The organism is Streptomyces mirabilis, assembly GCF_018310535.1.
Lineage (GTDB): Bacteria > Actinomycetota > Actinomycetes > Streptomycetales > Streptomycetaceae > Streptomyces.
The window spans coordinates 8,131,649-8,187,202 of record NZ_CP074102.1 but is presented as its reverse complement, the minus strand read 5'-3'; the positions used below and the strand labels follow the sequence as shown (position 1 = coordinate 8,187,202).

Sequence of the window (55,554 nt, the reverse complement as noted above, 5' to 3'; positions counted from 1 at the left end):
CAGCCGCTCGACCACCGTTGGGCCACGTATCCGCGCCACTCGTCGGCGGTGCAGTCGGCGAGGTCGGTGATGCCTCGCTTGTGCAGCCAGCGGGCCAGCTTCTTCCATTCCCCGCAGGTGTCTCGCAGGCCGTCGCCTGCGCGTCGCGACCGGGCGTTGTTGCCGCGAGTTTTCAGATAGGTGGGCCGCAATTCGCCATTGATCATGATCCAGGTCGCCAGCTTCACCTGCCCTCGAAACTCCTCTGGGCAGTTCGTCCAGGAGATCGTGATGATGGCTGTGCTCGGGTTGTCGATGAGCGGGCCGAGCGACCACACGAGTTCGCCGTAGCGGGAGTTGGCGTGCTGATTACCAGGGCTGATCCAACCGGGTAGCACGACCGGGGTCCCCGCGGTGGGCATCGGCAGATCGTCACCCGTGATGACGGCGGTGGTCACGGGGCGAGAACTCCTTCCAGGAGAAGGTCGATGAGAGTGCGGTCGGCGTCGCTGACCTGGGCCAGTGCGGCATTCCAGGCAGCTGGTCCGACCTTCTGGTTGTCGTCGCGGAGGTCCTCCAGCCGCAGCAAGTGATCGCGCCAGTGCTTGTTCCAGGCCTGATCCGGCAGAGCCGAACGCAGGCTTTGCAGCCGTTGGTGGAGGTGGGCGAGCCGGGCATGGTGGCCCGGGTGGACGTGGGCGTTCGGGCAAGCCAAGCAGAGCAGGAAATCCGCACCGCATCCGCCGTCCGGAGCCGGCCAGGGGCCGGACTCCTCGTCCGCGCAGTCCGCTGTCGCTGTTTCCAAGTGCCGCGGGTCCGGCGTCTGGCGGACATGGCCCCCGAACACGCTGTTCCGGGCCTGCTGGAGAGCTTCATCGGCTCCGTCGGCGATGACGCCCTGTGCGGCGCGCTGGACACGCTGGTCGGGCAGGACATAAACGCTCTCGTGGGTGCCTCTGGAGTGCTGCAGAGGACGGCCTTCGCGGGTCACCGTCGTCCTGCGGGTCCGCTGGAACGGCGATCCGCCCAGTTGATGACTGTTCGCCCAGCTCTTTCCGTCAGTCATCGAGACACCGAAAACCAGGGGGCCGACCGGGCGCGGCCGGTCCAGGTCCTTCTCCTCCACCCCGACCCGATGTGTGCGGGCCGTCATCAGCAGACCGTGTCCCGGCGCCAGCCGTGCGGCCAGCGCGCGGCCGTGTGCGGTCGCCTCGATTGCCTGGGTGATCAGCCGGCCGGGAGAGTCGGCACCCGAATCGCTGATGTTCTCCGTGGAGAACCAGCGCCCGCCGCCCACCCGGCGTTTCTCGACCTGAACCTGGTAGGTCACGGTCGTCGTCTCGCCGACCGACGGAGCTCTGGTCGGGGTCGGCATGCGGTCGTAGACGGACAGATTCCATCCGAACCGGTCGGTCAACAGGACCGCCAGGGCAGTCAGTTCTCCGCGGGTCAGAAACAGCCGGCCCCACAACAACTCGACCCCCGTTGTGCGGCCCAAAAGACGGCGGTTCTTCACGCCCCCCTGGACGGTGCGAGGGACGTCACCCGTGCGGGCGAGATGGTCCAGGATCTGGCCGAGGTGCCATTCACGGCTGTCCGCAGACAGCTGGCCAGACCGCCACCGCTCCAGCAGTTCGGTGTTCTCGCGGATCCGCAGCCGTGCGGCCCGGAACTGCCGCTGTGCGGCCAGCACCACGCGTTCGCGGTCCGGCTCATCGTAGGACTGCTTGCTCGGCGTGGGCTTGGGGACGCGGCAGGCAAGTTCCTCAGCCACTGGCCCGCGGCCCAGCCGGGGGTCCCTCTGCAAGAGCGTGCGGACCGACGACAGCGTGACCTTGCCGGTGTTTGTGGCGACATGCTGGGCTCGCCAGCGCTTGAGCATCGCCGCGGTCAGCTCATCCAGATCCTGCGGCGGTTGGTCCAACCCGGACAGGAACCGCGCGAAGATCATCAACTTTTTCCAGGAGGTCCTCGCGGTGCTATGGCTCTTCCAGCGACGCGACTGGGCGGTGAAAACGACCGCCAGGGACCGTTGCATCGGACCGGCAACGGGCAGCTCGGCGAAGTTGAACTCCATCTTGTAGCCGGCCTTGTTGCCCACGGTCACCACAAGCCCGTCCGGCGCCAGCGGCGGCTCGCTGCGGTGATCGGCCGGGGGCAGGACGGCTCGCCGTCCCCGCCCGCTCACGGAGCATCCTTGAGGAGGATGTCGATGTCCTGGATGCCGCTCGTCTCCCGGGCCAGCCGCGAGAAAATGTTGTCCAGGTCCTCAGCGTCGCGGCCCTCGTCCGTCGTCTCCGCGGAGGCGAGGATCGACTCCAGCTGCAGGTGGGCAACGGGCGCGAGGTAGTGCCGCTTCGTTGTCTCCACGTCCGAGTGCCCCAAGAGCGTCTTCACCAGCCACCACGGGTCGCCGAACAGTAGGGCGAAGTCCCGCCGGTCTGCCGCGGTGAGCCCGTAGCGGGACGTCATCAGCTCGTTTAGCAGGATGAGCATGTAGAGCGCCATCGAATGACGTGCGGCATGCGGTGTTGCGTACGGGCTCTTGCCACATATCTCCGCCAACCGGAAGTCCCGCTTGATCTCACGTTCCTCGGGCGTGAGCAGGACTTCCTCACAGCGCAAGTTCGCGGCGCGAAAGATGCCGTTCCACCGGTCCGGAGCCATCGGCAGGCCCTCTTCGGACAGCCACAACCACGCCGGTTCCGGACCGTCCGGACCCTCCAAGAACAGCCACTGCCGTTCACGCCAGCCCAGTCGTCTCAGTTCCTGGCCGCCGATCACTCCGTCGCGGTCCACCCACTCCACTGCCGGCCTCAACCCGTGGGTCACCTTCGTGACCAGTCGTATCGTCGGCAGACGGTCGTAACGGCCCTGGGCCTGGGCCCGCTGGACCGCCCACGCCCGCTCCGAGGCGATGTACGCCTCGACCTGGCCGACCGCGTCCACCGAGGCGTAGAAGACCCGGCTGGCCTTCGACCTCGTCACCGCCCCAGCGACGCGGCCGTGGCAGTAGCGGCCATAGCGCAGGCGCTGCGTCGGCAGCTCGAATGTCAGCAGCGACCCGCCTTCCTGCCGTCGCAACCCGGAGCTGAGCAGCAGCTGCACGAAGCTGGTGTTGCGCAGCTCTGTCCTCGCCGCCCACCCAGGTGTCGGCGTCCCGGTGCGGGTGTGACCACGCAACCCGAGGTGGGCATCGGATGGTCATCTCCTCGGATTCAGTGCGGGAACCGCACCGACGGCAGGGCGAAGTTGTTGTCGAAGAGGTGGTCGGGGTCGTAGTGCGACTTGAGCGCGATGAGCCGTTCGAGGACCGCACCGGGAAAGGCGTCCTCGAGTTGTTGCCGTCCGGTGCGCGTCTCGAAGCTCAGGTAGAGCCCGTTCAGGTGCGGGTGGAGCCGTTCCCACCGCTGGTCGAGGTCGTCGCGCAGTGTGGGCACGGTGGCGGCCATCAGGGAGAAGTTCTGGGTGCGGTGGGAGTAGGCCATGGCCTCGGGCGGTGCGTCGTTGACCGCTCCGCCGACCGAGCGCAGCTGCACCATGCCGGCCGTTTCCAGCAGCGCGGTGATGTGCTCGGCGGCGGGCGGGGTGATGTGGTCCACCAGCCCGGAGCGCGACACCGACAGCGGTTGCTGCGCATGCTGCGGCTCGTGCCCGGCGGGCAGCAGCTGGTGGTACGGGGTGGCGAAGGCCTGGTTGCGCAGCACCCGTCCGGCCGACAGCAAGGGAGCGAGCGCCGTGCGGACCGCCGTGGCGTCCGTGCCGGCGTACACCGTCATCGCCTGGGCGACGGCTCTCCCGCCGGCACCGGTGACGAGAGTCAGGAAGCTGGTGACCGCGCGGGGTGCTGCTTCAACCGCTGCGCCCCATCGGGTGAGGAACGCGGCCGTGTCCGCGGCGTCGTGGACGGTCACGGCGACGGTCACGTCGCGCACCGGTTCGGCCTGGAACTCGAAGGCCGTCGCCACCCCGAAGTTGGCTCCCGCCCCGCGTACGGCCCAGAACAGGTCCGGGTCGTGTTCGACGTCGGTGCGCACCACGGATCCGTCGGCCAGGACGAGTTCGGCGGCACTCATGTGGTCGATGGTCAGGCCGTGCAGCCGGGACATCAGGCCGATACCGCCGGCGGTGGCCAGCCCGCCGACCCCGACGTCCCCGGTGTCTCCGGAGGACAGGGCCAGGCCGTACGGCGCGAGTGCCGCGGCGACCTCGCCCCAGCGGGCCCCCGCCTCCGCGCGCACCAGCGCGGACCGGCTGTCGAGGACCTCTACGGCGTTGAGCCGGGAGAGGTCGACGACGATCCCGCCGTCGTTGGTGGACCGTCCGCTGATGCCGTGCCCGCCACTGCGCGCGGTCAACGGCACCTGGGTGGCGCGGGCATGGGCCAGAGCTGCCGCGATGTCCCCGGCACTGCGGACGAGGAGGACCGCGCCCGGTGAGCCGGGGCGGGTGTAGGTGTGCCGTACGGAGTCGTAGCGGCGGTCTCCGGGACGTACGGCGACCGCGCCGAGGCGCTCGGGCAGGTCGAGGGAAGGGGACCGGGACGGTGTGTCGGTGGTGCGCATCGCTGCCTCCGCAGGGTGCGAGTGCTGTTCGAGGGGCCGCTGTCCGCTACAGCGGCGGGGTCGTCCGTATGCCGTGGGCGGGCGTGACCAGGTACTGGAGCGGGGCTTCGGCGTACGGCCCGCTGCCGGCGACGAGCCGGCCCACGTGCCGCCCGAGGTCCTCGGCGCTGTACCACTGAGGGCTGTCCGCGCCGATTGCGGCCCGCGGGCGGGTGCGGACGGGGCCGATGATCAGTTCGTAGACACGCGGCCCGTTGCCGCCCAGCTCGGCCGTGAGGGATCGCACCAGCGACTTCTTCGCCGCGTTCGTGGCGCCCACCAGCGCGGCGAACGGGTACGGGATCTCCGCACTGAACCCGCTCAGGTGCACCAGCGCCCCGGACGGCGACAGCAGCGGAGTCAGCGCGCGCAGCACGTGGAAGTGACTCGTCAGGTTCGAGGCGATCATCGCCTCCCACTCGGCGTCGGAGAGGTCGAGGATCCCGGTGCGCTCGGGGCTGCCCCAGTCGCCGATCGTGACGACGGCGCCGTCCAGCGGGCCGTAACGCGACAGCTGGTCTCGTACCGCCTGGCTGTCGGGGGCTCCGACGTCGGCCGGGTGCGTGAGCAGGGTGCCGGGTCCGGCGTCGCCTGTGTAGGCGGCGAGCTTGGCCAGCCGTTCTTCGCTGCGGCCGACGGCCACCACGGTGGCTCCCTGCTGGAGCAGCGCGAGGGTCATTCCCTCGCCGATGCCCCCGGTCGCGCCTGCCACCAGCACCGTCCTGCCGGACAGCAGCTGGGTTTCGGGGGTGTCGCTCATGGACGAGGCTCCTTGTCTTGAGGCGTCTTCAGGCGCGGCCGAGGGCCGGCGAATCGGGGGGCGGCTCAGACGGCAGCGGCGGCGCGCTTGCCCTGCTGCAGGGCGTTGACGTACGACCGGGCGCTCATGCCCATGGCCGGCACGTTCTCCTGCATCAGCCGCATCCGGTGCGGAGCGTCATGGAACGTGGGGTCGAGCTGGAACTCGGCCGCCAGCGAGAACCAGGTCACCGGCACGACACCGGCCTGGACCATGCGCTGGATGGCCGTCTCGTGGGCCTCGGTGGTCAGGCTCGCGGAGGCGTCCACCGCCACGTGCACGCGATAGCCCTCGCGCAGGCCGCCGAGCACGGTCTGCAGGACGCAGCCGTCGGTGGCGATGCCGCCGATCACCAGGTTCTTGCGGCCCGCGGCACGGACCGCCTCGGCGAACGGCTCGTCGAGGAAGGCGTTGAAGTCGGTGGCGCGCTCGATGACCGGCTCGTCACCGATGACGTCGAGCAGCTCCGGGTACAGCGGCCCGGACGGCTTGCTGGACTGGCCGTTGGTGACGACCAGGCCGCTCCCGTACCACTTCGCGGTCTTGGCCAGGCCGGTGACGTTGTGGATGTGCGACGTGAGGTCGTGGGAACCGAGGAGGTTCGCAAAGCCGACGGCGTAGTCGACGAGAACGATGGTGGTGTTGGCCGGGGTCAGAGGCTCGGGGGCCATGACAGGACTTCCCTTCCGTTCGTTAGTGACCGAGTGGTCACTAACGACAGTACGTCCGAGAGCCACTAATGTCCAACTGGTCACTAAGAAGTTTGAAAAGACGCAGGTGAATGAGCCACAGCAGTGTCGATTTCACCTAGGGTCACCCTTTAGTGACCACGCGGGCTGTTCTGAGGTGACCATCTGTACACTTGCTGCATGACCGGATCACCAGCCGAGACGCCACCTGCCGCGAGCGGCCAGGACGCCGCCCCGATCAAGAAGCGCACCAGGGAACCGGAAGTACGCAGGGCGGCCATCCTGGAGGCGGCGCGTGACGCGTTCGCCGAGCGAGGCTTCGCCAAGACGACCATCCGGGACATCGCGCGCCGGGCCGGAGTCACCCACGGTCTCGTGATCCGCCACTTCGGCTCCAAGGAACAGCTGTTCCTCGCGGCGGTTCCCAGCTCCCAGAACCTGATGGCCGAGGTGGCCGGCGATCCCAACTCGCTGCCCACGCGCGTCGCGCGCTCCTACGTCCGCCGCATGTCCGAGAGCGGGGGCAGCGACCCGTTCATCGCGCTGATCCGCGCGGTGGCCTCGGAGGAGGACGCGGCCAGGTCGCTGTTCGCAGCGATGCAGGACGAGAGCCTGGAGATGTACCGGCATGTCATTCCCGGCCCGGACCTCGAAGCACGCGTCGGCTCCGTGGGCGCGTATCTGATCGGGGTGACCTTCTCCCGGTACGTCTTCAGGAGTGGCCCTCTGGCCGAGATGCCGGACGACGAACTCGTCCGCCACCTCGTCCCCAACCTCCGCGCCATCCTGCTCGGCTGAGATCTCGTCACGCGGGCGTTCGCTCTCCCCTGTGGAGTGCGCTGCCCTGCACCGACGACCGGCGCCCCGGGCGTCACCCATGCACAGACGCGGCCCCCATGACCTGCTCCAGGACACGACCGCCAAGACCCAGGCGTTCGCGGCCCGACTCCGTGCCGTCGGCCCCGTGGCCAGTGCCTCATCCTCGGCCTTCCGCGCGGCGGCCGGATGCGAGCCGTGGGGTGCCCTCGGCCAGGCGGTACAACACGAGCTGATCCTGCTGCTGCGGCCGACCGGGGGCATGGAGGCGGAGTCGCCCGGGACGGTGGGCCGACTGCCCGGCGCCGACCCGATGCACTATCGGCCCGTCATACCCGACGTGGTCGTGGAGATCGAGGCCGGCCAGACCGGCCTCTGGAGTTCGGGCGGTTCCGGCACCGCACCCGCGTGCTGCGCGTCCGCGGCGACCTCACGGCCGACAACCGGCTCTCTGCTCCGTGAGGTTCCCGTCAGTGTCAACCCCGCCTGGTCCGCAGCAGACAGTTCGAGCGATCCCTCGGCGCCGTTGGTCGCCGCGGGGGTCTCCTCGATCCGCATCAGCCGGCACACCTCGGCGCAGCTCCTCGCGGACACTTTCCGGGTACCGATGTCCCCGCGTTGTCCCCAACATCACGGCTCTGTCGCCACATGCTCGGATCCTTTCCGGTGGACGGAAGTTGACGCTCCGGAACCTCACGGGGGGCGTTTCCACAGGTCAGGTCGTGCTTCCGGTGGCGCGGGTGGGACTCGAACCCAAGGCCGACGGATTACACGAGAGCAGCGGAGCTTCTTACCGACGGAAAGGGCCCCGCCCTCTTCGCCCGAGGGTAGAGCCGCGCGGCGTCTCCCCAGGTCAGCCGCATTGCTCCAGGTGAACCACGGCCGCCTCCGTCCCCTGGTCCGACGGGGGTTCCTCTGCAGACTTGCGCCACGTCCGAGGGGCGGGGGTTCCAAACAGCCACATCAACGCCCTGGGCAAGCTTTCGCTTCTGGGGCAGTTGCATTCCTCTGTCCCGCGCGCGCCGTGCCGTTGTCAGGCGGCCGATGTCACCTTGGTCCACAGGGCACATGGCCCCGGCGGTTTGAGCGTCACCGTGTGACGTCCAGTTCGGTGTACATCCCGCCTGCATAGTGGCCGACGAGGTTGCACACCAGTTCGTAGCGGCCGGGCTGGAGCGTCAGCGTGGTCCAGGCCATGGCGCCGGAGGTGACGCCGTCGCCCTCCCCGGCAGCGCAGGTGCGCGAGGCTTCGCCCAGGCTTCCGGTTTCGGCGATGCGTCCCTGGGCACCGATGGGCCGCTCTCCGACGGCTTGGCCGGCTGGCAGCGGGAGCACGACGACCTCATGCGTGAGGGCTCCGGCATTGAACACGCGCAGCGACACCGTACCGGCAGGGACCGTGCTCGGGGTGGTGCGCAGCCACATCATGCCCATGCCGTGCCAGCCAGGGCCGGCGCTGGGGGTGTGGCCATGAGGACCTCCCGTCATTGCGCCCATCATGTCGCCGACGGTCACGTCCACCACATGCCCTGACAGTGCGGGCGGGCTGCACGGTACGCCCGACTTCGTCCAGCCCGCTGGTGCGGTGTGGCGGAAGCCGCCCGTGGCGGCGAGCGTTGCCGTCGTCGCGATGCCCAGGACCAGGGCTGCCAGCGCCCCGGCGATGGTCAGCCACACCCTGCGGCGGCGCTTGGCGGTCACTGGTGCTCCCGCAGCAGCGCAAGGCGGCGTTTGTACTCGTCCTCGTCGATCTCCCCGCGGGCGAACCGCTCGGAGAGCAAGTCCTCGGCTCGCCTGCCTCCCCAGCCGGGCTCCCCGGAGGAGAGGGGCGGGCCGACCTGGTGGCCGTGATGGCTGCCCGTGAGGTAGCGAACGAGCGCGACGATACCGGCGATCACCAGTGCCCAGAACAGCACCATGAAGATGGCCATGAAGATCCAGCTGCCCCAGCCCCAGCCGCCGTCGTACCACATCATGCCGATCGCCTTCTTCGACTGGTGGGCAAAGCCTCACCTCCGGAATGCGTCACCGGAGGCCGCCGCGCCTTGCCTGCTCACCACCCTCCCGCAGCGCAGAGGGCCGGAGAAGGGGCCGTTCGGGCCGTCCCCGCCGACGACCGGCCCACAATCTTTGACCACGGTCGGGATATAGGTCAGCCCCGGCCGCCGTTGTCGAGCAGGCCGGGGCCTTGGGCGCGGGAGTGACCGGCTTACCTGGGCGCCGTCAGCAGCCGCATTCCTCGCCGCGCCGGGACTCGCCGCCCTCGCGTACCGCGAGGCCGGCGACGAACAGGCCCACGACCGGGTCGAGCCACCACAGGCCGAACAGCGCGTTGGCGAGCAGACCGGCCAAGAGGGCGGCGGCCAGGTAGGTGCACAGCAGGTTCTGGGTGCCTTCCCTTCACCGGCTCGGGCACAGTGCGCTGACACACGAAACGGAGGACGCCGCGTCCACGCCGATGCTGCCGGCCCGCTCCCGCCACGCCTCGGTACGGTCCCTGGAACGCTACGCACGGCCCGGCGTCGACGCAGTCGCCCAGCATGTCGCGGAGCGCGACCCGGCCGCCCGCCGCTGTCGGTGAACCCCGGAACCTACCGACGGATCACTTACTCGCTGGTGTCCGAGCCAGGAGCACAGGCACACCGAGAAGTGCTCATACTGCAGGCGGCGCCGACGAGGGATCGGAGACCATGGGGCATGACATGGGCTGCATGTCCCTGCCGGCGTGTTCGTCGCTCACCTGCTCGCTGCGGTGCTTCGCGACCTGTGGCTTGCGTACGGCGAACGCGCCGCGCCCCGTCTCGCCGGATGGCTCGTCGCACCGCTGCGCCTGCTGTTCCGTCTCACCGGGCCGGCTTCTCCTCGTCCGCGCGTCCGCGCCGGTGGCTGCAGCGGCTTGGCCGGGTGTGCGGGAGGAGCCCGGATCACCAAGCGATCCGAGCCCTCGGTGGCGGCGTACACGTCAGCGCGGTGCAGATCCGCGTTCCCGTAGCAGGTCGGCCATGATCTTCATCTCCGACTGCTGAGCGTCGACCATGCCCTGGGCGAGTTTCTTCTCCTGGGGAACCGTGCACTGCTGGGCGCAGGCGCGGGCCATCTCGATGCCGCCCATGTGGTGGTCGTACATGAGCTGGAGGTAGAGGATCTCCGCCTGTTTGCCGTTGAGCATGCCGAGTTGGTTCAACTCGGTGTTGGTGGCCATGCCCGGCATGAGGGAGCCGTCCTTCATCTGGTGGCCCATGTGACCCATGGGCATCCAGGTCATATAGCCGTCGGGGGATGTCGCGGGCAGGTTCCACAGGGAGAGCCAGCCGAGCAGCATGCCACGCTGGTTGGCCTGGGTCTGGGCGATGTCGTAGGCGAGACGGCGGACGTCCTCGTCGGTGGTGCGGTCGCGGACGATGTAGGCCATCTCGACGGCCTGCTGGTGGTGGACGGCCATGTCGCGGGCGAAGCCGGCGTCGGCGGAGTCGGCCGTGGGGACGGCGACTGACTTGTTGTTGCCGTTGTCGGTGATGGCGAGCAACGAGAGGGCCAGGACGACGGCGACCAGGGCCGCCGCACCGATGATCAGCCAGCGGGTGAGAGCGGGCTTGCGGTCGGATACGTCACCCAGGTCGGTCTCGTCCGGCGCGGTGGCGGTCATGTCCGTCATGAGGCGGTCAGTCCGTTCGTGCAGGCGGCACCTGGTTCGGGGGTCTGCGCGCCCTGGACGTACTTGGTGAGGAACTGCTCGACGCGCGGATCGGAGGCCGTGTTCACGCTGAGCTGGTGGCCCCAGGCCGACAGCATGATCGTCCCGGACTCGGTCTTGTCCGGGCTCATCAGCGTGTAGGGGGTCTTGGAGACCTTGCCGGCGAGGGTCTTGATGTCGGCCGGGGTGACCTTGTCGTTGTACGTGACCCAGACCGCGCCGTGTTCGAGGGAGTGGACGGCGTTCTCGTTGGCGATGGCCTTGGTGTAGACGTTGCCGTTGCAGGTCATCCACACCGGGGCGTGGTTGCCGCCGACGGGTGGGTTCATCGGGTAGGTGACCTTGGTCTGGACGTGGTTGCGGGTGAGCTTCTTCGCATCCCAAGTCTTCTCGCCACTTATCGGCTTCGCCGCGGCGGCGGCCTTCTGGTCGTTCTTCTCGTTGGCGTTGTTGATGGCGTACGCGCCCCAGCCGGCGAGTCCGGCGACGATGACCGTACTGAGCGTGATGGTGATGACGCGGTTGCGGCGCTCGCGGGCCTTTTCCGCGCGGCGCATCGCCTCTATGCGGGCCTTGCGGTCGGCGGCGACCTGCTTCTTGCTCGTGTTGGGCATGCCTGGGTGTCCTTGTCCCCGCCGCGATGTCGTCGGCGGCGGTGGGTGCAGGGGGTGGACGGATGTCGTTCGGCGCATGGGCACGCGTGAGCACCACTGCGCCATGCCATCCGTCTAGGTCCGCTGCACCTGGAGGACGTGGAGATCGGGAGCACTGGAAGCCGGCGGAGGCTTGGCGAGGAGCGTGGGACCGGCCTGCCGCCTGGGGACGCTCGGCATGCGGGGCAGGAGCACCGGCAGGGAGTGCACGGGTGCGGCGAGCACCGCTGCCGCACCGTGGACGGCGGGTGAGCAGCACACGTCTCCGGAGGGACAGCCCCCCGGGTGCGCGGCCGGCATTACGTGGTGCTCGGCCGGGCTGCCGGTCTGTATCTGCGCGTGGGAAACGCCGGTCATGGCAGTGACGTGGTCGCCGCTGGCGGCGTGCGCCGCGGGCCCCAGACATATCACCAGAGCCGCCAGCAGCACGGCCAGGGCAGGACAGAGCGCCGCGGTGTGCGTGGTCCGCCACGCGCCGCGGGCCGTGTGCTGCGTCCGGCTGCTCATCACGCTGAATGTTAAGTGGTACGTGTGAACGCGCTTTCGATCGGGCCTGGGTGCTCAGTGCTCATGGCCCTCCTCCCCCGCCTCCGGGTAGACGAAAGTGCGGGTGACCAGGTGGTTGGGGGCGCACGACCGAGGGATCATGAGTCCATTCGGGATCTTGGCGGGCCTTGTCGATCAACGTCGATCTTTGACGTTTGTACTGGTCAGAAGCAAGCAGTGCGGAGTGTCGGCATCCCTTCGTCTTTGTCAGTCCGTTCCGATCCTTGCGTCCCGAACGCGTCCCGAATCCGCCACTGATGAAAAAACGGCACAGGTTACCGAGCCGATCGCGCCGGCTCGGAGCGGGGCATCGAACTCGCGCGCAGCGGATTCCCTTTCCAACGCACGGAGGCTCCGCCCCACTTCGCCGGGCAAAAGCATCTGTGGCTGTTGGGGGTAAGGGGCCACGGCGTCGAATTGTCTACGCTGGATCATGAACCTGCCGATCGGGCGGTAGCCGACGTCCGTCGGCCGACGGCCCGGCCAGGGCGTCGACGAGGCCGAGGAGCCCTCTCAGTGCCGGCGCGGCGCTTGCCGACTGGTGGGCCAGGGCGAGGTCCACGGTGGGCATGGGTGCGGTCACGCGCTTGAGCCGCACCCCTGGTATACGCAGCGCACGAGCACGCCCCTCGGGCACCGGGGCGATGCCGGTGCCCGCGGCGACGCTGAGGAGGAGTTGCTCGTCGTCGGGTTCTTCCCGCACGATGCGCGGCCCGCCGTCGGGCCACAGCTGCTGGGAGATCAGGTCGTGCATTCCGGGGGCGTTCTCGCGCGGCCAGAGAATCACGGGTTCGGCGGCGATGCGCCCGCGGGTGACCCTGCGTTCGCGGGCGAGAGGATGATCAGCGGGGACAGCCACGAGGAGTTCCTCGCGGGCGATGTGCCGGCACTCCAGGCCCACGTCGTCCAGCGGGGGCCGTACGAAGGCGGCATCCAGCCTGCCGGCCAGCAGCTCGGTGATGTTGTGCGCGGTCCACCCGGTCCGTACGACGAGATCCACGTCCGGATGGAGGGTACGGAACGCGGCAAGGAGGGCGTCGACGGGGCCACCGCGGGCGGAGCGGGTCAGGGCCAGGCGCAGCTGCCCCTGCCGTCCGCCGACGGCCGCACGGATCCGTTCCTGCGACGCGGCTGCATGGGCCAACAGTTCGCCGGCCTCGCGGGCCACGACCTCACCGACGACGGTCAACCGGCAGCTCCGGTTGCCGCGTTCGAGCAGTGGAGCGCCAATCTCCCTTTCCAGCGCCCTGATCTGCTGACTCAGAGCGGGCTGGGCGATGTGCAGCCGGTGCGCGGCCCGCGTGAAGTTCAACTCCTCCGCCAGCACGAGGAAGTACCGCAGCCGCCGCAAGTCCATCCGTCAACTATAAGCACTGCTTATGGCATTGAACATGACTGGTCTTGGACAGGTCGTCAACTCCCCATCGACAGTGAGAATCGCACGGTTCTGCGATCAAGGGAGAGGCATGGGCGACAGGTTCGACGCGGTCGTCGTCGGCGCCGGGGTCATCGGGCTCACCACCGCACTGCGCCTGCAGCAGGCCGGTGCCCGCGTTGCCGTGGTCACGGCCGAGCCGTCGGCCGAGACGACGTCCTCGGTCGCGGCGGCCGTCTGGTACCCGACCCGCACCCGGTTCGAACCTCGTGTACTGGACTGGGCCACCCACACCTACGACGAGTTCGCCCGCCAGGCGGCGAACGGGGTACCCGGCGTGGTCATGCGCCCCACCCGGATGCTGCTGCGCGGCGAGGCCTCCGACGTCCCCTGGTGGGCCGCCGCCCTCCCCGACCTCCGCGCCCTGCGAAAGGAGGAGCTACGGGCCACCTTCACCACGGGCTGGGCGTTCACCGTTCCGTCCGTGGAGATGTCCCGCTACCTCCCCTGGCTCCAGCAGAGCTTGTCGGCGGCGGGCGGCACGCTGATCCGTCACCGTATCGACGCCCTGGAACAGGCGGGCGTATGGGCTCTTTCGGTGGTGAACGCCTCCGGCCTGGGTGCCCGCGCTCTGTGCGGGGACACCGAGGTGCTGCCGGTGCGGGGGCAGGTGGTGCTCGTCGCCAACCCGGGGCTGCACACGTCCGTGCGTGACGAGGACAACGCCGACGGCTACACCTACGTCCACCCCCGCAGCACGGACATCGTCCTCGGGGGCACGTTCGAGGTCGGGGAGTGGGACACCACCCCGTCCCCGGCCACCGCGGCCGCGATCCTGCGCCGCTGCACCGAACTGCTCCCGGAACTAGCAGGCGCCCCGGTCCTCGGCCACCAGGTGGGCCTGCGGCCCCATCGAAACGGCGGCGTCCGGCTGGAGGCCGACGCCCGACCGCCGGGCAGGGTGAAACGGATGGTCCACAACTACGGTCACGGAGGCGCCGGAGTCACCTTGGCGTGGGGCTGCGCGGACGCCGCGACCGCCCTCGTCGGCGGAGCCGTTCGGCCGGGATGAGCCCGCTGCCGCTGTCGTTCCCGACTCCCCTTCGCACGGCCCCACACGTACCCCTGTACCGCTCCCGTTCGTACTGCTCCCGTTCTCGAGGATTGGGTGTGCGCGGATGGATTCCGTCGAACCCGCGGATATCAACACTTCCACCACGACGGCTGGTGGGACGCAACCGCAACCCGGCCGACCGCCGGTGAAGCCCCCCGCCAAGGTGCGGCGCCGCACGCTGCTGCTCGCCGCCCTCGGAGCGACCGCCGTCGCCGTCCCGCTCACAGTGATCGAGTCCAGAGCCGACGACGCCGCCGACCCCCGCAAGGCCACGCTCACCGTCCTCGACGGCCACGCCGACAGCGTGGCGTTCAGTCCGGACGGCAAGACGCTGGCCGCCGGGCTGTCCGGGGCCCGGGGCACCGGCAGCACGCTGCGGTTGTGGGACGTGGCCGAGGGCACCGCCACCACCCCCTGGGCCGACCACGTCGAAGACCTGACAAAGGTGGCCTTCAGCCCGGACGGCCTGACCCTGGTCACCGGCAGCGCGGACCTCACCGAAAGCCCGGTGCGGCTGTGGGACTTGCTCACTCGGACCGTCGACGCCACCCTCGAAGCCCCGCGCAGGCACGGCTTCACATCGGTCGCGTTCGGGCGGGTCGGCTACATCATGGCCACGGGCAGCGCCGACAACATCGTGCGGGTGTGGGACTACGTGACAGGCACCGTCACCGCCACGCTCACCGGCCACACCGGCGCGGTGACGACGGTGGCGTTCAGCCCGGACGGAGACACCCTGGCCACCGGCAGCGAGGACAGGACCGTGCGGCTGTGGGACTCGAGCACACTCGACCTCGTCCCCATCGACACCCTCACCGGCCACACCGACAAGGTGACAACGGTGGCCTTCAGCCCGGACGGCAGGACCCTGGCCTCCGGCGGCCTCGACCGCACGGTGCGGCTGTGGCAGAACCGATGACCCCGACTTCGGTCGCTCACAGCCGGTTCAGCGCGGCGCGGGTGCCGTCCGGGCAGGCTCTGCAATCGCTCGCGGCCTGACGCCGCGCTGCTCTGGAGTTGACTTCAACTCCCACAAAAAAGAACCCAGTTGACCATTGGTGGACCCAGTCATGGCTGTGAGAGATGCGAAGCCTGCGCCCGGAACCATGTTGCGTGGCAGAGGCGGAACCGCGCACCTGCAGAGCGAGGCCGTCGTGCTGGACCGGGCAGGGATCCGGCTGGTCATTCCCCTCGCCGCGATCGAGACCGTCCATGTCGCCAGGAGCAAGCGCCCGACTGCCGAAATCCGGCTGAAATCGGCGGCCACCGGAGCCGACGCGACAACGGTCTGCGCGATCGGCTCCCGCAGCACCGAGGCGGTGGAGGCCTTCGCGCACTCCGTCAACGCGGCCGTGCCGCAACGGGACGAGGCCGAAAGACGCATCAACGGCGCGGCCCTGGTGAAGGCGGCGGAGCGCCCATTCATGCCCAGGACACCGTGCAGACCGTTCCTGTCCACGGACGAGTGGTGGGCCTGTGGCGCGCTCACCTGCCTGTTCGCCGTCGGCCTGCTGCTCCCCGCACTGGCGGGCGACGGGTCCCTCGCCAAGCTGTGGGCCGGCACCTTTGCGGGGCTTGTGTTCGGCTGCGCCGTCGCCCGCGGCACGTGGCGCGCCACGGTGACCTGGTGGCTGCTGCACCGTTACGGCGTGACCACCGTCGCCACATTCGTGGCCTACGTGCCCGGGGAGGACGACAACTCGCACGGCGCCCGGATATACCGCTTCACCGACACCGCCGGCGCCACTCACGAAATCCACCGCGCCGGCCCGCAGTTGGGGCACTACGAGATCGAGATCTCCTACGACCCCGCCAGGCCCGACTTCGCGACAGGCACGGGGCGACCGTGGGCCAGGACCGTCATCCTGCTGATCCGCCTCCTCGTCGGCGTGCCGGTCACGCTCGTCATGGCGGCCTACCTGCTGTGGTACTTCACCACCGCGATGCACCCGTAGAACCGGCACAAGCCCCTCCGCCACCGGCCGCCGAGCGATCGGCCCGTGGAATTGGCGGCCGGCAACCGGGCCGGACTCCCGCTGCCGGCGAAGCCGCGGCCGGTTCGGGGCAAGCGGCGAGCGTGGTACCACCCGATGTTTCCATCGGAACTGGTGAGGACGCGGCAAAGTGGTCAGGCGTCGGCGAGCCTCACGACGGCCTGGTCACCACCCACCCGTGTCCGGGGCCACCCACGACGCCAGAGAGCCGGTTCACAGCGCCTGGCCCGACCGGCATCGCCCCCGAAGATCTCCGGGCGAGCCGGGCGCGCTTCGGGCCGCTTTCTGCGCGCTTCCAACCGCCGCCGGGACAACCCAGCGATCCGGCGACGACCCGCCGGGTATCGGCATCACTGACGACCTGATGGGCCGTGTCTGATCAGACCTGGTCGCAGACGCCTTCGCCTGCACGCTGCAGTCCGGCCCGGTTCGACCACCACGAGACGCGCCTCTCCCCCTGATCACTCGTGCCCAGGGGGCACCACCCAGGACTCCCGGATGCCCGCTCCAAAGCATGACCGCAGGTCAACGCACTCGACCCCGCGACAGCGGTGGGACTTCCGGTGCGGGCAGCGGGGCGCCCCCGCAGCCGTGTACCTCACCGAAGCGAGTCCCCTCCGTCCAGTCCTTCCGGTCCTGTTCGATGCCCCGCCGGGAGCGCCCGATGAAGTTCCACCGGGCGACGATCCCCACCACCGAATGCACCCCCCAGGGCTGCGGCCACCCTGCCCTCCGACCCCCTTCACGACATCTGGCAGCCAGCCAGAATTTCGGGGATGCTCGGTTCAGCGGGCCGCAACAGACTGCTCCACCACCAGGCCTGCATGGAATGGGGAACACGCCGAGCCTGGGATCGAGACACGAAGTGCTTACTACACTCGCGCCGGAGCTCTCCGCGCCTCCGACGAACACTCCGTCGGACAGTGTCTCCACAGTCCGCCCCGAGGGCGGGGTTCGCCCGGCAGCCGGACAGCCGCAGACGTTTCCGTTCGCATCCGCACAGACGATCCCCGCATCCCCGGCGCCGATACTTCCCGGAGCAGGCTTCTCGGGTCGATCCGTATGCATGCCAGCCACGTCGGACCCCCTGTCACCAAAGTCAGCAACAGGTCAGCATCAGTACCGCCGCAACCCGCTTCCGACCGACACGAACCGCCGAGATCATTAGCCAACCCAACGTGGTCTGACCTGCGAAAGTAGGGGTCAGAGGCTCATCCATTAGTCTCACCAGGAGGTACCCGTGAAGATGCTCATCAACGTGGCGGAGACGGTGGTCGCGGACGCGCTGCGGGGTATGGCGGCCGCGCATCCCGAGCTGACGGTGGATGTGGACAACAGGGTGATCGTACGGCGGGACGCGCCGGTACCCGGCAGGGTGGGACTCGTCTCCGGCGGCGGGTCGGGGCACGAACCGCTGCACGGCGGTTTCGTGGGCCCCGGGATGCTGTCGGCTGCCTGTCCGGGCGAGGTCTTCACGTCACCGGTGCCGGACCAGATGCTGCGCGCGGCGGCGGCCGTGAACAGCGGCGCGGGCGTGCTGTTCATCGTGAAGAACTACACGGGGGACGTGCTCAACTTCGACATGGCGGCCGAGCTCGCCGAGGACGAGGGCATCCAGGTGGCGAAGGTCCTCGTCAATGACGACGTCGCCGTCACCGACAGTCTGTACACCGCCGGGCGGCGCGGCACCGGCGCGACCCTGTTCGTGGAGAAGATCGCGGGCGCCGCGGCCGAGGAGGGCGCCCCGCTGGAGCGGGTACAGGCACTGGCCCGGCAGGTCAACGAGAACTCCCGCAGCTTCGGTGTCGCACTGAGCGCCTGCACCACGCCGGCCAAGGGCAGCCCCACCTTCGACCTCCCGCCCGGGGAGCTGGAGCTCGGCGTCGGCATCCACGGCGAGCCGGGCCGGGAGCGGCGCGCGATGATGACCTCGCACGAGATCGCCGACTTCTCGGTGCACGCGATCCTGGAGGACCTGAACCCGCGCAATCCCGTCCTGTTGCTGGTCAACGGCATGGGCGCGACGCCGCTCCTGGAGCTGTACGGGTTCCACGCGGAGGTGCAGCGGGTGCTCACCGAACGCGGGGTACCCGTGGCACGCACGCTGGTCGGGAACTACGTCACCTCGCTGGACATGGCGGGCGCCTCGGTGACGCTGTGCCAGGTGGACGAGGAGCTGCTGCGGCTGTGGGACGCGCCGGTGAAGACGCCCGCGTTGCGCTGGGGCGCGTGAACCCCGGCGGCATCGGCGTGATGTCGCCGTTCCGCCCGGTCAACGTTCGTACCACGCAAGGAGATTCTGTGCTCGACGCCGAGTTCTTCCGCCGTTGGATGACGGCGATCGCCGCGTCCGTGGACCGCGAGGCGGAGCGGCTCACCGCTCTGGACTCGCCGATCGGCGACGCCGACCACGGCAGCAATCTGCAGCGCGGGTTCACCGCCGTGGTGGTCTCGCTGGAGAAGGAGGCGCCGGACACTCCCGGTGCCGTTCTCACCCTCGCCGGACGCCGGCTGATCTCTACGGTCGGCGGCGCGTCGGGGCCCTTGTACGGCACCTTGCTCCGCCGTACGGGCAAGGCTCTGGGGGACGCCGCGGAGGTCACCGAGGAACAGTTCACGGACGCGTTGCGCGAGGGCGTGGACGCGGTGATGGCGCTGGGCGGAGCCGCGCCCGGCGACAAGACCATGATCGACGCGCTGGTGCCCGCGGTGGACGCGCTCGCCGAGTCCTTCGCCGCGGCGAAGACGGCCGCCGAGGAGGGCGCCGTCGCGACGACACCGCTCCAGGCCCGCAAGGGCCGGGCCAGCTATCTGGGCGAGCGCAGTATCGGCCACCAGGATCCGGGTGCCACGTCCTCGTCCCTGCTGATCGGCGCGCTCCTGGAGGCCTCCGATGAATGAATCCCCGGGCAGTACGGACAACCTCGTCGGCATCGTGCTGGTCTCCCACAGCGCCGCCGTCGCCGTCTCGGTGGCCGAGCTGGCGACGCGACTCGCGGGCGGCGACACGACCGCTCCCGTCGCCGCGGCCGGCGGCACGGTGGACGGCGGTCTCGGCACCAGCGCCGAGCTGATCTCCGCGGCGGCCGCCTCGGTGGACCGCGGCGCCGGGGTCGCCGTGCTCACCGACCTGGGCAGCGCGGTCCTCACCGTGAAGGCCCTGCTGGCGGAGGGGGACGAGCTCCCCGACAACAGCCGCCTGGTGGACGCGCCCTTCGTCGAGGGCGCGGTGGCCGCGGTCGTCACGGCCTCGACGGGAGCCGACCTCGCGGCCGTCGAGGCGGCGGCCACGGAGGCGTACACCTACCGGAAGGCGTGAGGGCAGGGGCCAGAAAGTGTGAGTGCCGGGGGCGGAAGGTGCTGGTGCAGGGGCCGGAAGGTCTCAGTGCAGGGACACGAAGGTCTGGGTGCAGGCGCGCGAAGGCCTCGTCGGCCGGGCGCCGACCGCGGTCGAGCGGCGCCCGGCCCAGCCCTCAGGCGAGCCCTTCCGCGACGATGGCGAGGGCCGAGCGCACGGTCGACACCAGTTCGGCCTCCGCCACCGCGGGGTCGGGCTGCTCCTCGTCCGTGCGCCACGCGTAGTGCTCGACCGCCGTACGCAGGGCGCTGTTGAGCATGGCGGCCTGGATCTCCGAGCGCAGGTCGACGGCGGGCAGGCCGGCCCGGTCGGCAAGGGCACGGGCGAAGGCAGGCTCAGCCTCGTCGTGCGCCTGGAGCCAGACGGCACGCAGGCCCGGCTCGGTCCGGGTCAGTCTCATCAGCGCCCGGATCTTTGGAAGGTGCGGTCGGGGCATCGCGGGGTCGCCGGTCGTGGCCGCCCGTTCCAGGGCGTCCTCGAGCGGCCGACCGGAGCGCCATTCCCGCAGCGAGGCGGCTATCGCGTCGATCCCGGCGGCGAACAGCGGGCTCACGCAGCTTTCCTTGCTCGGAAAGTAACGCCACACGGTCCGCGCGGAGACACCGACAGCCTGCCCGATCTGCTCTCCGGTGGTCGCGGCCACCCCTTGGGCGACGAACAGTTCCACCGCGGCGCGGGCGATCTCCAGCCGGATCTCGGCCTTGCGCTGCTCGGTAAGCGGCGGCCGGCCCGTACGGCCGCCGCCCCGGCCGGGTGGTTCGGTGATCGCGCCGTCCGGCACTGACGACTCCTCGACTCGACGACGGGCGGCGGCCGCCCGGGGCTGCCGCGATTCTAACGATCTCGAAAACGGCCCCAGACTTTATGTCATTGAGAGACATTAAGTCGTACTGTGTGCGCGACGACCTCGTCGCCCTACGCACGCACTTCTGGGAGCACGTCATGAGCACCACTGGACTGGCCGGCCGCAGCGTCATCGTCACCGGAGCGGGCTCCGGAATCGGACGGGCCACCGCCCTGGCCTTCGCCGCGGAGGGCGCCCGGGTCCTCGTGGCCGACCTCAACGCCGAGGGCGCCGAGAAGGTCGTCAAGGAGATAGCAGCGGCCGGCGGCACCGCCGTGGCCGTGACGGGCGACCTCAGCGAGCAGACCGTGGTCGACCGGGTGACCACGACCGCCGTGGAGCAGTTCGGCGGGGTGGACGTGCTGGTCAACAACGCCGGGATCATGGACCGCATGTCGGCGGTCGGTGAGGTCGGCGACGCGGAGTGGGAGCGGGTCATCCGGGTCAACCTCACCGCTCCCTTCCTGCTCACCCGGTCGGTGCTGCCTCACATGCTGGAGGCCGGCAAGGGCTCCATCGTGAACACCGCTTCCGAGGCGAGCCTGCGCGGCAGCGCCGCGGGCGCCGCGTACACCGCCTCGAAGCACGGCATCGCGGGTCTCACCAAGTCCCTCGCCGTGACGTACCGCGACAAGGGCATTCGGGCCAACGCCATCGCCCCCGGCGGCACGAAGACCGCCATCACCGTGGACGCCGACCGCGACGCCCTCGGCCCGCAGGTCCTCGCCTCGTACATGGGCAATGTGGGCACCGCGGCCGAGGCCGAGGAGCAGGCCGCCGCCATCCTGTTCCTCGCCTCGGACGCGGCGAGCAACATCAACGGCGCCATCCTGCCCGTCGACAACGGCTGGGCGGCGGTCTGACGGCCTTGGGTCCTGATGCAACCGACACCGCGGCCGCTCAACCGCTGCGCACGAACTCCCGGGCCAGCCGTTCACCCGCCGTCACGGCTGCCTCGTGATCCTCGATGGGCGACACCCGGGAGTTCTTGAAGGCGATGTAGGTGACCCCGGAGCTCGCCCCGCCGCCGTGCGGGTCGGGGCGGATGCCGAGCGCCTTGGCCGTGGCGTACGAGGCCTCGCCGATGATTTCGCGCGGTCCGGTGTCGCCGACCACGGCGTACTGGACCCGGTCCTGGTAGATCACCGCGGCCACCGAGCCGCCGCGAATGCCATGGGCGCGGTGGTCCCAGATGCCACTGGGTGTGGGCACGACGACGTACGGGAGGGTCTCGGCGCTCAGGTACCGCCCGTCGGACTGCTGATACGCGGTGGTCCCGGAGAAGAGCGAGTCGGTCCGCCCGTTGCACAGGATTCCGGGGCGGCCGTCGCAGTCGATGTCCATGTCGGCCTTCCAGAACACCGCACCCCGCGCGCCGCAGACGGGAATCTCGGCGCGGGCGCCGGCGTCGGAGCGATAGCGCCCCTTCGAGACGGGCACGCAGTCACGGACCTTGGCGAGCAGATCGGCGGCGCGCACCTTCCCCTCCCGCACCGCCACGGGCGGGCTCGGACGGGCGGCGGGAAACGGGGCGGGAGCGAGCAGGGCCACGCCGGCCGCGGCCAGCGTCAGCGACTGAACACGCACGATAAGAGACCCTCTCATGGGGGACATTGACGGTCATTTAGCAAAATTTGGCGTGCTTCTGACGATGCGTCCACCGGGAAGGGGCCGGACGGTGCACAGCGGGCCCGGCGGGTGCATTGCGGCCGAGGGCCCGAGCCGTGGTCGACCCGGGCCTCTCGACCGCCCTCGCCGGCGCGGCATCAGCGACGACAGCGGTCCGCGCCGTGGGTACGAACTCCCCTGACAAGAGGGCGAGTTCACACCGCGTCAGCCATCAGCATACGTAGCCCGAGGACGGTCCGACGAACGGCCACCGCCCCCTTGATGTGGCCGCGTCATCCGTGTCTTATAGGTACAGACCAATCCCGTCGAGGGAAGGCAGACCTGTGCGACGCGTTTCCCTTGGGTTGATCTGCGGCTCACTGCTCGTCCTCACCGCGTGCGGAGGAGGTGCGGGAGCCGACGCCGGGGGCGAGCGGCTGCCCCCGGCCCCGATGGGGGTCACCGCGACGGCGGGCAGCGCGACCAGCGTGCACGTCATGTGGAACCGCATCTCGGGGGACGTGAAGGTCACCGGCTACGAGGTGTACCGCGGCACCACACGGGTCGAGCGGGTGCCCGGCGACGAACACATGGTGGACGTCACCAGACTGGTCCCGTCCACGAAGTACGTCTTCACGGTCCGGGCGCTGAACGCCGACGGGAACCCCGGACCGCCCAGCGAGCCGGTGCGCGCCACCACACCGGTCGAGGTCGCCGCCGACCGCACGCCCCCGACCCGCCCCGGACACCCGCACGGCAGGGCGGTCGGGAGCCGGGCGGCCCAGCTGGAGTGGTCGGCGTCGACGGACTCCCGGGGCGTGGTCTCGTACGACGTCTACCAGGGCGGCTCGAAGATCCACAGCGTGGGCGGCGGACAGACGGCGACCGTCGTCACCGGGCTGAGGCCCGGCACCGCGTACGCCTTCACCGTGCGAGCCCGCGACGCGGCGGACAACCTCTCCCCCGCGAGCGCCGCCGTCCGGCTCACCACCGCGCCGGGCGCGGACGACGGCCGCGGCACCGCGCCGACCGGGTTCCGCGCGACCTCCCACCGCACGGACGGGGCGTACTACCTCGACCTTTCCTGGCTGCCACCGCGGACGGACGGAGTGATCACCGAGTACCGGATCGACCTGGACGGACGACAGGCGACCTCGCTCGTCTGGGGCGGCACACCGCCCAGCGGCAGGGCCACCTACAGCTTCTACGTGGGACGGGAGGCCGGGGTCGCGTACCGGGTGCGGATCAGGGCGAAGCTGCCGGACGGCACCTGGGGCGGGTTCTCCGTGGAGCGGACGGTGACGACGGGCTCCGCCACGGGCGGGAATGCGGGCACTGCGAAATAGGCGAACCGTAGGCTCACCCCTGTGCCCCATAGCGAACCCGATACCTCGACGGCTCCCCTGGACATCTCCCTGCTGCGCACCTTCCTCGCCGTGCACCGCGCGGGGTCGTTCACGGCCGCCGCGCGGCTGCTCGGTCTGTCCCAGCCGACGGTGACGACGCAGATGCGGTCACTGGAGGAGCAACTGGGACGGGAGCTGTTCGAACGGCAGCCACGAGGTGTGGTGCCCACGTCGGTGGCCGACGAACTGGCCGCGGAAGTCGCGGCGCCCCTGGACGCGCTCGCGGCGGTCGCGGACCGCCGCGGGGCCGGCGCCGACCAGCCACCGGACCCGGTGCACCTGGCAGGCCCGGCCGAGCTGCTGTGCACACGCGTCCTGCCCGCTCTGGCGCCGCTGACCGCACAGGGCGTACGTCTGCGCGTCACTCCCGGCCTCACCGACGAGCTGCTGGCCGGGCTGCGCGGCGGCCGCTTCGACCTGGTCATCGCCACGACCCGGCCGCGCGGCCGCACCCTGACCGCCGTGCCGCTGATGGACGAGGAGTTCGTGCTCGTCGCCGCCCCGTCGTGGGCCGAGCGCGTCGACCCGGCCCGGGTGGCGGCCGAGGGGCCCGCCGCGCTGCACGGGGCACCCCTGGTGACCTACGCCGAGGATCTGCCCATCGCCCGGCGCTACTGGCGGCACGTGTTCGGCGTACGACTGACCGGCCAGGCCTCGATCACTGTGCCCGACCTGCGGGGCGTGCTGGCCGCGGTGGTCGCGGGCGCCGGGATCACCGTGCTCCCCCGCTATCTGTGCCTCGAAGCACTGGCCTCCGGTGCCCTGGTGCCCCTGCTGTCCCCCGAGGAACCGCCCATCAACACCGGCTACCTCACCCAGCGGCCGGGTGCGTCGGACAACCCGCACGTGGCGGTCGTCCGGGAGCGGCTGCTGCAGGCGGGCCGCGCGTGGTGATGACGGATAGCAGATGACAGATAGCAGATGACAGATTTCGCCATCTGTCACCCGTCATCTGTCATCTGTCATCTGTCATCACCGCAGAGAGAATCACCCGCAAAACGCGGGATTCATCCGCCGGACGAACGAATTCGTCACCTGCCCGGTCCCCGTCCACGTGCGCCCCGAGCCCAGGGCGCATTGGCTCTCCCTGAGGCAGCACGGGCCTTTCCAATCCTCGGCGGCGCATGGGATGTACCGCCAACCGTGCCGCTGGAGGGCAGTCCTATGCGTACTTCTCAGATATTTCTCCGCTCCGGCCTGACCGTGACCGCCGTCGCTGCGCTTCCGCTCACCCTGACCGCTCCGTCGGCCGCCGCCTTCGGTTCGGGGATCTCGGTGAGCACCAGCGGGTCCAGCGTCTCGGTCACCACCAATTCCTGCCCGAGCAAAGGCAGTAGTTTCGGCGGCGCCTCGCTGCTCGCCAGTGGGCAGGTGAACTTCTCCCAAGGCCGCCAGATGCCGTTGTCCGGAACGAGCACCACTCAGTCGGCGGTCTGGTCCAACGTCAGCGCCGGCACCTATACCGTCATCGTGGTCTGCCAGGACGGGACGACGGCCGGTACGCAGTCGATCATCGTCTCGACCAGCGCGGTCCCCAGAATCTCCACGCCCCCCAGAATCTCCTCGACCTCCTTGCCCTCCTCGCCGTCGCGCGGCGTGCTGGGCGGTCTCGGCGGGGCCACCAAGGACTACAGGACCGCCACGCTGGTGGGCGGCGGCGCGCTGGTGACGTCGGGCGTCGTGGCGACGGCCTGGTTCCTGCGCCGCCGGGCCAAGCCCCACCGGCTCTGAGCTCCGATCCCGGACTCCGTCGCACCGGCGGCCGTCCGTCCGACTCCGGTCCGTTGGACGGCCGACTCCGGTCGAAAGGACGGCCCCTATTCGCGTACGTCTTCAGGCACGGCATCAGGCACGGCTTCGGGTGCGGGTGACTGCTCGTCGAGGTGCTCGAACTCGTCCAGCGCATGGGTCAGCCATTGGGTCCAGAAGGTCTCCAGGTCGATTCCGGCCCGCAGCACCAGATGCCGCAGCCGGTCCTGGGGGGCATCCTTGCCGGGCGGGAAGTCGCGCTTCTGGATCTGCTCGTACTCGGACAACTGCCTTTGGTGCAGGTCGAGATGGCGGCGCAGGTCCGTCTCGATGCCCGCGGTGCCGACGACGGCCGAGGCGCGCAGCCGCAGCAGCATCGTGTCCCGCATGGGCCTGGGGTCCTGGGATGCCGAGGTCCAGCGGGCCAGTTCGTCGCGGCCCGCCGGTAGCACCTCGTAGCTCTTCTTCTGCCCCCGGGCCGGCTGTTCGGACGGCAGGGCGCGGATGTAGCCCTCGGACTCCAGTCTTCCCAGCTCGCGATAGATCTGCTGATGCGTCGCCGACCAGAAGTAGCCGATCGACTTGTCGAACCTCCGGGTCAGTTCGAGGCCCGACGACGGCTTCTCGAGCAGGGCGGTGAGGATCGCGTGCGGGAGTGACATGGGGTCATCCTAGGGACGCCGGACCGAGGCCCCGGGCGCTACCGCCCGGCCGCGGCTCGCCCGGTCACAGCGCCGCCGCCAGCTCCGTGCCCTGCTTGATGGCGCGCTTGGCGTCCAGCTCGGCGGCCACGTCGGCACCGCCGATGAGGTGCACGCTGCGCCCCGCCGCGGACAGTTCCTCGTACAGGTCGCGGCGCGGCTCCTGGCCGGTGCACAGCACGACGGTGTCGACCTCCAGGACCTGGCTGTGGCCCTCGACGGTGACATGCAGTCCGGCGTCGTCGATCCGGTCGTACTGGACGCCCGGAACCATGGTGACGCCCCGGTGCTTGAGTTCGGTGCGGTGGATCCAGCCGGTGGTCTTGCCGAGTCCGGCGCCGACCTTGGAGGCCTTGCGCTGGAGGAGGTGGACCGTGCGCGGCGGGGCGGGGCGCTCGGGTGCGGCGAGCCCGCCGGGTGCCTGGTAGTCCATGTCGACGCCCCAGTGGCGGAAGTACGTCGCCGGGTCCTCGCTCGCCTTGTCGCCGCCGTCGGTCAGGTACTCGGCGACGTCGAAGCCGATGCCGCCGGCGCCGAGGATCGCGACCCGGTCACCGACGGGGGCTCCGTCGCGCAGGACGTCGAGGTAGCCGACGACGCTGGGGTGGTCGACGCCGGGGATCTCGGGGGTGCGCGGGCTGACGCCGGTGGCGACCACGACCTCGTCGTAGGCGGAGACGTCCTCGGCGGCGACGCGGGTGTTCAACCGGACGTCCACGCCGTGCAGTTCGAGCTGGGTGCGGAAGTAGCGGATCGTCTCGTCGAACTCCTGCTTGCCGGGGACCTTACGGGCCACGTTGAGCTGACCGCCGATCTCGCTCGCGGCGTCGTAGAGGGTGACGTCGTGGCCGCGTTCGGCCGCGGAGACCGCGCAGGCCAGGCCGGCGGGCCCGGCGCCGACCACGGCGACGCGCTTGCGCAGCCGGGTCGGTGCCAGGACGAGTTCCGTCTCGTGGCAGGCGCGCGGGTTGACCAGGCAGGAGGTGATCTTCCCGCTGAAGGTGTGGTCGAGGCAGGCCTGGTTGCAGCCGATACAGGTGTTGATGGCCTCCGGCCGCCCGGCCGCCGCCTTGGCCACGAAGTCGGGGTCGGCGAGCATCGGTCGGGCCAGCGACACCATGTCCGCGTGGCCGTCGGCGAGCAACTGCTCGGCGAGTTCGGGGGTGTTGATGCGGTTGGTGGTGACCAGGGGGACGGAGACCGCGCCCATGACCTTCTTGGTCACCCAGGTGTAGGCGCCGCGCGGCACGGAGGTCGCGATGGTGGGGATGCGGGCCTCGTGCCAGCCGATACCGGTGTTGATGATCGTCGCTCCGGCCGCCTCGACGGCCCGGGCGAGCGTGATCACCTCGTCCAGGGTGGAGCCGCCCGGCACCAGGTCCAGCATGGAGAGCCGGTAGATGATGATGAAGTTCTCGCCGACGGCCTCGCGCACGCGCCGCACGATCTCGACGGGGAAGCGCATGCGGTTCTCGTACGAGCCGCCCCAGCGGTCCTCGCGCTTGTTGGTCTGGGCGGCGATGAACTCGTTGATCAGATAGCCCTCGGAGCCCATGATCTCGACGCCGTCGTACCCGGCCCGCTGTGCGAGCCCGGCGGCGCGGGCGTAGTCGTCGATGGTCCGCTCGACCTCGGCGTCGGTGAGCGCGTGCGGCGGGAAGGGGCTGATCGGGGCCTGCAGGGCGCTCGGGGCGACCAGGTCCCGGTGGTAGGCGTAGCGCCCGAAGTGCAGGATCTGCATCGCGATCTTCCCGCCCTCGCGGTGCACCGCGGCGGTGATCTCGGTGTGCTGCTCGGCCTCCGCCTCGGTGGTCAGCTTGGCGCCGCCCTCGTACGGCCGTCCCGCGTCGTTGGGCGCGATGCCGCCGGTGACGATGAGACCGACGCCGCCGCGGGCCCGGGTCGCGTAGAACTCCGCCATGCGCTCGAATCCGCGCTCGGCCTCCTCCAGGCCCACGTGCATGGAGCCCATGAGTACGCGGTTGGGCAGCGTGGTGAAGCCCAGGTCGAGCGGGTTCATCAGGTGCGGGTAACGGCTCATCGGGCCCTCCGTGCGCGGTGTCGTGTGTCTGTTGTAGACGACGGACAACGCCTTATGCAACTAGTTGCACAATGGCGGAGGTCACTTGACGAGAGCCGACCCCGCTCCGTGGCGACGGCCGACCCCGCTCCGTGGCGACGGCCGACCCCGCTCCGTGGCGACGGCAGGCCCCGTTCCATGGCGACGGGCGGGCCCGGGCGCTCGCCGAGCCCGCCTCGCGGGTCAGGCCGCCCGGGACCTGGTGCCGATCACCACGTTCGCGTACAGCTCGTCGCAGACGGCCAGCGTGGCGGTCAGGCCGCCGCGGGCGAAGGCCTCGACGGCCGCGGGTGCCTGGCGCTCACTGGTCTCGACCAGGAGGCAGCCGCCCGGGGCCAGCCAGCGGGGCGCCTCGGCGGTGACACGGCGCAGGATGTCGAGGCCGTCCGCGCCGCCGTCGAGGGCGACGAGCGGCTCATGGTCGCGGGCTTCCGGGGGCAGCAGGCCGACCTCGTGCGTGGGAACGTACGGCACGTTGGCGGTGAGGACGTCGACACGGCCGCGCAGGGTGTCCGGCAGCGCCTCGAACAGGTCGCCCTGGTGGACGTGCCCGCCGAAGGGTGCGACGTTGCGGCGCGCGCAGCGCACGGCGGCCGGGTCGATGTCCGCGGCGTGCAGTTCGGGGCCGCCGAGGGCGGCGGCCAGTGCGGCGCCCACCGCGCCGGAGCCGCAGCACAGGTCCACGACGAGGGAGGCGCCGCGCGCGCGAGCCACGGCCTGGTCGACGAGGAACTCGGTGCGGCGGCGGGGTACGAAGACACCCGGCTCGACGAGGATGCGCAGGCCGTGGAACCCGGCCCAGCCGAGGACGTGTTCGAGGGGAAGTCCCGAGACACGACGGTCCACCATGGCGGTGACCTCGTCCGGGGTGCGGGCGGTGGAGAGGATCAACTCCGCCTCGTCCTCGGCGAAGACACAGCCCGCGGAGCGGAGCGCGGCGACAACGGAATCGGAAACAGGGGGCATGAGAGCCGAGAAGCCTTTCGGTGAGCCGAAGGGCGCTCTCGCGGTCACCTACTGGCGGCGATCCGCAGGGTCCTGAGATGAGAGCACCCGACCTGACACAGCGGTAATGGGTCTCACCTCCTCGGCAACTCCCGGGCTGGGATGGTCCGCAGCCAGGACGGTCACCTTACAGGAAGGGCCGGACGGCGACGGAGGCCCTGCCTCGCCTCCGCCGGTCGCGGACCGCCAAGCCTCCGCCTGCCGCGGGCCACCAAGTTGTACTATGCAACTAGAGAGGGAAGGAGCTCCCGTGAGTGCAGCCGACGCGTCCGTCGAGACCATCCAGCGCGAGATGACGGCCTTCGCCCGCCGCGCCCGGGCCTCGGCGGGGCGGATGCATCCGGAGCTGTCGCTGGTCTCGTACACCCTGCTGGGTCATCTGGAGGAGAGCGGCGGCTGTCGTGCCACCGACCTCGCCGCGCACTATGCCTTGGACAAGTCCACGGTGAGCCGGCAAGTGGCGGCCCTGGAGCGGGCCGGGCTCATCGAACGCCGAGTCGACCCCGAGGACCACCGGGTGCAGGTGCTCCAGCTGACGGAGGCGGGCACCCGCATCCTCGCCCAGGTCACCGACAGCCGCCGGATCGCGTTCCGTGAGCGGCTCGCGGACTGGCCGGCGGCGGACCTGGAGCGGTTCGCCGCCTATCTGGTGCGGTACAACACGGCGGCGGCCGGGGCGCCGCCCACCGCGAAGGCCTCCGGGGGCTGAGGCTTCACCACCGAAGGCCATTCGGGAGCGGTCAACGGACCCCCACGGCCTGGCCGTCCGTCAGGTGCTCCGGAACCCGTGCCGCCATGAACCGGGTGCTGCGGCGCAGCTTGAAGCCCAGGGACTCGTAGAGCCGGATGGCGTTGGTGTTGCTCGCGGCGGTGTGCAGGAAGGGGGTCTCGCCGCGTTCGCGGATGCCGTGCGCCACGGCCAGGATCAGGCGGGAGGCGAGCCCCTCGCCGCGGAAGCCCGGGTCGGTGCAGACCGCGCTGATCTCGGTCCAGCCCGGCGGGTGCAGCCGCTCCCCCGCCATGGCGATCAGCGCGCCGCCGCGCCGGATGCCGAGATAGGTGCCGAGCTCGACGGTGCGCGGCAGAAAGGGGCCGGGCCTGGTGCGCTCCACCAGGTCCAGCATCTCGGGTACGTCCGCGGAGCCGAGCCGCACCGCTTCGGCGGCCGGCGCCGCGGCGAGTCCGTCGTCGACGAGCTGGACGCCGTCCAGGCTGAAGGCCACCTCCCAGCCTTCCGGGGTCGGCCCGTTGAAACCGGCCAGCGGGGCCTCGCCGCCGGGGCCGACGAGGGCGGCGAGGTCCGCCCAGTCGTCGTCGGTCGGGTGGTCGGGCAGGGCCAGCCACGGCGACACGTCCACGGGATAGCGCAGGACGCTGCCCCGGCGTTCGGCGAAGTGGGCGTGCGGGCCGGTCAGCGAGGCGAGGGCGGGGTTGTCCAGCGGGTGCGTGGCGCCGGCCGGCGGACGGGGGCTCGTGAGGCGACGGTCGCTCATCGGGTGACCTCGATCACGATCTTGCCTCGGGCGTGGCCGTCCTCGACCGTGCGCAGCGCCTCGGCGGCCCGGTCGAGGGGGAAGGTCCGCGTCACGAAGGGCCTCAGCCGGCCGTCGACCACCAGGCGCGCCACCTCGTCGAGGACGGCGGCGGTGCGGGCGCGTTCGACGGGTCCGCCCCCGAGCCGGGCGGCCGTCTCCCGGTCGGCACCGGTGATCAGCTTCGTACGGTCGTCCAGCAAGGTCGCCGCGGCTTCCAGCACCTCGCCCCCGACCAGGTCGAACACGGCGTCCACGCCGTCCGGCGCGGCGGCCCGCACCCGCTCGGCCAGATCCGGCCCCGACGGGACGTGTACGGCCCCGAGCTCCTCGACGAAGTCCTTCTTGCCCTCGCTCGCGACGCCGACCACGGTGAGCCCGAGAGCGCGCGCGATCTGCGTGGCCACGACGCCGACGCCACCGCCCGCACCGGTGATCAGCACGGTGGCGCCGGAGGGCAGGCCGAGCTGGTAGATCCCGTCGTACGCCGTCGCCGCGGCGACGGGCAGGGCCGCCGCGTCCGTGAAGGAGAGCGCGGCGGGCTTCTGGGCGGTGACCGCGGTCGGCAGCAGGGCGTACTCGGCGTATCCGCCGGCCACCGGGTTGCCGAAGACCTCGTCCCCCACGGTGAACCCGGTCACGTCGGGACCGAGCTCCTCGACGACGCCCGCGACCTCGTTGCCGAGGACTGCGGGGAGCTCGCGGGGCCCTGCGCCGGGGCGGGCGTATCCGGTCCGCTGCTTCCAGTCGACGGGGTTCACGCCCGCCGCGCGGACCGCCACGAGTACCTGGCCGGGGCCCGGGCTCGGCCGGTCCTGCTCCACCAGGGCCTCGGTCTCCGGTCCGCCGTACCGGGTGAAGACGTACGCCTTGGGCATCTGCTTCCTCACTCTCCTCCGCCGTCACCGCCACGGGCGGCACTATCGGCAAGGAAGATCACGGCGCGGCTATTCCCGGGTCCTGGGAGAGTTCATACGGCCGCAATGATCGGGACCGCGCCCGGGCCCGGAGCACGGCCCGCGGTCACGTACGGTTGAACCGCCACGTACGGTTGACTGCGTACGCACCGATCACGCTCGGCCGCGGGCCGCCGCACCCGACGGCCTGGAGGCACCACCGCCATGAACGTCACCCGAGCCTTCACCGGGCGCCCCCGCGTCGACAACGCCGGGCTGCCGCCCGGCCAGTACGACGCGGGCGACGACTGGCCCGTCCTGTCCGCCGAGGTCACCCCCGACCTGGCACCCGCCGACTGGACCTTCCGGGTCGACGGGCTGGTGGCCGAGCCGCGTACCTGGACCTGGGAGCAGGCGCACGCGCTGCCCGCCTCGGCGTACGAGGGCGACATCCACTGTGTGACGAGCTGGTCGAAGTTCGGGGTGCGCTTCGGGGGTGTCTCCCTGGACGCGTTCCTGGACAGCGTGCGCCCGGACACGTCCGCCACCCACGTGGTCGCCTACTCACACACCGGGTACACCACGAACCTCCCGCTCACCGACATCACCGGCGGTCGTGCCTGGATCGTCTGGGAGTACGAGGGGAGGCCGCTGCCCGCCGAACACGGCGGCCCGGCGCGGCTGATCGTGCCGCACCTGTACTTCTGGAAGAGCGCCAAGTGGATCGCGGGCCTCAGGCTCCTGGACCACGACGAGCCGGGCTTCTGGGAGCAGAACGGCTACCACGCACGCGGCAACCCCTGGGAAGAGCAGCGCTACTCCGGTGACTGAGACGATGACCGACACGTTCGTACCCCCCACCCGGTTCGCCGTGCCCGGGCGGATCGCGGTGAGCAACCGGGCCGCCGCCACCTGGCAGACCGCCACGCTCACCGAGATCCGCCGGGAGACGCCGGGCGCCGCCACGTTCCGCTTCGCGGTGCCGGAGTGGGCGGGGCATCTGCCCGGGCAGCACCTGATGCTGCGGCTGACCGCCCAGGACGGTTATGTGGCGCAGCGTCACTACTCCCTCGCGTCGCCGCCCGAAGACACCGGGCACATCGAACTCACCCTCGACCACGTCGAGGGCGGCGAGGTCTCCGGCTGGTTCCACACGGTGGCGAAGCCCGGTGACTCGGTCGAGGTGCGCGGCCCGCTCAGCGGATTCTTCGCCTGGCCCGGCGACCGGCCCGCGCTGCTCGTGGGCGCGGGCTCCGGTGTCGTACCGCTGATGTCGATGCTGCGCCACCACCGCGCCCGCGCGCTGGACGTGCCGCTGCGGCTGCTCGTCTCCGCGCGCGGCCCCGAAGAGCTCATCTACGCGCGGGAGTACGGCGCCGAGACCACGCCCGTCTTCACGCGCACCGCCCCCGAGGGGACGGCCGTGGGACGGCTCGATGCGGCACATCTGGCACCGCTGCTGGCCGAGCGGCCGCCCGGTGGCTGGGAGGCCTATGTGTGCGGCTCCAACGGGTTCGCGGAGCACGCCTCGCGGCTGCTGGTGGAGGCCGGGCAGCCGGTGGACCGCATTCGTATCGAACGCTTCGGCTGAGACGTCCTCACTCGTCGAACCCGGTCAGTCGTGCGACACGACCGCCACCGGGCAGCCGGCGTGCCGGATCAGCGATCGCGCGGCGCGACCCGGACCCCGGCCCGTGCGGCGCCCGACGACCATCAGACCGGCCCGCGCGGACGCCTCCAGCAGACGGGCGCCGGGATCGCCGTCGACGCGGTGCTCGCTGACCGTGGTCCCGGGGAACCTGTCGCGCCACGGCCGCAGCGTGCTGGTCGGCACGATCCACGGGTGCACCACGTGCAGCGGCGCCGAGCGGACGGCGGCCGTGTCGAAGGCGTAGCCGATCAGATCGTCGGCCGAGGCGTCCGGATCGAGTCCGAGGACGACCGGCAGGTAGGGCGCCGTAGTCGGCGATGAGCCGTCGACGACGGGCATCCGTTCGTCCTCGGGGAGTTCGCCCGCGCGCACCAGCACGACCGGGCGGTCGGCGCGGGCCGCGACGCCGAGGGCGACCGAGCCGACCGGGAACCCCGCGCTCCCCGTACGGCCGCGCGAGCCGAGGACCAGTGTCTCCGCCTCGACGGCCGCGGCCAGCAGTGCCGGGACCGCCGGTGTCGCGGTGCGGCGGGCGATGATGTCCAAGGCCGGGTGGGCGTAGGAGAGTTCGATGGCGGCCCGGTCGAGTGCGGCGCGGGTGCGCCCGGCGGGAACGTCGGCGTCGCAGACGCGGCCGAAGACGGCCTGTTCGGTCCCCGCGTGCAGCAGCCGCAGGGGGAGCCGGCGGCGCTGCGCCTCGCGGGCGGCCCAGTCGGCCGCGTCCAGGCTGGGCCGCGAGCCGTCGATGCCCACGGTGATCGTCCACGTGCCGGTGCTCATGGCTCCCGCCTTCCTTGGGGGTGCGACCTCGGGCAACTGCCGTTCGTACGGGGGTCGGTTACGCGCCAGTGCGCGTCGAGTGCTGCTGGATGGGCACAGGTCATGGTGGCTCCTGTTCGCTGCGCGGAGTGGTTCGCGGGTTCCACAGGAGGCACGGATCAGTCACGCCGGGTGAGCCGAATCGTCCCGGTGCGGGGGTTCGTTCGGCCCTCCGCGGGCAAGGCCGTGGAGGCGAGGAGGTGAAGATGCGTACCCGGGTACGCGGTTGGCGCTGGCGCCGCAATCCGCTGCGCCGCCGCTCGGACGTCGTCGAGGCGTGGACGGTACTGGCCGTCGCCGTGCTGTTGTTCGTCGGTGCGCCACTGGCCGGAGCCGCTGTGGGGTGGTGGCGGTACGACAGCGCGCAGGCACGGGCGGCGGCGCAGCGGGCCGAGCGGCACCGGGTCAGCGCCGTACTCGTCGAGACCGCGCCCGCGGCCGTGCCCTCGCCGCAGGGTGCCAGGCTGCTCACCTTCCGGGTGAAGGTGCGCTGGACCGAGCCGGGCAAGGGGCCGCGGACCGGCGAGGCCCTGGTCCCCGCGGGCGGGCAGCGGGGCGACCGCGTCGCCGTCTGGCTAGATGCGCGCGGCCGGAACGTCGGTCCGCCGGTGAGCGCCGGCGCGGTCTGGCAACACGCGCTGACGACGGGCGCGTCGACCGCCGCGGGGGTCGTGACCGTCGTACTCGCCTGGCATTTCGCCGTATGGCGGATCGCCGCGCGTCGCCGGCTGGCCGAGTGGGAGCGGGACTGGGCGTGTACGGGGCCCAAGTGGCGACGGCACACGGCTTGACGGCGGGGGATGCCACCCGTCTTGATGGCGGAGGGGTATCAGCCGTCCTGCGTCCTTTTCACGCACCCCGTACTGCGGTCCGGCGGTGGACGCGCCTACTGTCGACAGCGGCCGGTGCGCCATCGACACGGGAAGGACGCCATGCCCACGCTGATCAACCTGTGCGAGGAGCCCGACTTCTGTCTTCGGTTCGTCAACGGGGGGCCGATGGCCGACCGCGCGGTCGATTCCGTACGCGCCCTGTCCCTGGCCGCGACCGCGGGCGGCTCGCTGGGTGACGTGAGGGACGCGCTGGTGGTGATCGGTGACTTCTGGATTTCCGGGCGGACGTCCGTGCACGAGGGGGTCGAGCCGTTGCTGCGTGAGCTGTCGCGGCAGCGGGCCGCCGGACTCGCCGTGGTGGTCGGGCAGCACGGCGCGCAGTCCGTTCCGGTGGTGATCCGCAGCTCGGCCGTCCGCCTCGGCGTACCGCTGCTGACCACGACGAAGGAGCTGCGCGACTGGCACGAACTGATCCCGCGGCTGCGCGAGTACCGCTACCGGCAGGCCGAATGGCACGCCGATCAGCTCACCGCGCTGCTGAACCGGCTTCCGGACCGGCTCGCCGACGCGAACAGGGACACGGACGCGGACACGGAGGCGATGCGGCGGATCGCGGACTGGCTGGCGGCCGCCGTGGACGCCGATGTGGTGGTCAGTGATCCCCTGCGCGGTGTACTGGCCGCGGCGCCCGACATCCTCACTCGGCGGCCCCCTCGCACCGCCTCCGCCCGGACGCACACGGAGTCGCTCCCTCTGAGCGCCGCCGGTTCCGGCGCGGTGCTGTCGGTGACCGCCCGCCGTCCGCTCGACGACGTGCGCACCGAGTTGTTGGGGCATGCGGCGAAGGCGCTGGGTCTCATCGACCGGACTCGGTTGCGGGACCAACTGGCGGAGACCCGGCGTGAGGTGCAGCTGAGCGTCCTGCAACTGCTGATGGTGGGTGAGGAGGTGGCGGCCCAGCGCGTGCTGGCCGGCCTCGCGCCGGGGCTGCTGGCGACCGAGTCGGTGCGTGTCCATGTGATCGACTGCGCGCGGGAGGACCGCGAGGTGGCGCTCCGGCGGGCGGAGGACGCGCTCGCCGGACGGGCGCTTCTGGCGCGGTGCCCGGTGTTCAATCACCTGATCGTGGTCGATCCGCTCCAGACGGACGAGGACGCTCCGGACGGTGTGCGCCGCGCGCTGGAGGCGGTCGTCGCCGCACTGCCCGGGCACTGCATGGGCGGCAGCCGGGTGCACGCGCTGAGCGGTGTGGCGGACGCCTACACGCAGGCGGCCGGCACCCTCCTGACGGCGCGCCGGTTGCCCGGCCGGGTCGCGCTCGCCGAACAGCGTCCCGACCTGATGGACGTCCTGCCGCCGGCCGCGGCCCGGCGGTGGGCGGGCACACTGCTGCGCCCGGTGCTCACCCTCCCGGCCGGGCAGCGCGAACAGCTCGTACGGACACTGGAGTTGGGGCTCGAGTTCCCGCACACGGCCGTCGGCAGACTGCTCGGCATCCACCGCAACACGGTGACGCACCGCATCAGCAAGGGCTTCGGTCTGCTCGGCCTCGACCGCGGCCAGGTCCTGAACCGGGTGGTGGTCTCGACGGCGCTCCAGGTCGTCGTGAAGTACGGGCACGACGCGCACTCGGCGGACCCGGGGGTCGACTTCAGCGCGATGGTGTCCGCTCCGGAGGTCCGTGCCTGGGCCGACTCGTTCCTCGAGCCGTTGCGGGCCGACCGCCGTGATCTGCTGCGCACGCTCCGGGTCTGGCTGGAGAACGACACCCACACCGCGCGGACGGCCGCCGCGCTGGACCTGGCGCCGGTGACGGTGCGCAGTCACCTGCGGGCCGCCGCACCGCTGATCCAGCGCGACCTGCCGGTGGGCCCGGACGAGACGGAGGCACTCGACGGGAACGAGCACGAGCAGGCGCTCAGCGGCGTACGCCCGTTGGCATTCGCGCTGCACGCCGGCACCGGCCGCCCCTTCCTGCCGCCCGCCTGAGCTCGCCTCTCACCGACGGCGGACTGTGCACCGGTGAGGGGGTGCGCCCGCCCACTTGTGCACCGCAACGGCTCCCGTCGGCCCCGGCGGCGCGTCCGGCGGCGCGACTGTGCACGCGTGACGTGGCACGGCGGGACGGCGCTTCCTAGCGTGACGCTCGCCCGCCCGACGCCGCGTCGGGGCCGGCGCGAAGGAGGTCGCCGTGAACGCCAACCGCTGGTCGCGCAAGAGTGAGGACGACCGGGCCGGGCGCCGTGACTGCGGTTGGTCCGTGGCCCGGGCCCACGGCCCCGGTGTCTGACCGAAGGGAGGTCTGGCGGCCCTCCGGCGTCACACGTACGGTGTGATCATCCGCACCCGTGACGTCAAAAGGTGGTCCTTCATGGCCCTGTTCGACCTCCCCCTCGACGAACTTCGCGAATACCGCAGCGCGTCCGCCGAGCCCGAGGACTTCGGCACCTTCTGGGCCAAGACCCTCCAGGAGGCGCGTGAGCACGACCTCGACGCCCGCTTCGAACCCGTCGAGACACCGCTCAAGACGGTCAAGGTGTACGACGTGACCTTCGCCGGGTTCGGCGGGCACCCGGTCAAGGGCTGGCTCACGCTGCCCGCCTGGGCGAACTCCCCCCTGGCCGCGGTCGTCGAGTTCGTCGGATACGGCGGCGGTCGCGGCCTCTCGCACACGCATCTGCTGTGGGCCTCGGCAGGCTTCGCGCACTTCGTGATGGACACCCGTGGCCAGGGCAGCGCCTGGGGCGGCGGTGAGACCCCGGACCCGGTGGGCAGCGCGCCCGCGTACCCCGGCTACATGACCCGTGGCATCGACGCCCCTGAGAACTACTACTACCGCCGGGTGTTCACGGACGGTGTGCGCGCGGTGGAGGCGGCCCGCTCGCATCCGCTGGTCGACGCGGAGCGCATGGCGGCCGTCGGCGGCAGTCAGGGCGGCGGGATCACCATCGCGGTGGGCGGTCTGGTCCCCGACCTGGCCGCGATCGCGCCCGACGTGCCGTTCCTGTGCGACTTCCCGCGTGCGACGACGCTGACGGACCGGCACCCGTACCGGGAGATCGGCAGCTACCTCAAGACCCACCGCGGCCGCACCGAGGACGTCCTGCGCACGCTGTCCTACTTCGACGGGGTGCACTTCGCGGCGCGCGGGCGGGCGCCGGCCCTCTTCTCGGTCGCGCTGGAGGACCAGACCTGCCCGCCCTCCACGATCTTCGCGGCCTTCAACGCCTGGGACCACGCGGACAAGAAGATCGAGGTCTACGACTTCAACGATCACGAGGGCGGCGGCCCCTACCAGGAGGCGGCCAAGCTGGCCTGGCTGCCCGCGTACCTCTGACGCGCCGTGGAGGGGTGACGGCCGGTGCTCAGCCCGCCGTCCCGCGCGGTACGACCGTCGACAGGACCGCGGGCAGGGGGTACCAGTCCGCCGAGACCACGCTGGCGTGCTGTCGGGCGAGGAGGGCGACGCGGTCGAGGGCCTGGGCCTGGGTGGGGTTGGTGGCGTCGATGGCCGGGGGCACGTTCTGGCCGTCGGTCATGACGACGAGGTAGTGGCGGTCGTCGTACCAGGCGGTGTCGATGGTGCCGTTCGCGTAGGTGGCGGCGTCGCCGTCGAAGATCACGAACCAGGGGCGGATGGTCGGGTCCGTGTAGCGGGTGCGCGGGTCGCCCGTGGCCGCGTTGTGCACGGCGGGGAAGGCGGCCGCCTCGCGCAGGCGCCCGGCCGCGGCGAGGTCGCGGAGGTAGGTGGCGTACTCACGGTCGGTCCAGAGCGAGTCGAGGGGGTTGCCCTCCTCGACGGTTCCGGGGATCAGCTCGACCATGAACTTGCCCGCGAGGGCCGAGCGGGCGGGCCAGCCGTCGGCGCGTACGGCCGAGTCGAGGTCGCCGTGGGAGCCGACGATGTCGGCGGGGCGCAGCAGGGCGTCGCCGAGCTTCGCCGTGAGCAGGGCGTCCAGCTGGGCGGGGCCGCGGCCGTTGTTGGCCTGGAAGCCGTCCTTCATCTCGATCTTCAGCTGGATCGGCCGGTGGCCTGGGTGTGCGTCGTGCCAGGCCTTGATGTCGGAGAGGCAGCCGGCGAGGTCGCGGTTGCGGGACTTGGTGCGCAGTTCGGAGGCGTTCGCCGCGTTCTCGCAGTTGTTGTCGTTGCCGATCGGATTGCTGTGCGAGACGCGCCAGGAGGCGCCGAACACATTGGTCCACACGTCGAGTTCGAGCATTCCGGCGCCGGAGTCCAGCGCGTCGGCGAAGTACGTGTACTTGGCCTTGTCGTAGGAGTTGTGGACGCCGACCGAGGTGCTGGCGGAGTACGAGAGGTCCGCGGCGGTGGCGCCGGGGGCCGTAGTCAGGGCGAGGGCTCCCGCCGTCGCCACCGCGATCCCGGTACGCGTCAACACCCTCACATGTCTGCGCATGTTCCCCCTGCCTCCTGTGTCTCGGTGGTCAACCGACGTGCAGCGTAGGGGTGTTGGGTGACATTAGGAAGATGCCGCGGTGAAGGGACGACGGGCGACGCGACACGTACGGAAGACGGATGCCGTCACACCGCTTCCCTCCAGTCCGACCAGTCGGTACGTTCGGGTCCGGAGTCCCGATGGATGACGGAGGTCCCATGACCCAGCCCGCGCCGCATGTTCACGGCCACTGCGACGCCCGCTTCGCGGCGGTGCGCACCGCGTTCGAGGAGAACTTCCAAGGCCGCGACGAGCTCGGCGCGGCCGTGACCGTCACGCTCGACGGCGAGACGGTGGTCGACCTGTGGGGCGGTTGGGCCGACGCGGCGCGCACCCGGCCCTGGGAGCGCGACACGCTGGTCAACGTCTGGTCGACGTCCAAGGGGCCGACCTCGCTGTGCGCGCACATCCTGGCCGATCGCGGGCTGCTCGACTTCGACGCCCCGGTGGCCGCGTACTGGCCGGAGTTCGCGGCGGCGGGCAAGGAGTCCGTGCTCGTACGGCATCTGCTGTCGCACCGCGCGGGGCTGGCCGGGCTGCGCGAGCCGCACGATCTGGCCCAGCTCTGCGACTGGGAGCTGACCGTCGAGCGGCTGGCGGCGCAGGAACCCTGGTGGGAGCCGGGGACCCGGTCCGGGTACCACGCGCTCACCTTCGGCCATCTGGTGGGAGAGGTGGTGCGGCGCGTCTCCGGGCTGCGGCCTGGCGCGTTCCTCGAGCGGGAGGTGACCGGGCCACTCGGAATCGACTTCACCATCGGGCTGCCGGAGAAGGAGGCCGACCGGGCGGCCGAGCTGGTGCATCCGCCGGTCGCGTCGAGCAGTGAACAGGCGGCGATCTTCGCCCAGTTGGCGCCCGCGGCGGTGGCCGCCCTCACCAACCCGCTGGTCGGCGCCACCGAGGCCAACACGGCCGGGTGGCGGGCTGCCGAGATACCGGCGGCCAACGGCCACGGCACGGCCCGCGCGGTCGCGGCGCTGTACGGGATCTTCGCCGGGCGCGGGGCGTACGGCTCCCGACAGGTGCTCTCCCCGGAGGCCGCGGAACGGGTGCGCGAGGGGCAGGGCAGCTGCCGGGACCTGGTGCTCGGCGCCGGGTTCGAGCACGAGACGGAAGCCGGCCTCGGGCTGTGGCTGAGTGGACCCAATGGCTCGTACGGCCCCAACCCGAGGGCTTTCGGACACGACGGCTTCGGCGGCTCCTGCGGTCTCGCCGACCCGGAGTCGGGCCTCTCCCTGGGGTACGTCATGAACCGGATGGGCCCCCACATCGCCGACGACCCAAGGAAGATGGCGCTTGTGGACGCCCTGTACAGCGCACTCTGAGCGCTCCCGCGACGCCTGGTGGGTGCGGGCTGAAACCGGCCGAACCGTCCGACCGCTCTTCCCCCGTGGTTTAGACCAATGCTAGATCTGGTGGCGCACAGAGCCCGCACGGCTACGTCTTGTCACCACGATCAGCACGATCACCCCGCTCACCACGGTCACCTCGCAGGAGGCGCGGACATGGCCCGCACCACCAGTCCATCCGGCACCCACCCGTCCGACCAGGAGCCCCGTTACGCGCGGATCGCCGCACAACTGCTCGGCGAGCTGCGCGACGGGACCATTCCGCCCGGTGAACGACTCCCGGGGGAAAGGGAGTTGGCCACGCGCTTCGGCGTCAGCCGCGAGACGGTACGGCAGGCGCTGCAGCGGCTGCGGCGAGACGGCCTCGTCTCCACCGACCGGCGCGGCAGCCACGCAACCCTGACCGGCACCACCGCCGAGCACATCCCCTCGCTCGACTTCCCCGTCGGCGCACACACCGCCGAGCCCTGCGCCGTCCACCGCGCCAGCGTCACCTGGGAGGCTCCCCCGCCCGAGCACGCCGAGGCACTGGGGCTCGCGCCGGCCCGGCCGACCCTCGTCCATCGCTACGAGTCGGCCGCGGCGGACGGCAGCGGACTGCGAACGGCCGTCACCTCGTTCTCCGCCGTCGCCGTGACCGAGGTCGAGGAACTCGCCCGCTACCGCGACCGCGCGGACGGCGCCGCGTCGGCGCAGCTGCGGCGGGCGTACGACTGGATGCGCAAGGCCGGACTGACCCTGCACCACCGGGACGCGATCACACGGCTCCCGCAGTCCGTGCGGGTCACCCGGCGCGTGCACGACCAGTACGACCGGCCCCTGGAGATCACCGAACTGGTGGTGGAGGCGCAACAGGACGCCCTCGTCTACGAGTTCACGCTGCCGGCGGCGGGGTGACCCCGGTCCGAGGATGCAGTCATGTGACAGATCCCGGGAGCGCCGTACGGGACTGGCTTCGAGACATGACCACCAACGACGCACAGCGGATCGAGCGGGCCAACGCCACGGACCGCGTCCCGGTCGTCTTCGTCCACGGCCTGTGGCTGCTGCCGAGCGGCTGGGACCGGTGTGCCGCGCACCTTCGACCAGTTCCGCTACGGCTTCGCCAACGCGGAAACCCGGGCGTCACCGAGATCACGGAGATCCCGAACCGTGGCCACGCACTGGCCATCGACCGCGGCTGGCAGGAGGTCGCCGACACCGCGCTGGAGTTCGTCCGCCGCTTCGCCTGACCTCCCGGGACAGCGCGGGTCAGCCGGAACCGGAAGCGGCATCCGAAGCGGCGGAGGAGGCGCCGCCGCTTCGGGTGGCCACCACCATCCGGCATCGCGGACTGCCGTCACGCCGCCACCCGAACTCGGGCAGTGCCAGGAGCTCCACCTCGAACCCCGCCCGCCTCAGCTCCCGCTGTACGTCGCCGAGCCGGAACGCCCGGTAGTACATGACGAACGGCGGCCGCCAGACGGCGTTGCGCACCCGCATCGCCGCGTCGAAGCCCAACAGGGCCCAATACCAGGGCGAACTCGGACGCGGCGGGGCCGTGACCGGGAACGCGAAGCGCCCGCCCGGTCGCAGTACGGAGTGGACCTGGCCGAACAGACCCGGCAGCTCGCGCGGCAGGAAGTGCCCGAACGCGCCGAAGCTGACGACGAGATCGAAGACGGGGCCGAAAGGCAGGGCACGCGCGTCACCCCGTACCCATGCGTGGCGCGGCGACGTCCCCCGGTCCACGCCCTCGTGCGATCCGGGGCGCACGACCCCCGGCGCGTCCGCTTCCGTACGCTTCGGTTCCCTCGCACCCGCCCGCTCCCGCCCCACGGCCAGCATCCCCGCGCTGATGTCGACCCCGATGACCCTCTCCCGGCACAGTTCGCTCAGCACCTCCATGCCCGCGCCCGTGCCGCAGCACAGGTCGAGACCGTGGTCGAACGGGCCGATGGGGCCCAGTGCACGGGCCACGGCGTCGAGGATCGCGTCCGGAGTCCGGAACGGCGTGTGGTCGAACTTGGGTGCGAGCAGGTCATAGCCGTGCTCGACGGAGGACAGGGCCTGCGCGGCCAGTTCGCGGAGGGTGGGACCTTGCGGGGTGAACATCGCCCTCAGCTTAGGGGCAGCGCGCGCCCCGGGCGCCGGTCTAGGGTCCCGTTCATGACTTCGTTCCGTCCTGCCCCCGTCTGGCTGGCCGACGCCGTCTTCTACCAGATCTATCCGCAGTCCTTCGCCGACTCCGACGGCGACGGCATCGGCGACTTCAACGGGATCGCCGAGCGCCTCGACCACCTCGCGTGGCTGGGCGTGAACACCGTGTGGCTGAACCCGTGCTTCGTCTCACCGTTCCGCGACGCCGGGTACGACGTCAGCGACTACCTGGCCGTCGCACCCCGCTACGGCTCCCTTGACGACCTGGCCAAGCTGGTCGACGAGGCGGGTCGGCGCGGCATCCGGGTCCTGCTGGATCTCGTGGCAGGGCACACCTCCGACGAGCACCCGTGGTTCGAGGCCGCCGCGAACGATCCGGCCGACGACCGGTACATCTGGGCGTCCGAGGGCCGTCCCGACGGCTTCGTCCCCTCTCCCGGCACCCGCCCGGGCGCGTACCTGCCGAACTTCTTCACCTTCCAGCCCGCTCTCAACTTCGGCTACACGCGGGCGAATCCGGCCGAGCCCTGGCGCCTGCCGGTCGACGCCGAGGGGCCGCGCGCCAACCGGGCGGCGCTGCGCACGATCATGGACCACTGGCTGGGGCTCGGCCTGTCCGGCTTCCGTGTCGACATGGCCGCCTCGCTCGTCAAGGACGACACGGACAAGACGGAAACCGCCAAGGTCTGGGCCGAGTTGCGCCACTGGCTGGACGACGCGCATCCGGACGCGGTGCTGCTCTCGGAGTGGGGCGAGCCGGAGGTGTCCGTCCCGGCGGGCTTCCACGCGGACTTCTTCCTCCAGTTCGGCGGCCCCACCGACGGCCTCGCCCTGCGCTCGCTGTGGAGCAACGGCGAGGGGACGGTCAACGAGAGCTGGGACCCGCTCGACTGCTTCTTCGACCGCAGCGGCCGGGGTTCGCCGCGCCCCTTCCTCGATGCCTGGGAGAAGGCGTCCACCGCGCTCGGCGCGAGCGGCTTCATCTCCCTGCCCACCGCCAACCACGACTTCTCCCGCCTCAACTGCGGCCCGCGCACACCCGAGCAACTGCCCGCCGCCTTCGCGTTCCAGCTCACCTGGCCGACGCTCCCGGCGATCTACTACGGCGACGAGATCGGCATGCGCTACCTTCCGGGCCTGCCCGACCAGGAGGGCAGCGTCCTCGGTCCCCGCTACAACCGCGCGGGCTCCCGCACACCGATGCAGTGGGACGAGGGCCCGAACGCCGGATTCTCCACCGCCGCGCCGGACCGCCTCTACCTCCCCGTCGACCCGTCATCCACCCGCCCGACCGTCGCCGCCCAGCGCGCCGACGAGACCTCGCTCCTCCACCTCGTACGCCGCCTCGTCACCCTGCGCACCCACACCCCGCAGCTCGGCTCCCAGGGCTCGGTGGAGGTGCTGCACGCCGGCCATCCGTTCGTGTACCTGCGCGGCGGAAGGTACCTCGTGATCATCAACCCACAGGAACAGAAGGCGAGTTACGCCTACGACGGTGCTCGCGCCGGGACGCCGGTAGAGGCCGACGGGGTCACGGTGAACGGCTCCACGATCACCGCCGAGGGTTTCGCGTACGGGATCTTCGACCTGGGCCCCGGCCGCTAGGGCCTGTCCTCGTCCAGGAACGCGCACACCGCCTCCGTGAACGCCTGCGGCGCCGCGCTGTGGATGAGGTGTCCGACAGGGATCGTGACGACTCGCCCGCCGGGGACGCGGCGGGCGAGCTCGGCGATGCCGTCCTGGGGCACATGGCTGCCCGGTCCGCCGGCCAGCACCAGTGTGTCGGCGGTGATCCTGCTCAGTCCCTCGAGCCACGCCGGGTCGGGCGTGTCGATCTGCCTTCTGATGGCCCTCACCATGTCCCAGTCGAAGGTGAGCTCGCCGTCCGGCCTGGTCGGAGTGGTCTTCTCGCGAGGCCGCGGAACCGGCACGTCCTCCAGGACGAGCCGGCTCACCCGCTCGGGTCGCTCCTGCGCGAGCAGGTAGGCCACGACCCCGCCCATGGAGTGTCCGATCAGGTCCACCGTGCCGAGTCCCAGCACGTCGAGGAACCGGAGCACATCGGCACGCATGAGTTCGAGCGAGTACTCCCCCGGCCAGTCGCTCCGTCCGTGGCCGCGCAGATCGAGGGCGTACACCCGTCGCCCGCGGGCGAGAGCGGGCATCACCTCGGCCCAGTCGGTGCTGTCCTCGCCGACCGCGTGCAACAGGACGAGCGGCGGAGCGGACTCCTGGCCCCACACCTGGCAGACGAGCCGGACCCCTCCCACATCAACCGTACGACGATCAACCATGCGGGAGAGGATATGCGTCGGTCATCGCCCGCCAGGCCTCGGCCTCGGACGCCCCGGGCTACTCAGCCGACCGTGAGGACGATCGCGCCGGAGTAGTCGCCTCCCGCCTCGATGGCCGTCTGCGTGCCGTCGACCGTCATGGTCACGGACTTGCCGCTCGCCGCCCGCACCGCCGCATCGGCGGCGACGGTCAGCCTGGTCAGATACGAGGTGCCGGTCACGGTCCAGGCCGAGCCGCTGTTCAGCTGGACGATCACGCCGTTGTTGACGGCGGGTTGGACGGTGTTGGTGACCTGACCCAGCTCGTAGAAGTTCGAGGAGTCGATCGTGCTGACGCGGTGCTCGGCCTTCGTGGCCGAGATGACGCCCTGCACGGTCGAGTCCTCGAAGGTGAGGACCATGTTCTTGCCCGCGCGCATGCCGTTGTAGAAGTCGCCCGCCAGCGCGATGGAAGTGAAGGTGGCGGCGCCGTCGGCCGTGTGGACCGAGGCCGGGTCGAAGGAGGCGTCCTTGGCGGGGTCGCCCGTGGGCTCGGTGTAGACGCCGACGTTCATCATCTTGCCGTCGACGTTCACCGGGCCCGGGTCGTCGCTCTCGATCATCTGCAGGATGATCCCGTTGCCGGGGTTGAGCTGCGCACCCTCCGATCCGTCCACCGTGATCGAGGTCTGCTGGCCCTTGTTGAGGAAGGTGGTCTGCGCGGAGGTGATGACCGTGCCGCCGTCCACCTTCAGTGTTCCGGTGCCGAAGAACATGAATCCGAAGTGGCCCGAGTTGACGACCGTGATCCGGGCCGGGATGGCCGCCAGTTCGGCCTTGGTCAGTCCGAGGCCGAGCGAGGAGTTGAGTGCCGCGACGGCTTCGCGAGTGCTGTCGCCGTAGTGGATCGAGGCGGCCGGGCCCGCGCAGATGGTGGCGTAGGAGCCGACATCGAACTGCGAGCCGAGCACGCGGACGGTGGCGTCCCCGATGGCGTAGGTGCCATAGCCGTACGTTCCCGTGTTGCCGACGCTGCTGTTGATCGCCGTCAGCTGGAGCCCGCTGCCGCCCTCCACCGACAGGGCTCCCCAGGTCTCCGACTGCACGGTCGAGTTGATGTACGTCGCCTTGGTGCCGGCGCCGATGAGGTTGGTGGCGCGGACGTCGCCGTCCAGGCCGAGCATCCACGGCACGGACTCCATGTACGGAGTCTCCACGGTCGCCTGGTAGTCGGCGGGCAACGTGCCGTTGTGGGCCCGCAGGCGGGAGTTCTTCACGATGACGTTGGCGCCGTCGTCCGCGATGACCGTCGTGCGCACCACCCCCTTGTTGGTGATCCTGGCACCGTCCACGACGAGCGTCGTGGCCGAGCCGGTGCCGACGACCGCGGCGCCGTATCCCGCGAAGTCGCAACGCCCGTTGCCCGTGAGGGAGATGGCGGGGCTCTTGAGCGTGTAGGTGCCGTTCTTCACGAAGACACCGTCGAAGCACTCGCCGGTGGAGGTGATCGCGACGTTGCGGGCGAGGGTGTCGGTGAGCGTGCCGCCGACGACTGCGGACAGGACGGACTTGCCGCGGTCCACGCCGTCGGCGCCCACGTAAAGGGCCTGCCGGAAGGGAAAGGTGACGGTCTGATAGGTGACCGCGTTGGCTTCCGCCACGGTGAGCACGATGTCGCCCTGGTAGGTGCCGGCGGAGATCAGCGTCTCGGTTCCACCCGTCTCGGTGAGGAGCTGCCCGATCTCGACCCCGTCGACGGTGAGGGTGACGCTGTACCCGTCGGGCGCGGTGACCTTTCCGCCTTCGGCCATGGACAGCTCGCTCACGCGCGTGGTCGCCGAGAGCTGGTAGGTCTCGCCGGCCCCCACGGAGATCTTGTCCGCCTTGGTCGTCTTCGCCGTGGGCCCCGCCGCCAGGGCGGGGGCCGCCGGGACGAGCAGGGCTCCGGCCGTGGCCGTACCGGCGATCAGGAACGAACGTCGGGTGATCAGCGTCATTGCATGCCTTCCCAGAGATCGAGTGCGTCGTCGCGCAGCGTGACCGGCCGGCCGTCGGATTCAAGGGGGCGACGGCTCGGGCGGAGGCACCAGAGGTGCGCGTGGGAAAGTGAATCAGCCCTGGACACAAGGGAGTAGTCGCCTTGCGGACACATACGGGAGGGCGATGTCTCAGATCGTGCGGCCCGGTTCATGGCCGTCACACAGCGTGGTCACAGACGAGCCGACGAGGAACGCACGACGGTGCGGCGGACGGCCTGGACCGTCCGCCCCACGTGCTCGCCGCACCGTGCTCCCCGCGCCTGGGACTACGCCGGGGCGATCATCCCCGCCGACAGGTCGATGTCCGCCCCGCACAGTCCCGGCATCGCGAGCATCGCCACCAGCGCCCGGGCGACCTCGTCCTCCTCCACGAGCCGGCCCAGCGCGGCGCGCGAGGCGAAGTCCCGCTCGGCGGCCTCGACGCTCGTACCGGTCAGCTCGGCCGTCAGCCGGAAGTTGCGGTCCATGCGCGGACCTCGAACCGGCCCCGGGGAAAGGGAGTTGACCGCGACGCCGTATGGTCCGACCTCGCCCGCCAGCGTCCGGGTCAGACCGAGGAGCGCCATCTTGGAGGCGGTGTACGGGGTGCGGTTCAGCAGAGGCCGCTTTCCGCTCACGGAGGCGATGTTGACGATGTCACCACGTCCGGCCGCGATCATGGGCGGCAGGAAGGCCCGGCACATCAGGTACACCCCGCGGACGTTGGCGGCGAACACCTCGTCCCACTCCTGCGGCTCAATGTCGGTCAGCTGCCGCACCGGTCCCGCGACTCCGGCGTTGTTGACGAGCAACGACACCTCCTCGTCGGCGAGTTCGAGGGCCAGGGCGCGCACCGACTCCGGGTCGGAGACGTCACACACCGCCGTACGGGCCCCTCCACCCTCCTCGGCCACCAGCGCCGCCGCGTCGGCGAGGGCCCGCTCGCCCCGGCCGACGAGGACCACCCGGACCCCGGCACGCGCCAGGGCGAGCGCGAAGGCCCGCCCCAGCGGTCCGCCGCCGCCCGTGATCAGCGCCGTACGCCCGTGGAGGGTCATGCGTTGTTCCACGGCAGTTCGTCGCCCGCGGCCTTCGCCGCCCGTACGTCACCGGAGCGGGCGTGCCCCTCGAACAACTCGACGCGTGAGGCGCGCCCGCACAGCCGGCCGAGCAGCGCCCCCGAGCCGGTGTCCGTGACCTCCTGGTAGGTGACCGTCTTGAGGTACTTCCCCACCCACAGGCCGCCCGTGTAGCGGGCGGCGCCCCGGGTCGGCAGCACATGGTTCGTGCCGATGACCTTGTCGCCGAAGGACACACAGGTGCCCTCACCCAGGAAGAGCGCGCCGTACTGCGTCATCCTGCGCAGGGCCTCGCGCGGCTCGGCGGTCAGGACCTCGACGTGCTCGAAGGCGAACGCGTCGGCGAGCGCGTACAGCTCGTCGAGGGAGTCCACGACATGCACCTGCCCGTGGTCGCGCCAGGCAGGCCCCGCGAAATCGCGTGTGGGCATGCCCGGCAGGAGCCGCTCGACCTCCGCGATGGTCTTCTCGGCGATCTCGCGGGAGGTGGTGATCAGGACGGCCGGGGAGTCGGGGCCGTGCTCGGCCTGGGAGAGCAGGTCGACGGCGCACACGAAGGGGTCGGCGGCGCTGTCGGCGAGGACCAGGATCTCCGTCGGGCCCGCGAAGAGGTCGATGCCGATCTCGCCGAACAGCTGGCGCTTGGCCTCGGCGACATAGGCGTTGCCCGGACCGGCGATCAGGTTCACCGGCTCCATCGTGTCCGTGCCGACGGCCATCGCGGCCACGGCCTGCACCCCGCCCAGCAGCCAGATCTCGTCCGCGCCCGCGAGGTGCGCGGCGGCGACGGTGGCCGCGGGGATCTCGCCGTGGATCGGGGGCGTACAGGCGACGACCCGTGGCACGCCCGCGACCTTCGCCGTGACGATGGTCATGTGCGCGGACGCGGTGAGCGGGTAACGGCCGCCGGGGATGTAGGCGCCGGCCGCCCGCACCGGGATGTGTTTCTGCCCGAGCCTGACGCCCGGCAGGGTCTCCACCTCGAACTCGCCCATCGAGTCGAGCTGGTGGCGGGCGAAGGAGCGCACCTGGTCCTGGACGAAGCGGATGTCGTCGATGACCTGCCGCGGGACCGAGGCGACGATCTTCTCGATCTCCTCGGCGGAGAGCCGGAAGGCGTCGGGACTCCACCGGTCGAACTTCTCGGAGTACGCGCGCACGGCCGCGTCGCCGCGCTCGCGGACGTCCGCGATGACGCCCGCCACGGTCTCGCGGACCTGGTCGAGCGAGACGGTGACCTCCGCCCCCGGTACGGCGTGTTTCAGGATCGTTGCCACAACTGCGACCTCTCTGCGGGTGGTTGACGGCGGTCGACGGCTACACGGGGGGTGCGACGAACAGCACGTCGGGGTCGTTGAACTGCTCCTTGGCGACCGACTCGCTCATCGGGTCCGCGGTGCCCCACTGGTCCTGGGTGATCGGATCGTCCACGTCGTGGCGGCCCGGGTGCCACAGGTCCTCCTCCAGGACCGCGAGTTCGGTCGTGTACTCGACCGTGTTGCCGTGCGGGTCGTGGAAGTAGGAGAAGGTGTTGTCGCCCGCGAGATGGCGGCCGGGGCCCCAGGTGAGCCGGGTACCGGCGCGCAGCGCCCGCCCCGTACCGCGCATGTACTCCTCCACTCCGCGCATCTCGAACGAGGCGTGGTGCAGGGAGACATGGGGGCCGCGCGCGATGGCGAAGGAGTGGTGGAGCGGGCTGCACCGCAGGAAGTACATGAGGTCGCCCATGTGCGCCGAGTACAGGGTGTCGGTGAGCCGGAAGCCGAGGTGCCGGACGTAGAAGTCCCGCAGCCCTTCCGGGTCCTGGGAGTTGACCACGCAGTGCGAGAGGCGCACCGGGATCGCCTCGCGCTCCTCGATCCTGCGGTGTGCGCGCGTCTCGACGTCGGCGGACACCTCCACGACCCGGCCGTCCGGGTCGAAGAAGCGGAAGCCGTAGCCGCCGCCGGGCGTGTCCAACGTCCCCGGTTCGCCGATGAGTTGGACTCCGGACCGCCCGAGGCGCAGATGCAGCTCGTCCACGGCGGCCGGCGAGAGGGCGCCGAAGGCGACCAGGTCCATCCGCTTCCGCTCGTCCTCGCGGATGCGGACGATGTACTGCTCGGGGCTGCCCTCGGCGGCGAAGAAGGCGATCCCGGTGTCGCCGGCGACCTCGGTCAGGCCCCAGGTGGTGCCGTAGAAGGTGCGTTGCCTGGCGAAGTCCGGTACGGCCAGGTCGACATGGCGGAGGTGGGTGATGGGCTGGAAGGTGCTGGTCACTGTCCGCTCCTGACGGTGTTGCGCTGGTGGCCGAGGCCCGTGATTTCCGCCTCCATGACGTCTCCGGGTTTGAGGAAGACGCCCCAGTGCGCGCCGTTGCCCGCCGGGGAACCGGTGAGCAGCAGGTCACCGGGGCGCAGGGTGGTGGTCGTGGAGACATAGGCGATGAGCCGGGGAATGTCGAAGATCATGTCCTTGGTGGACTCGTCCTGGCGCACGACTCCGTTGTGGCGCAGGGTGATCCGGACGTCCGCGTCTTCGGTGGGGTTGCCGACGAAGGCGGCCGGTACGAGGAAGGGGCCGGTCGGCAGGAAGGTGTCGGCGTTCTTGGCGGTGAACCAGTCGGTGCCGATGGCCTTGAGGTCGGGCCGGTAGAGCCGGTCGCGGGTGGTGAGGTCGTTGCAGATGGTGTAGGCGGCGACGTACGACATCGCGTCCTCGACCAGGATGTTCTTGCCCGTCCTGCCGATGACGAGGGCGAGTTCGAGCTCCCAGTCGTGCTGTTCACCGAACGCGGGCAGCACGATGTCGTCGTACGGGCCGCAGATCGCGCGGGGCGAGCCGAGGAAGACGTACGGGACGCCGCTGCGGATCCGCTCGTCCATCATCCGCTCGGCGTCCGCGCGGGCCTCCTCGGGCGTGGCACCGTGCACGCTCTCCTTCTCGGCGGCGACCAGGTCCACCACGTGCTTGCGGTAGTTGGCGCCGCTCTGCAGGATCTGGCCGGGCTCGATGGGGGCGAGGACGCGCAGGTCGGCGAGGTCGTGCCAGGCGTCGGCGGCCTCCTGGGCAAGGTCGACCAGGCGCGGGAAGAGGGCCTCCCAGTCCTCGACGACCGCGCGCAGGGACGGGGCCAGGTCGGACAAGTCACGTACCCGGGGCCCGACGACCAGGCCCGGGAAGACCCGTGAGCCGTCCCCGAAGGTGCCGAGGGCGAACGGTCCGGTGATGGGGGTCCCTCCCTGTTCGAGCGCAGCCGAGAACTTGGGGGAGGGAAGTCGGTCGGACACGGGCGGTCTCCTCGTACGGCGGGTGGCTTGCCGTCGACGCTAGGCAGCGCGGGGGCGGGGCGGAAATGACGATCCGCGATGCCTGCCATCAGGGGGCCGGAGGCCGTGTGATCAGCGGCCCATCGTCGTACGGGATGGATGACGTCCCCCTTGCCGATGCCTCGATCCGTTGACCCTGCAACGACCCTCCGAGCAGGCTCGGAGCACCATCGGACCTGAGGAGCGAGTGTGATCGTCGAGCATGCCGAGCTGACCGTGGAAGCCGGTCGTGAGCGAGTTTTCGAGGCCGTCTTCGACAAGGCCCGCGAGGTGCTCGCCGAGGCGGACGGGTTCCGCTGGACGGAGCTGCTGCGCTGCGAGGAGCGCCCGGACAGCTATCTGCTGCTGGTCGGCTGGACGTCCGTGGAGGCGCACACGGTCGGCTTCCGCAGCTCCGAGCGCTTCCAGCGGTGGCGCGCCCTGGTGGGCCCGTTCTTCGCCGCGCCACCCGCCGTCGAGCACTACCGCACGCTCGGCGACCGCTTCACCGCCTGACCGCACCCCTCCTTCTTCTCCTACGTTCGCAAGGATCGCCCATGCCCGTACACAAGGTGCTCGTCGTCGGCGGCGGCATCACCGGTAGCGTGCTGTCGCTCGCGCTCGCCCAGCGGGGCGCCGAGGTCGAACTCGCCGAGGTATCGCCCCAGTGGTTCGGTGTGGGCCACGGCATCACCGTCCAGGGCAACGCGCTCAAGGCGCTGCGCTCGGTGGGCGTGCTCGACCGGGTGCTCGCCCGCGCCGTCCCGTTCGACGTGATGCGGCTGCGCCGGGCCGACGGCGGACTGCTCGCCGAGCTGCGCACCCCGCACACCGGCGGTGCCGAGCTGCCGTCGACGGCGGGCGCGCTGCGCTCGCACCTGCAGGACGCGCTGTGCGACGCGGTCTACGCGCAGGGGGTACGTGTCCGGCTGGCGCTGAGCGTGGCGAAGCTCGACCAGTCCCCCGGCCATGTGGACGTCACGTTCACCGACGGCACCAGCGGCCGCTACGACCTCGTGGTCGGCGCCGACGGCATCAACTCGCGGATGCGGCAGCTGATCGGGATCACCACCAGGCCCCGCCCGGTGGGTATGTCGATCTTCCGGGTGGTCGCGCAGCGCCCGCCCGAGATGGACTGCGCGGAGGTGTACTACGGTGGCCCGCGCTACAAGGCCGGCTACAGCCCCATCTCGCCCGACCGGTGCTACGCCTACCTGCTCGACGAGAACCTCGACGCCTCGCTGATCGGCCCGCGCGCCCCGCTGTCGCTGCTGCGCGAGCGCGGCGCCGGGTACGGCGGCACATGGGGCAGGATCCTCGCCTCGCTGCCGGACGACGCCCCGGTCGACTACCGGTGGATCGAGGCGATCCTCGTCGACGAGCCCTGGTACCGGGGCCGTACGGTGATCATCGGGGACGCCGCGCACGCCTGCCCGCCGCTGATCGCGCAGGGCGCCGCGATGTGCGCCGAGGACGCGGTCGTGCTCGCGGAACTCGTCACCGGCGGGGCGCCGCTCGACAAGGCGCTCGACACCTTCATGGCGCGCCGGCTGCCCCGGGTGCGGGTGGTGCTGGAGAACTCGCTGCGCCTCGCCGACTGGGAGATCCATCCGGAGACGCCCGGCGCGGACCCCGGCCGGATCATGTCGGAGACCCTGGACTACCTGACGGCCGCCGCATGAACGTTCCCGTCGTGGACTTCCACGGTCACCTCGCCGTTCCCGCCGCCGACGCGCTGTGCGCGGGCACGCCCGGCCTGGCCGCCGAGCTGGCCAACGAACAGCGGGCGCACTCCCCCACGTCACTGGCAGCCAACCGCGCCCAACTCCAGCGCCTCGCTCCGAAGTTGACGGACGTCACGACCAGGCTCGCCGACCTGGACGCGATGGGTGTCGACCTCCAGGTGGTCGGCCCGATGCCAATGCACCACTACTGGGCGGACGCGGATCTCGGCATACGCCTGGCGCACACGGTCAACGAGGCCGTGGCCGCGCACTGCGCGGTCGCGCCGGAGCGGCTCTACGGCATGGGCACGGTCCCGCTCCAGCATCCGGACCTCGCGGTCGCGCTCCTCGACAAGGCGGTCACGGAGTACGGCCTGTACGGAATCAGCGTGTCCACGACCGTGGACGGACGGGAGCTCGCGGACCCGGCGCACGACCCGGTGTGGCAGCGGGCCGAGGAGCTCGGCGCGGTCGTCTTCGTGCACCCCTGGGGCTGCTCGCTCGGCGAACGGCTGGCCACGCACTACCTCGGCAACACGGTCGGGCAGCCCGTCGAGACGACGGTCGCGCTCTCGCACCTCATCTTCACCGGTGTCCTGGACCGCTTCCCGCGACTCAAGCTCGTCGCCGCGCACGGCGGGGGCTATCTGCCGACGTACATCGGCCGTTCCGACCACGCCTGGCACGTGCGCGAGGACGCGCGCGGCTGCGCGGAGCCGCCGAGCGCGTATCTGCGCCGCATGTGGTTCGACGCGCTCGTCTACACCCCGGGCGGCCTGCGCCATCTGGTCGAGGAGGTCGGCGCGGACCGGGTGGTCCTCGGCACCGATCACCCTTTCGACATGGGCGTCGAGGACCCGGTGGCCCGGCTGGACGCCGCCGGGCTGTCCCCGGCCGACCGTGTCGCCGTCGCCGGGGGCAACGCTCTCGACCTGCTACAGAATGGACGTACTCGATGAGCCTGGGTCCGATTGAGGAAGAGCTCGCCAAAGCCCGTTCCGCCTACCGGAACTGGGGCCGTTGGGGTGAGGACGACGTGCTGGGCACGCTCAATTTCATCGACGACGCGATACGGGCGCACGCGGCGGGCCTGGTCCGGCGGGGCCGGTCGTTCTCGCTCTCCCAGGAGTTCAACGAGAGGGGCCCACAGCGCGGTTTCCGTGGCCGGATCAACCCCGTCCACTACATGAAGGACACCGGTTCGGACGCGGCCGCCGGGACGCAGGGCTTCCCGCACGGCTTCGGGGGCGCCGACGACCATGTCGTGATGCCGCTCCAGGCCTCCACCCAGTGGGACGGCCTCGGACACATCTACGACAACAAGCGGGCCTGGAACGGCCGTCCGTGCACCATCGTCAACGGCGACGGGGACTCGGTCACCGGCATCGAGCACATGAAGGACGCCTTCACCGGGCGCGGGGTCCTGCTCGACGTGGGCCGCGCGGTCGGCGACGAACACGGCGAGCTCCCGGACGGTTTCCCGATCCTGGAGGAGCATCTGCGCGCCACGATCGAGGCGCAGGGCGCCACCTCGTCCGTACGGCGCGGCGATCTGGTCCTCGTCAGGACCGGGCAGTTGGGGCGGGTACGGCGACTCGGCGCGTGGGGTGGGTACGCCGCCGGGGACGCCCCGGGCCTCTCCTTCACCACGCTCGGCTGGCTGCACCGTACGGAGATCGCCGCGATCGCCTCCGACACCTGGGGGCTCGAAGTACGCCCGTACGAGTTCGCCCAGCCGGCGATGTCCCCGCTGCACCAGATCGCGATCCCCAACATGGGCCTCCCGCTGGGCGAGATGTGGGACCTGGAGGAGCTGGCCGAGGACTGCGCCGCCGACGGTGTCCATGAGTTCCTGCTGATCGCGGCGCCGCTGCCGGTCACCGGCGCGGTGGGCGCCCCTGTCAATCCGATCGCGATCAAGTGAGTACGAGCGTGCGCATCGACCGTTTCTCAGGCGCCCTCCACTTCCCCGGCGACGAGGACTTCGAGGAGGCGTGTTTCGGCAGGGTCTTCAACGCCCGCCGCCCGTCGGACCGCACCCCCGCCGCCGTGCTGACGGCCGCGTCCGAACAGGACGTCGTCGACGGGGTACGACTCGCCCTGGAACGGGGGTGGCAGGTCGCCGTCCGCTCCGGCGGGCACAGCTGGGCCGCCTGGTCGGTGCGCGAGGACGCGCTGCTGATCGACCTCGGGGGCCTGCGCGAGATGACGTACGACCCGCGGACCGGGATCGTGACGGCGGCCCCGGGCGTCAAGGGCGGCGACGAACTCAACCCGTATCTGGGGGAGTTCGGGCGTTTCTTCAACGGCGGGCACTGTCCCTCCGTCGGCATCGGCGGCTTTCTGCTCCAGGGCGGGCAGGGCTGGAACGCGCGCGGCTGGGGCTGGGCGGCCGAGAACGTCGTCGCGATCGACGTCGTCACCGCCGAGGGCGAACTGGTGCGTGCGGACGAGACGGACCACAGCGACCTGTTCTGGGCGGCGCG

Annotated in this window: 56 protein-coding genes and 1 pseudogene (2 of these 57 only partly in view); 26 read left to right on the top strand and 31 right to left on the bottom strand. The window is 71.0% G+C overall.

Annotation, left to right across the window (positions count from 1 at the left end):
- From SMIR_RS43830 to SMIR_RS36240, 6 genes are all read right to left on the bottom strand, one after another.
- Positions 1-401: the start of an integrase gene (locus tag SMIR_RS43830; RefSeq protein WP_249938647.1), read on the bottom strand. It extends 1,705 nt beyond the left edge of the window; 401 of the gene's 2,106 nt are visible here — the first part of the coding sequence; its start codon is at positions 399-401; its stop codon lies beyond the left edge, outside the window.
- Positions 402-433: 32 nt separating this feature from the next.
- The gene (locus SMIR_RS36260) at positions 434-2,086 is read right to left on the bottom strand and encodes a hypothetical protein (protein WP_349636913.1); all 1,653 of its coding nucleotides are present in this window, start codon (positions 2,084-2,086) and stop codon (positions 434-436) included.
- 77 nt (positions 2,087-2,163) lie between these two features.
- Complete coding sequence (locus tag SMIR_RS36255; protein ID WP_349636912.1) at positions 2,164-3,087, bottom strand: site-specific integrase; 924 nt, start codon at positions 3,085-3,087, stop codon at positions 2,164-2,166.
- Between the two features lie 110 nt (positions 3,088-3,197).
- The gene (locus SMIR_RS36250; protein ID WP_212727924.1) at positions 3,198-4,544 is read right to left on the bottom strand and encodes an FAD-binding oxidoreductase; all 1,347 of its coding nucleotides are present in this window, start codon (positions 4,542-4,544) and stop codon (positions 3,198-3,200) included.
- A gap of 46 nt (positions 4,545-4,590) precedes the next feature.
- A complete protein-coding gene (locus SMIR_RS36245; protein WP_212727923.1) occupies positions 4,591-5,343 on the bottom strand; it encodes an SDR family oxidoreductase in 753 nt (250 codons plus the stop codon).
- A 65-nt stretch (positions 5,344-5,408) separates the two neighbouring features.
- On the bottom strand, positions 5,409-6,053 hold the full coding sequence (locus SMIR_RS36240) for an isochorismatase family protein (protein ID WP_212727922.1): 645 nt from the start codon (positions 6,051-6,053) through the stop codon (positions 5,409-5,411).
- Between the two features lie 198 nt (positions 6,054-6,251).
- Between SMIR_RS36240 and SMIR_RS36235 the strand changes: the two genes are divergently transcribed.
- Positions 6,252-6,869: a TetR/AcrR family transcriptional regulator gene (locus SMIR_RS36235; RefSeq protein WP_212727921.1), complete on the top strand. Its 618-nt coding sequence runs from the start codon at positions 6,252-6,254 to the stop codon at positions 6,867-6,869.
- Positions 6,870-7,205: 336 nt separating this feature from the next.
- Here SMIR_RS36235 and SMIR_RS36230 read toward each other — a convergent pair whose 3' ends face one another.
- The 8 genes from SMIR_RS36230 to SMIR_RS36200 form a co-directional block, all read right to left on the bottom strand.
- Positions 7,206-7,445 carry a hypothetical protein gene (locus SMIR_RS36230; protein WP_212727920.1) on the bottom strand — a complete coding sequence of 80 codons (240 nt, stop codon included), beginning with the start codon at positions 7,443-7,445 and terminating at the stop codon, positions 7,206-7,208.
- Between the two features lie 531 nt (positions 7,446-7,976).
- Positions 7,977-8,588: a sulfocyanin-like copper-binding protein gene (locus SMIR_RS36225; RefSeq protein ID WP_249938529.1), complete on the bottom strand. Its 612-nt coding sequence runs from the start codon at positions 8,586-8,588 to the stop codon at positions 7,977-7,979.
- On the bottom strand, positions 8,585-8,863 hold the full coding sequence (locus SMIR_RS36220) for an SHOCT domain-containing protein (protein WP_168489510.1): 279 nt from the start codon (positions 8,861-8,863) through the stop codon (positions 8,585-8,587). The genes SMIR_RS36225 and SMIR_RS36220 overlap by 4 nt, the downstream gene beginning before the upstream one ends.
- Positions 8,864-9,110: 247 nt before the next feature.
- A complete protein-coding gene (locus SMIR_RS44415; RefSeq protein ID WP_283959575.1) occupies positions 9,111-9,239 on the bottom strand; it encodes a hypothetical protein in 129 nt (42 codons plus the stop codon).
- Between the two features lie 610 nt (positions 9,240-9,849).
- Positions 9,850-10,533, bottom strand: a complete 684-nt coding sequence (locus tag SMIR_RS36215; RefSeq protein ID WP_212728465.1) for a DUF305 domain-containing protein — start codon at positions 10,531-10,533, stop codon at positions 9,850-9,852.
- A 5-nt stretch (positions 10,534-10,538) separates the two neighbouring features.
- Positions 10,539-11,195 (bottom strand): thioredoxin-like domain-containing protein, encoded by a 657-nt coding sequence (locus tag SMIR_RS36210; RefSeq protein ID WP_212727919.1) that lies wholly within the window; start codon positions 11,193-11,195, stop codon positions 10,539-10,541.
- 114 nt (positions 11,196-11,309) lie between these two features.
- Positions 11,310-11,741, bottom strand: a complete 432-nt coding sequence (locus tag SMIR_RS36205; protein WP_212727918.1) for a hypothetical protein — start codon at positions 11,739-11,741, stop codon at positions 11,310-11,312.
- A 460-nt stretch (positions 11,742-12,201) separates the two neighbouring features.
- Positions 12,202-13,137: a LysR family transcriptional regulator gene (locus SMIR_RS36200; RefSeq protein ID WP_249938528.1), complete on the bottom strand. Its 936-nt coding sequence runs from the start codon at positions 13,135-13,137 to the stop codon at positions 12,202-12,204.
- A gap of 109 nt (positions 13,138-13,246) precedes the next feature.
- Between SMIR_RS36200 and SMIR_RS36195 the strand changes: the two genes are divergently transcribed.
- From SMIR_RS36195 to SMIR_RS36185, 3 genes are all read left to right on the top strand, one after another.
- Positions 13,247-14,227 carry an FAD-dependent oxidoreductase gene (locus SMIR_RS36195; protein ID WP_212727917.1) on the top strand — a complete coding sequence of 327 codons (981 nt, stop codon included), beginning with the start codon at positions 13,247-13,249 and terminating at the stop codon, positions 14,225-14,227.
- 187 nt (positions 14,228-14,414) lie between these two features.
- Positions 14,415-15,188: a WD40 repeat domain-containing protein gene (locus SMIR_RS36190; protein WP_212727916.1), complete on the top strand. Its 774-nt coding sequence runs from the start codon at positions 14,415-14,417 to the stop codon at positions 15,186-15,188.
- 187 nt (positions 15,189-15,375) lie between these two features.
- Positions 15,376-16,224, top strand: coding sequence for a hypothetical protein (locus SMIR_RS36185; RefSeq protein WP_212727915.1), 849 nt, complete (start codon positions 15,376-15,378; stop codon positions 16,222-16,224).
- Positions 16,225-16,788: 564 nt separating this feature from the next.
- On the opposite strand, the pseudogene SMIR_RS43825 reads toward SMIR_RS36185, so the two are convergent.
- Positions 16,789-16,950 (bottom strand): annotated as a pseudogene (locus SMIR_RS43825) (pirin family protein); the annotation flags it as partial.
- A gap of 553 nt (positions 16,951-17,503) precedes the next feature.
- Between SMIR_RS43825 and dhaK the strand changes: the two are divergent.
- From dhaK to SMIR_RS36170, 3 genes are all read left to right on the top strand, one after another.
- Positions 17,504-18,496, top strand: a complete 993-nt coding sequence (dhaK, locus tag SMIR_RS36180; protein WP_212727914.1) for a dihydroxyacetone kinase subunit DhaK — start codon at positions 17,504-17,506, stop codon at positions 18,494-18,496.
- A gap of 68 nt (positions 18,497-18,564) precedes the next feature.
- Positions 18,565-19,164 (top strand): dihydroxyacetone kinase subunit DhaL, encoded by a 600-nt coding sequence (dhaL, locus tag SMIR_RS36175; RefSeq protein ID WP_168489513.1) that lies wholly within the window; start codon positions 18,565-18,567, stop codon positions 19,162-19,164.
- Complete coding sequence (locus tag SMIR_RS36170; RefSeq protein WP_101407418.1) at positions 19,157-19,582, top strand: PTS-dependent dihydroxyacetone kinase phosphotransferase subunit DhaM; 426 nt, start codon at positions 19,157-19,159, stop codon at positions 19,580-19,582. Before dhaL ends, SMIR_RS36170 begins: the two co-directional genes overlap by 8 nt.
- Before the next feature lie 154 nt (positions 19,583-19,736).
- On the opposite strand, the gene SMIR_RS36165 is transcribed toward SMIR_RS36170, so the two are convergent.
- The gene (locus SMIR_RS36165) at positions 19,737-20,402 is read right to left on the bottom strand and encodes a TetR/AcrR family transcriptional regulator (RefSeq protein ID WP_249938527.1); all 666 of its coding nucleotides are present in this window, start codon (positions 20,400-20,402) and stop codon (positions 19,737-19,739) included.
- Between the two features lie 161 nt (positions 20,403-20,563).
- Here SMIR_RS36165 and SMIR_RS36160 point away from each other — a divergent pair, with 161 nt between their 5' ends.
- Positions 20,564-21,328: an SDR family NAD(P)-dependent oxidoreductase gene (locus SMIR_RS36160; protein WP_212727913.1), complete on the top strand. Its 765-nt coding sequence runs from the start codon at positions 20,564-20,566 to the stop codon at positions 21,326-21,328.
- 37 nt (positions 21,329-21,365) lie between these two features.
- Here SMIR_RS36160 and SMIR_RS36155 read toward each other — a convergent pair whose 3' ends face one another.
- Positions 21,366-22,052: a glycoside hydrolase family 75 protein gene (locus SMIR_RS36155; RefSeq protein WP_212727912.1), complete on the bottom strand. Its 687-nt coding sequence runs from the start codon at positions 22,050-22,052 to the stop codon at positions 21,366-21,368.
- Between the two features lie 365 nt (positions 22,053-22,417).
- Here SMIR_RS36155 and SMIR_RS36150 point away from each other — a divergent pair, with 365 nt between their 5' ends.
- The 3 genes from SMIR_RS36150 to SMIR_RS36140 all read left to right on the top strand — a co-directional run bounded on the left by SMIR_RS36150 (position 22,418) and on the right by SMIR_RS36140 (position 25,210).
- Entirely contained in the window at positions 22,418-23,419 is a 1,002-nt protein-coding gene (locus SMIR_RS36150) for a fibronectin type III domain-containing protein (RefSeq protein ID WP_249938526.1), read from the top strand.
- Positions 23,420-23,440: 21 nt separating this feature from the next.
- Positions 23,441-24,373, top strand: a complete 933-nt coding sequence (locus SMIR_RS36145) for a LysR family transcriptional regulator (protein WP_249938525.1) — start codon at positions 23,441-23,443, stop codon at positions 24,371-24,373.
- 270 nt (positions 24,374-24,643) lie between these two features.
- Positions 24,644-25,210: a hypothetical protein gene (locus SMIR_RS36140; protein WP_212727911.1), complete on the top strand. Its 567-nt coding sequence runs from the start codon at positions 24,644-24,646 to the stop codon at positions 25,208-25,210.
- Between the two features lie 86 nt (positions 25,211-25,296).
- Here the strand turns inward: SMIR_RS36140 and SMIR_RS36135 are convergent, their stop codons facing one another.
- The 3 genes from SMIR_RS36135 to SMIR_RS36125 form a co-directional block, all read right to left on the bottom strand.
- A complete protein-coding gene (locus SMIR_RS36135; protein WP_212727910.1) occupies positions 25,297-25,890 on the bottom strand; it encodes a PadR family transcriptional regulator in 594 nt (197 codons plus the stop codon).
- Positions 25,891-25,954: 64 nt separating this feature from the next.
- Positions 25,955-27,970 carry an NADPH-dependent 2,4-dienoyl-CoA reductase gene (locus SMIR_RS36130; protein WP_212727909.1) on the bottom strand — a complete coding sequence of 672 codons (2,016 nt, stop codon included), beginning with the start codon at positions 27,968-27,970 and terminating at the stop codon, positions 25,955-25,957.
- Between the two features lie 222 nt (positions 27,971-28,192).
- Positions 28,193-28,975, bottom strand: a complete 783-nt coding sequence (locus SMIR_RS36125; protein WP_168489520.1) for a putative protein N(5)-glutamine methyltransferase — start codon at positions 28,973-28,975, stop codon at positions 28,193-28,195.
- 289 nt (positions 28,976-29,264) lie between these two features.
- Between SMIR_RS36125 and SMIR_RS36120 the strand changes: the two genes are divergently transcribed.
- Complete coding sequence (locus tag SMIR_RS36120) at positions 29,265-29,723, top strand: MarR family winged helix-turn-helix transcriptional regulator (protein ID WP_168489521.1); 459 nt, start codon at positions 29,265-29,267, stop codon at positions 29,721-29,723.
- A gap of 31 nt (positions 29,724-29,754) precedes the next feature.
- Here the strand turns inward: SMIR_RS36120 and SMIR_RS36115 are convergent, their stop codons facing one another.
- Together SMIR_RS36115 and SMIR_RS36110 are read right to left on the bottom strand one after the other, a co-directional pair.
- Positions 29,755-30,507 carry a GNAT family N-acetyltransferase gene (locus tag SMIR_RS36115; protein WP_168489522.1) on the bottom strand — a complete coding sequence of 251 codons (753 nt, stop codon included), beginning with the start codon at positions 30,505-30,507 and terminating at the stop codon, positions 29,755-29,757.
- Positions 30,504-31,424 (bottom strand): NADP-dependent oxidoreductase, encoded by a 921-nt coding sequence (locus SMIR_RS36110; protein WP_212728460.1) that lies wholly within the window; start codon positions 31,422-31,424, stop codon positions 30,504-30,506. Before SMIR_RS36110 ends, SMIR_RS36115 begins: the two co-directional genes overlap by 4 nt.
- 243 nt (positions 31,425-31,667) lie before the next feature.
- Between SMIR_RS36110 and SMIR_RS36105 the strand changes: the two genes are divergently transcribed.
- Positions 31,668-32,273, top strand: a complete 606-nt coding sequence (locus SMIR_RS36105; RefSeq protein ID WP_168489524.1) for a sulfite oxidase-like oxidoreductase — start codon at positions 31,668-31,670, stop codon at positions 32,271-32,273.
- Between the two features lie 4 nt (positions 32,274-32,277).
- Positions 32,278-33,033, top strand: coding sequence for a ferredoxin reductase (locus SMIR_RS36100; protein ID WP_168489525.1), 756 nt, complete (start codon positions 32,278-32,280; stop codon positions 33,031-33,033).
- 24 nt (positions 33,034-33,057) lie between these two features.
- Here the strand turns inward: SMIR_RS36100 and SMIR_RS36095 are convergent, their stop codons facing one another.
- A complete protein-coding gene (locus SMIR_RS36095) occupies positions 33,058-33,873 on the bottom strand; it encodes a universal stress protein (protein WP_212727908.1) in 816 nt (271 codons plus the stop codon).
- 245 nt (positions 33,874-34,118) lie between these two features.
- Here SMIR_RS36095 and SMIR_RS36090 point away from each other — a divergent pair, with 245 nt between their 5' ends.
- The 3 genes from SMIR_RS36090 (at position 34,119) to SMIR_RS36080 (ending at position 38,082) form a co-directional block, all read left to right on the top strand.
- Positions 34,119-34,703 (top strand): Rv1733c family protein, encoded by a 585-nt coding sequence (locus SMIR_RS36090; protein ID WP_212727907.1) that lies wholly within the window; start codon positions 34,119-34,121, stop codon positions 34,701-34,703.
- A 141-nt stretch (positions 34,704-34,844) separates the two neighbouring features.
- Positions 34,845-36,734: a helix-turn-helix domain-containing protein gene (locus tag SMIR_RS36085; RefSeq protein WP_168489528.1), complete on the top strand. Its 1,890-nt coding sequence runs from the start codon at positions 34,845-34,847 to the stop codon at positions 36,732-36,734.
- A gap of 382 nt (positions 36,735-37,116) precedes the next feature.
- Positions 37,117-38,082, top strand: coding sequence for an acetylxylan esterase (locus SMIR_RS36080; RefSeq protein ID WP_212727906.1), 966 nt, complete (start codon positions 37,117-37,119; stop codon positions 38,080-38,082).
- Positions 38,083-38,110: 28 nt separating this feature from the next.
- On the opposite strand, the gene SMIR_RS36075 is transcribed toward SMIR_RS36080, so the two are convergent.
- On the bottom strand, positions 38,111-39,160 hold the full coding sequence (locus SMIR_RS36075) for a phosphatidylinositol-specific phospholipase C domain-containing protein (protein ID WP_168489530.1): 1,050 nt from the start codon (positions 39,158-39,160) through the stop codon (positions 38,111-38,113).
- Positions 39,161-39,357: 197 nt separating this feature from the next.
- On the opposite strand from SMIR_RS36075, the gene SMIR_RS36070 reads away from it, so the two are divergent.
- The 3 genes from SMIR_RS36070 (at position 39,358) to SMIR_RS43820 (ending at position 41,780) form a co-directional block, all read left to right on the top strand.
- Positions 39,358-40,524 (top strand): serine hydrolase domain-containing protein, encoded by a 1,167-nt coding sequence (locus SMIR_RS36070; protein WP_212727905.1) that lies wholly within the window; start codon positions 39,358-39,360, stop codon positions 40,522-40,524.
- A gap of 180 nt (positions 40,525-40,704) precedes the next feature.
- Positions 40,705-41,445 (top strand): GntR family transcriptional regulator, encoded by a 741-nt coding sequence (locus SMIR_RS36065; RefSeq protein WP_212727904.1) that lies wholly within the window; start codon positions 40,705-40,707, stop codon positions 41,443-41,445.
- A 65-nt stretch (positions 41,446-41,510) separates the two neighbouring features.
- Positions 41,511-41,780: a hypothetical protein gene (locus tag SMIR_RS43820; protein WP_249938524.1), complete on the top strand. Its 270-nt coding sequence runs from the start codon at positions 41,511-41,513 to the stop codon at positions 41,778-41,780.
- 19 nt (positions 41,781-41,799) lie between these two features.
- On the opposite strand, the gene SMIR_RS36055 is transcribed toward SMIR_RS43820, so the two are convergent.
- On the bottom strand, positions 41,800-42,642 hold the full coding sequence (locus SMIR_RS36055) for a class I SAM-dependent methyltransferase (RefSeq protein WP_212727903.1): 843 nt from the start codon (positions 42,640-42,642) through the stop codon (positions 41,800-41,802).
- 54 nt (positions 42,643-42,696) lie between these two features.
- Between SMIR_RS36055 and SMIR_RS36050 the strand changes: the two genes are divergently transcribed.
- On the top strand, positions 42,697-44,292 hold the full coding sequence (locus tag SMIR_RS36050; protein WP_212727902.1) for an alpha-amylase family glycosyl hydrolase: 1,596 nt from the start codon (positions 42,697-42,699) through the stop codon (positions 44,290-44,292).
- On the opposite strand, the gene SMIR_RS36045 is transcribed toward SMIR_RS36050, so the two are convergent.
- The 6 genes from SMIR_RS36045 to SMIR_RS36020 all read right to left on the bottom strand — a co-directional run bounded on the left by SMIR_RS36045 (position 44,289) and on the right by SMIR_RS36020 (position 51,266).
- A complete protein-coding gene (locus tag SMIR_RS36045; RefSeq protein WP_168489536.1) occupies positions 44,289-44,981 on the bottom strand; it encodes an alpha/beta fold hydrolase in 693 nt (230 codons plus the stop codon). The two genes, SMIR_RS36050 and SMIR_RS36045, sit on opposite strands and share 4 nt — an antisense overlap.
- 62 nt (positions 44,982-45,043) lie before the next feature.
- Complete coding sequence (locus SMIR_RS36040) at positions 45,044-46,957, bottom strand: hypothetical protein (protein ID WP_212727901.1); 1,914 nt, start codon at positions 46,955-46,957, stop codon at positions 45,044-45,046.
- Between the two features lie 308 nt (positions 46,958-47,265).
- The gene (locus SMIR_RS36035) at positions 47,266-48,036 is read right to left on the bottom strand and encodes an SDR family NAD(P)-dependent oxidoreductase (RefSeq protein WP_168489538.1); all 771 of its coding nucleotides are present in this window, start codon (positions 48,034-48,036) and stop codon (positions 47,266-47,268) included.
- Positions 48,033-49,334: a histidinol dehydrogenase gene (hisD, locus tag SMIR_RS36030; protein ID WP_212727900.1), complete on the bottom strand. Its 1,302-nt coding sequence runs from the start codon at positions 49,332-49,334 to the stop codon at positions 48,033-48,035. The genes SMIR_RS36035 and hisD overlap by 4 nt, the downstream gene beginning before the upstream one ends.
- 40 nt (positions 49,335-49,374) lie before the next feature.
- The gene (locus SMIR_RS36025) at positions 49,375-50,316 is read right to left on the bottom strand and encodes a VOC family protein (RefSeq protein WP_168489539.1); all 942 of its coding nucleotides are present in this window, start codon (positions 50,314-50,316) and stop codon (positions 49,375-49,377) included.
- The gene (locus SMIR_RS36020; RefSeq protein ID WP_212728459.1) at positions 50,313-51,266 is read right to left on the bottom strand and encodes a fumarylacetoacetate hydrolase family protein; all 954 of its coding nucleotides are present in this window, start codon (positions 51,264-51,266) and stop codon (positions 50,313-50,315) included. Before SMIR_RS36020 ends, SMIR_RS36025 begins: the two co-directional genes overlap by 4 nt.
- 288 nt (positions 51,267-51,554) lie before the next feature.
- On the opposite strand from SMIR_RS36020, the gene SMIR_RS36015 reads away from it, so the two are divergent.
- The 5 genes in view from SMIR_RS36015 to SMIR_RS35995 are tightly spaced (at most 41 nt apart) and all read left to right on the top strand, a layout consistent with a single transcriptional unit that may run on beyond the window.
- Positions 51,555-51,860 (top strand): antibiotic biosynthesis monooxygenase family protein, encoded by a 306-nt coding sequence (locus SMIR_RS36015; RefSeq protein WP_168489541.1) that lies wholly within the window; start codon positions 51,555-51,557, stop codon positions 51,858-51,860.
- A gap of 41 nt (positions 51,861-51,901) precedes the next feature.
- Positions 51,902-53,026 (top strand): FAD-dependent monooxygenase, encoded by a 1,125-nt coding sequence (locus SMIR_RS36010; protein WP_212727899.1) that lies wholly within the window; start codon positions 51,902-51,904, stop codon positions 53,024-53,026.
- Entirely contained in the window at positions 53,023-54,027 is a 1,005-nt protein-coding gene (locus SMIR_RS36005; RefSeq protein WP_212727898.1) for an amidohydrolase family protein, read from the top strand. The genes SMIR_RS36010 and SMIR_RS36005 overlap by 4 nt, the downstream gene beginning before the upstream one ends.
- Positions 54,024-54,992: a cyclase family protein gene (locus tag SMIR_RS36000; RefSeq protein WP_168489544.1), complete on the top strand. Its 969-nt coding sequence runs from the start codon at positions 54,024-54,026 to the stop codon at positions 54,990-54,992. Before SMIR_RS36005 ends, SMIR_RS36000 begins: the two co-directional genes overlap by 4 nt.
- A gap of 8 nt (positions 54,993-55,000) precedes the next feature.
- Positions 55,001-55,554: the start of an FAD-binding oxidoreductase gene (locus tag SMIR_RS35995; RefSeq protein WP_212727897.1), read on the top strand. The gene runs 817 nt beyond the window's last position; only the first 554 of its 1,371 coding nucleotides appear in the window; the start codon lies at positions 55,001-55,003; the stop codon falls past the right edge of the window.

Bases quoted from the DNA above. Each gene is read 5' to 3' on its own strand.
- SMIR_RS36215 (WP_212728465.1), bottom strand. From the start codon at position 10,533: ATGACCGCCACCGCGCCGGACGAGACCGACCTGGGTGACGTATCCGAC.
- SMIR_RS36110 (WP_212728460.1), bottom strand. From the start codon at position 31,424: ATGCCCAAGGCGTACGTCTTCACCCGGTACGGCGGACCGGAGACCGAG.
- SMIR_RS36035 (WP_168489538.1), bottom strand. From the start codon at position 48,036: ATGACCCTCCACGGGCGTACGGCGCTGATCACGGGCGGCGGCGGACCG.
- SMIR_RS36045 (WP_168489536.1), bottom strand. From the start codon at position 44,981: ATGGTTGATCGTCGTACGGTTGATGTGGGAGGGGTCCGGCTCGTCTGC.
- SMIR_RS36065 (WP_212727904.1), top strand. From the start codon at position 40,705: ATGGCCCGCACCACCAGTCCATCCGGCACCCACCCGTCCGACCAGGAG.
- SMIR_RS36185 (WP_212727915.1), top strand. From the start codon at position 15,376: ATGTTGCGTGGCAGAGGCGGAACCGCGCACCTGCAGAGCGAGGCCGTC.
- SMIR_RS36250 (WP_212727924.1), bottom strand. From the start codon at position 4,544: ATGCGCACCACCGACACACCGTCCCGGTCCCCTTCCCTCGACCTGCCC.
- SMIR_RS43820 (WP_249938524.1), top strand. From the start codon at position 41,511: ATGACCACCAACGACGCACAGCGGATCGAGCGGGCCAACGCCACGGAC.
- SMIR_RS36100 (WP_168489525.1), top strand. From the start codon at position 32,278: ATGACCGACACGTTCGTACCCCCCACCCGGTTCGCCGTGCCCGGGCGG.
- SMIR_RS36230 (WP_212727920.1), bottom strand. From the start codon at position 7,445: ATGCGGATCGAGGAGACCCCCGCGGCGACCAACGGCGCCGAGGGATCG.
- SMIR_RS36200 (WP_249938528.1), bottom strand. From the start codon at position 13,137: ATGGACTTGCGGCGGCTGCGGTACTTCCTCGTGCTGGCGGAGGAGTTG.
- SMIR_RS36010 (WP_212727899.1), top strand. From the start codon at position 51,902: ATGCCCGTACACAAGGTGCTCGTCGTCGGCGGCGGCATCACCGGTAGC.
- SMIR_RS36195 (WP_212727917.1), top strand. From the start codon at position 13,247: ATGGGCGACAGGTTCGACGCGGTCGTCGTCGGCGCCGGGGTCATCGGG.
- SMIR_RS36040 (WP_212727901.1), bottom strand. From the start codon at position 46,957: ATGACGCTGATCACCCGACGTTCGTTCCTGATCGCCGGTACGGCCACG.
- SMIR_RS36050 (WP_212727902.1), top strand. From the start codon at position 42,697: ATGACTTCGTTCCGTCCTGCCCCCGTCTGGCTGGCCGACGCCGTCTTC.
- SMIR_RS36080 (WP_212727906.1), top strand. From the start codon at position 37,117: ATGGCCCTGTTCGACCTCCCCCTCGACGAACTTCGCGAATACCGCAGC.
- SMIR_RS36095 (WP_212727908.1), bottom strand. From the start codon at position 33,873: ATGAGCACCGGCACGTGGACGATCACCGTGGGCATCGACGGCTCGCGG.
- SMIR_RS36245 (WP_212727923.1), bottom strand. From the start codon at position 5,343: ATGAGCGACACCCCCGAAACCCAGCTGCTGTCCGGCAGGACGGTGCTG.
- SMIR_RS36070 (WP_212727905.1), top strand. From the start codon at position 39,358: ATGACCCAGCCCGCGCCGCATGTTCACGGCCACTGCGACGCCCGCTTC.
- SMIR_RS36205 (WP_212727918.1), bottom strand. From the start codon at position 11,741: ATGAGCAGCCGGACGCAGCACACGGCCCGCGGCGCGTGGCGGACCACG.
- SMIR_RS36235 (WP_212727921.1), top strand. From the start codon at position 6,252: ATGACCGGATCACCAGCCGAGACGCCACCTGCCGCGAGCGGCCAGGAC.
- SMIR_RS36210 (WP_212727919.1), bottom strand. From the start codon at position 11,195: ATGCCCAACACGAGCAAGAAGCAGGTCGCCGCCGACCGCAAGGCCCGC.
- SMIR_RS36105 (WP_168489524.1), top strand. From the start codon at position 31,668: ATGAACGTCACCCGAGCCTTCACCGGGCGCCCCCGCGTCGACAACGCC.
- SMIR_RS36090 (WP_212727907.1), top strand. From the start codon at position 34,119: ATGCGTACCCGGGTACGCGGTTGGCGCTGGCGCCGCAATCCGCTGCGC.
- SMIR_RS36000 (WP_168489544.1), top strand. From the start codon at position 54,024: ATGAGCCTGGGTCCGATTGAGGAAGAGCTCGCCAAAGCCCGTTCCGCC.
- SMIR_RS36125 (WP_168489520.1), bottom strand. From the start codon at position 28,975: ATGCCCCCTGTTTCCGATTCCGTTGTCGCCGCGCTCCGCTCCGCGGGC.
- SMIR_RS36005 (WP_212727898.1), top strand. From the start codon at position 53,023: ATGAACGTTCCCGTCGTGGACTTCCACGGTCACCTCGCCGTTCCCGCC.
- SMIR_RS36220 (WP_168489510.1), bottom strand. From the start codon at position 8,863: ATGATGTGGTACGACGGCGGCTGGGGCTGGGGCAGCTGGATCTTCATG.
- SMIR_RS36240 (WP_212727922.1), bottom strand. From the start codon at position 6,053: ATGGCCCCCGAGCCTCTGACCCCGGCCAACACCACCATCGTTCTCGTC.
- SMIR_RS36170 (WP_101407418.1), top strand. From the start codon at position 19,157: ATGAATGAATCCCCGGGCAGTACGGACAACCTCGTCGGCATCGTGCTG.
- SMIR_RS36115 (WP_168489522.1), bottom strand. From the start codon at position 30,507: ATGAGCGACCGTCGCCTCACGAGCCCCCGTCCGCCGGCCGGCGCCACG.
- SMIR_RS36075 (WP_168489530.1), bottom strand. From the start codon at position 39,160: ATGCGCAGACATGTGAGGGTGTTGACGCGTACCGGGATCGCGGTGGCG.
- SMIR_RS36140 (WP_212727911.1), top strand. From the start codon at position 24,644: ATGCGTACTTCTCAGATATTTCTCCGCTCCGGCCTGACCGTGACCGCC.
- SMIR_RS36130 (WP_212727909.1), bottom strand. From the start codon at position 27,970: ATGAGCCGTTACCCGCACCTGATGAACCCGCTCGACCTGGGCTTCACC.
- SMIR_RS36160 (WP_212727913.1), top strand. From the start codon at position 20,564: ATGAGCACCACTGGACTGGCCGGCCGCAGCGTCATCGTCACCGGAGCG.
- SMIR_RS36055 (WP_212727903.1), bottom strand. From the start codon at position 42,642: ATGTTCACCCCGCAAGGTCCCACCCTCCGCGAACTGGCCGCGCAGGCC.
- SMIR_RS36085 (WP_168489528.1), top strand. From the start codon at position 34,845: ATGCCCACGCTGATCAACCTGTGCGAGGAGCCCGACTTCTGTCTTCGG.
- SMIR_RS36135 (WP_212727910.1), bottom strand. From the start codon at position 25,890: ATGTCACTCCCGCACGCGATCCTCACCGCCCTGCTCGAGAAGCCGTCG.